This window comes from Pseudomonas sp. PS01297, assembly GCF_029959305.1.
Lineage (GTDB): Bacteria > Pseudomonadota > Gammaproteobacteria > Pseudomonadales > Pseudomonadaceae > Aquipseudomonas > Aquipseudomonas helleri.
In genome coordinates this window covers 1-57,671 of sequence record NZ_JASCPQ010000021.1, presented here as the reverse complement: position 1 = coordinate 57,671, position 57,671 = coordinate 1, and the positions used below count along the sequence as shown (strand labels likewise).

46 protein-coding genes (1 of these 46 running past the window's edge) are annotated in these 57,671 nt (G+C 60.5%); 19 read left to right on the top strand and 27 right to left on the bottom strand.

Annotated features, from left to right (window positions below):
- The 4 genes from QMX84_RS09205 to QMX84_RS09190 all read left to right on the top strand — a co-directional run.
- A protein-coding gene (locus QMX84_RS09205) for a TonB-dependent receptor (protein WP_282363656.1) crosses the window boundary here: on the top strand, window positions 1-758 show its 3' portion. It extends 1,678 nt beyond the left edge of the window; 758 of the gene's 2,436 nt are visible here — the last part of the coding sequence; the start codon falls outside the window, past its left edge; it ends in the stop codon at window positions 756-758.
- A 62-nt stretch (window positions 759-820) separates the two neighbouring features.
- Window positions 821-1,774: an LLM class flavin-dependent oxidoreductase gene (locus QMX84_RS09200; RefSeq protein WP_262123866.1), complete on the top strand. Its 954-nt coding sequence runs from the start codon at window positions 821-823 to the stop codon at window positions 1,772-1,774.
- Window positions 1,764-2,780 carry an LLM class flavin-dependent oxidoreductase gene (locus QMX84_RS09195; protein ID WP_282363655.1) on the top strand — a complete coding sequence of 339 codons (1,017 nt, stop codon included), beginning with the start codon at window positions 1,764-1,766 and terminating at the stop codon, window positions 2,778-2,780. The genes QMX84_RS09200 and QMX84_RS09195 overlap by 11 nt, the downstream gene beginning before the upstream one ends.
- 1 nt (window position 2,781) lies before the next feature.
- A complete protein-coding gene (locus tag QMX84_RS09190; RefSeq protein ID WP_282363654.1) occupies window positions 2,782-3,897 on the top strand; it encodes an LLM class flavin-dependent oxidoreductase in 1,116 nt (371 codons plus the stop codon).
- On the opposite strand, the gene QMX84_RS09185 is transcribed toward QMX84_RS09190, so the two are convergent.
- The 4 genes from QMX84_RS09185 to QMX84_RS09170 form a co-directional block, all read right to left on the bottom strand.
- Window positions 3,894-4,970, bottom strand: a complete 1,077-nt coding sequence (locus tag QMX84_RS09185) for a sigma-54 dependent transcriptional regulator (RefSeq protein ID WP_123751681.1) — start codon at window positions 4,968-4,970, stop codon at window positions 3,894-3,896. The two genes, QMX84_RS09190 and QMX84_RS09185, sit on opposite strands and share 4 nt — an antisense overlap.
- A gap of 160 nt (window positions 4,971-5,130) precedes the next feature.
- Window positions 5,131-6,192 carry a PDDEXK nuclease domain-containing protein gene (locus tag QMX84_RS09180; protein ID WP_282363658.1) on the bottom strand — a complete coding sequence of 354 codons (1,062 nt, stop codon included), beginning with the start codon at window positions 6,190-6,192 and terminating at the stop codon, window positions 5,131-5,133.
- A 159-nt stretch (window positions 6,193-6,351) separates the two neighbouring features.
- The gene (locus QMX84_RS09175) at window positions 6,352-7,389 is read right to left on the bottom strand and encodes a branched-chain amino acid aminotransferase (protein WP_282363653.1); all 1,038 of its coding nucleotides are present in this window, start codon (window positions 7,387-7,389) and stop codon (window positions 6,352-6,354) included.
- 228 nt (window positions 7,390-7,617) lie between these two features.
- Window positions 7,618-8,721 (bottom strand): helix-turn-helix domain-containing protein, encoded by a 1,104-nt coding sequence (locus tag QMX84_RS09170; RefSeq protein ID WP_282363652.1) that lies wholly within the window; start codon window positions 8,719-8,721, stop codon window positions 7,618-7,620.
- Window positions 8,722-9,050: 329 nt separating this feature from the next.
- Between QMX84_RS09170 and QMX84_RS09165 the strand changes: the two genes are divergently transcribed.
- The 9 genes from QMX84_RS09165 to QMX84_RS09125 all read left to right on the top strand — a co-directional run bounded on the left by QMX84_RS09165 (window position 9,051) and on the right by QMX84_RS09125 (window position 21,098).
- Window positions 9,051-10,862, top strand: coding sequence for a DUF1302 domain-containing protein (locus QMX84_RS09165; protein ID WP_282363651.1), 1,812 nt, complete (start codon window positions 9,051-9,053; stop codon window positions 10,860-10,862).
- Between the two features lie 26 nt (window positions 10,863-10,888).
- Entirely contained in the window at window positions 10,889-12,181 is a 1,293-nt protein-coding gene (locus QMX84_RS09160) for an MFS transporter (protein ID WP_123751678.1), read from the top strand.
- Window positions 12,182-12,225: 44 nt separating this feature from the next.
- Window positions 12,226-13,308, top strand: coding sequence for a M14 family metallopeptidase (locus tag QMX84_RS09155; RefSeq protein ID WP_282363650.1), 1,083 nt, complete (start codon window positions 12,226-12,228; stop codon window positions 13,306-13,308).
- Between the two features lie 51 nt (window positions 13,309-13,359).
- Window positions 13,360-15,006, top strand: coding sequence for a CapA family protein (locus QMX84_RS09150; protein ID WP_282363649.1), 1,647 nt, complete (start codon window positions 13,360-13,362; stop codon window positions 15,004-15,006).
- 314 nt (window positions 15,007-15,320) lie between these two features.
- A complete protein-coding gene (locus QMX84_RS09145) occupies window positions 15,321-16,817 on the top strand; it encodes an aldehyde dehydrogenase family protein (RefSeq protein WP_282363648.1) in 1,497 nt (498 codons plus the stop codon).
- 10 nt (window positions 16,818-16,827) lie between these two features.
- Window positions 16,828-18,012, top strand: coding sequence for an iron-containing alcohol dehydrogenase (locus QMX84_RS09140; protein WP_262123857.1), 1,185 nt, complete (start codon window positions 16,828-16,830; stop codon window positions 18,010-18,012).
- Between the two features lie 65 nt (window positions 18,013-18,077).
- Window positions 18,078-19,523 carry a cytosine permease gene (locus QMX84_RS09135; protein ID WP_262123856.1) on the top strand — a complete coding sequence of 482 codons (1,446 nt, stop codon included), beginning with the start codon at window positions 18,078-18,080 and terminating at the stop codon, window positions 19,521-19,523.
- Between the two features lie 139 nt (window positions 19,524-19,662).
- Window positions 19,663-20,325, top strand: coding sequence for a transcriptional regulator BetI (gene betI, locus QMX84_RS09130; RefSeq protein WP_262123855.1), 663 nt, complete (start codon window positions 19,663-19,665; stop codon window positions 20,323-20,325).
- A gap of 422 nt (window positions 20,326-20,747) precedes the next feature.
- Window positions 20,748-21,098 carry a DUF3077 domain-containing protein gene (locus QMX84_RS09125; RefSeq protein ID WP_282363647.1) on the top strand — a complete coding sequence of 117 codons (351 nt, stop codon included), beginning with the start codon at window positions 20,748-20,750 and terminating at the stop codon, window positions 21,096-21,098.
- A 48-nt stretch (window positions 21,099-21,146) separates the two neighbouring features.
- Here QMX84_RS09125 and QMX84_RS09120 read toward each other — a convergent pair whose 3' ends face one another.
- Together QMX84_RS09120 and QMX84_RS09115 are read right to left on the bottom strand one after the other, a co-directional pair.
- Window positions 21,147-22,484, bottom strand: a complete 1,338-nt coding sequence (locus QMX84_RS09120) for a type II toxin-antitoxin system HipA family toxin (RefSeq protein WP_282363646.1) — start codon at window positions 22,482-22,484, stop codon at window positions 21,147-21,149.
- Window positions 22,481-22,747 carry a helix-turn-helix transcriptional regulator gene (locus QMX84_RS09115; RefSeq protein WP_123751672.1) on the bottom strand — a complete coding sequence of 89 codons (267 nt, stop codon included), beginning with the start codon at window positions 22,745-22,747 and terminating at the stop codon, window positions 22,481-22,483. The genes QMX84_RS09120 and QMX84_RS09115 overlap by 4 nt, the downstream gene beginning before the upstream one ends.
- Window positions 22,748-23,371: 624 nt before the next feature.
- On the opposite strand from QMX84_RS09115, the gene QMX84_RS09110 reads away from it, so the two are divergent.
- Both QMX84_RS09110 and QMX84_RS09105 read left to right on the top strand, forming a co-directional pair.
- Window positions 23,372-23,722, top strand: coding sequence for a DUF3077 domain-containing protein (locus tag QMX84_RS09110; RefSeq protein ID WP_262123853.1), 351 nt, complete (start codon window positions 23,372-23,374; stop codon window positions 23,720-23,722).
- A 162-nt stretch (window positions 23,723-23,884) separates the two neighbouring features.
- The gene (locus QMX84_RS09105; RefSeq protein WP_282363645.1) at window positions 23,885-24,850 is read left to right on the top strand and encodes an RHS repeat-associated core domain-containing protein; all 966 of its coding nucleotides are present in this window, start codon (window positions 23,885-23,887) and stop codon (window positions 24,848-24,850) included.
- A 214-nt stretch (window positions 24,851-25,064) separates the two neighbouring features.
- Here QMX84_RS09105 and QMX84_RS09100 read toward each other — a convergent pair whose 3' ends face one another.
- From QMX84_RS09100 to QMX84_RS09080, 5 genes are all read right to left on the bottom strand, one after another.
- The gene (locus tag QMX84_RS09100) at window positions 25,065-25,844 is read right to left on the bottom strand and encodes an acetoin reductase (RefSeq protein ID WP_048367727.1); all 780 of its coding nucleotides are present in this window, start codon (window positions 25,842-25,844) and stop codon (window positions 25,065-25,067) included.
- Window positions 25,845-25,911: 67 nt separating this feature from the next.
- Window positions 25,912-27,309 carry a dihydrolipoyl dehydrogenase gene (lpdA, locus tag QMX84_RS09095; RefSeq protein WP_282363644.1) on the bottom strand — a complete coding sequence of 466 codons (1,398 nt, stop codon included), beginning with the start codon at window positions 27,307-27,309 and terminating at the stop codon, window positions 25,912-25,914.
- An 8-nt stretch (window positions 27,310-27,317) separates the two neighbouring features.
- Window positions 27,318-28,823, bottom strand: a complete 1,506-nt coding sequence (locus tag QMX84_RS09090; protein WP_282363643.1) for a 2-oxo acid dehydrogenase subunit E2 — start codon at window positions 28,821-28,823, stop codon at window positions 27,318-27,320.
- Window positions 28,824-28,825: 2 nt separating this feature from the next.
- Window positions 28,826-29,845 (bottom strand): alpha-ketoacid dehydrogenase subunit beta, encoded by a 1,020-nt coding sequence (locus QMX84_RS09085; protein WP_123751669.1) that lies wholly within the window; start codon window positions 29,843-29,845, stop codon window positions 28,826-28,828.
- 11 nt (window positions 29,846-29,856) lie between these two features.
- The gene (locus tag QMX84_RS09080) at window positions 29,857-30,819 is read right to left on the bottom strand and encodes a thiamine pyrophosphate-dependent dehydrogenase E1 component subunit alpha (protein WP_048389391.1); all 963 of its coding nucleotides are present in this window, start codon (window positions 30,817-30,819) and stop codon (window positions 29,857-29,859) included.
- A gap of 201 nt (window positions 30,820-31,020) precedes the next feature.
- Here QMX84_RS09080 and QMX84_RS09075 point away from each other — a divergent pair, with 201 nt between their 5' ends.
- The gene (locus tag QMX84_RS09075; protein WP_282363642.1) at window positions 31,021-33,729 is read left to right on the top strand and encodes a LuxR C-terminal-related transcriptional regulator; all 2,709 of its coding nucleotides are present in this window, start codon (window positions 31,021-31,023) and stop codon (window positions 33,727-33,729) included.
- A 151-nt stretch (window positions 33,730-33,880) separates the two neighbouring features.
- On the opposite strand, the gene QMX84_RS09070 is transcribed toward QMX84_RS09075, so the two are convergent.
- From QMX84_RS09070 to tssA, 16 genes are all read right to left on the bottom strand, one after another.
- Complete coding sequence (locus QMX84_RS09070) at window positions 33,881-34,726, bottom strand: serine/threonine-protein kinase (RefSeq protein ID WP_282363641.1); 846 nt, start codon at window positions 34,724-34,726, stop codon at window positions 33,881-33,883.
- Entirely contained in the window at window positions 34,723-35,451 is a 729-nt protein-coding gene (locus QMX84_RS09065) for a PP2C family serine/threonine-protein phosphatase (RefSeq protein ID WP_282363640.1), read from the bottom strand. Before QMX84_RS09065 ends, QMX84_RS09070 begins: the two co-directional genes overlap by 4 nt.
- Entirely contained in the window at window positions 35,451-38,933 is a 3,483-nt protein-coding gene (gene tssM / locus QMX84_RS09060; protein ID WP_282363639.1) for a type VI secretion system membrane subunit TssM, read from the bottom strand. The genes QMX84_RS09065 and tssM overlap by 1 nt, the downstream gene beginning before the upstream one ends.
- A gap of 13 nt (window positions 38,934-38,946) precedes the next feature.
- Complete coding sequence (gene icmH / locus QMX84_RS09055; protein WP_262123845.1) at window positions 38,947-39,816, bottom strand: type IVB secretion system protein IcmH/DotU; 870 nt, start codon at window positions 39,814-39,816, stop codon at window positions 38,947-38,949.
- 5 nt (window positions 39,817-39,821) lie between these two features.
- Window positions 39,822-41,153, bottom strand: coding sequence for a type VI secretion system baseplate subunit TssK (gene tssK / locus QMX84_RS09050; protein WP_282363638.1), 1,332 nt, complete (start codon window positions 41,151-41,153; stop codon window positions 39,822-39,824).
- Window positions 41,154-41,155: 2 nt separating this feature from the next.
- Complete coding sequence (gene tssJ, locus QMX84_RS09045; RefSeq protein ID WP_048367838.1) at window positions 41,156-41,653, bottom strand: type VI secretion system lipoprotein TssJ; 498 nt, start codon at window positions 41,651-41,653, stop codon at window positions 41,156-41,158.
- 5 nt (window positions 41,654-41,658) lie between these two features.
- On the bottom strand, window positions 41,659-42,858 hold the full coding sequence (tagH, locus tag QMX84_RS09040; protein ID WP_282363637.1) for a type VI secretion system-associated FHA domain protein TagH: 1,200 nt from the start codon (window positions 42,856-42,858) through the stop codon (window positions 41,659-41,661).
- A gap of 17 nt (window positions 42,859-42,875) precedes the next feature.
- On the bottom strand, window positions 42,876-43,016 hold the full coding sequence (locus QMX84_RS09035) for a hypothetical protein (protein WP_048367741.1): 141 nt from the start codon (window positions 43,014-43,016) through the stop codon (window positions 42,876-42,878).
- A gap of 37 nt (window positions 43,017-43,053) precedes the next feature.
- Window positions 43,054-44,562, bottom strand: a complete 1,509-nt coding sequence (locus QMX84_RS09030; RefSeq protein ID WP_282363636.1) for a sigma 54-interacting transcriptional regulator — start codon at window positions 44,560-44,562, stop codon at window positions 43,054-43,056.
- 10 nt (window positions 44,563-44,572) lie between these two features.
- Window positions 44,573-47,179 carry a type VI secretion system ATPase TssH gene (tssH, locus tag QMX84_RS09025; RefSeq protein ID WP_282363635.1) on the bottom strand — a complete coding sequence of 869 codons (2,607 nt, stop codon included), beginning with the start codon at window positions 47,177-47,179 and terminating at the stop codon, window positions 44,573-44,575.
- Window positions 47,180-47,185: 6 nt separating this feature from the next.
- Window positions 47,186-48,190 (bottom strand): type VI secretion system baseplate subunit TssG, encoded by a 1,005-nt coding sequence (tssG, locus tag QMX84_RS09020; RefSeq protein ID WP_153330181.1) that lies wholly within the window; start codon window positions 48,188-48,190, stop codon window positions 47,186-47,188.
- Entirely contained in the window at window positions 48,154-49,935 is a 1,782-nt protein-coding gene (tssF, locus tag QMX84_RS09015; protein ID WP_282363634.1) for a type VI secretion system baseplate subunit TssF, read from the bottom strand. Before tssF ends, tssG begins: the two co-directional genes overlap by 37 nt.
- Window positions 49,936-50,009: 74 nt before the next feature.
- The gene (gene tssE / locus QMX84_RS09010) at window positions 50,010-50,420 is read right to left on the bottom strand and encodes a type VI secretion system baseplate subunit TssE (protein ID WP_048389380.1); all 411 of its coding nucleotides are present in this window, start codon (window positions 50,418-50,420) and stop codon (window positions 50,010-50,012) included.
- A 12-nt stretch (window positions 50,421-50,432) separates the two neighbouring features.
- A complete protein-coding gene (gene tssC / locus QMX84_RS09005) occupies window positions 50,433-51,908 on the bottom strand; it encodes a type VI secretion system contractile sheath large subunit (RefSeq protein ID WP_048367750.1) in 1,476 nt (491 codons plus the stop codon).
- Window positions 51,909-51,936: 28 nt separating this feature from the next.
- Window positions 51,937-52,443, bottom strand: coding sequence for a type VI secretion system contractile sheath small subunit (gene tssB / locus QMX84_RS09000; protein ID WP_153330184.1), 507 nt, complete (start codon window positions 52,441-52,443; stop codon window positions 51,937-51,939).
- 34 nt (window positions 52,444-52,477) lie between these two features.
- Window positions 52,478-54,028: a type VI secretion system protein TssA gene (tssA, locus tag QMX84_RS08995; RefSeq protein ID WP_282363633.1), complete on the bottom strand. Its 1,551-nt coding sequence runs from the start codon at window positions 54,026-54,028 to the stop codon at window positions 52,478-52,480.
- Between the two features lie 409 nt (window positions 54,029-54,437).
- Here tssA and QMX84_RS08990 point away from each other — a divergent pair, with 409 nt between their 5' ends.
- The 3 genes from QMX84_RS08990 to dxs all read left to right on the top strand — a co-directional run bounded on the left by QMX84_RS08990 (window position 54,438) and on the right by dxs (window position 57,595).
- Window positions 54,438-54,680, top strand: coding sequence for an exodeoxyribonuclease VII small subunit (locus QMX84_RS08990; RefSeq protein WP_048367754.1), 243 nt, complete (start codon window positions 54,438-54,440; stop codon window positions 54,678-54,680).
- Complete coding sequence (gene ispA, locus QMX84_RS08985; RefSeq protein WP_273220780.1) at window positions 54,677-55,564, top strand: (2E,6E)-farnesyl diphosphate synthase; 888 nt, start codon at window positions 54,677-54,679, stop codon at window positions 55,562-55,564. The genes QMX84_RS08990 and ispA overlap by 4 nt, the downstream gene beginning before the upstream one ends.
- Window positions 55,565-55,696: 132 nt before the next feature.
- A complete protein-coding gene (gene dxs, locus QMX84_RS08980; protein ID WP_048367758.1) occupies window positions 55,697-57,595 on the top strand; it encodes a 1-deoxy-D-xylulose-5-phosphate synthase in 1,899 nt (632 codons plus the stop codon).
- The last annotated feature ends 76 nt before the right edge of the window (window positions 57,596-57,671 follow it).

The following is a 57,671-nucleotide window of genomic DNA, read 5'->3' as shown; positions in this document are numbered from 1 at the left end:
AAGCCCTGGGGGCCACCACCCTCAAACCGGAGAAATCCACCAACTTCGCCCTCGGCCTGACCCTGCAACCGACCGATGCCACCAGCATCACCCTTGATGCCTACCAGATCAAAATCAAGGACCGCATCGACCAGACCGGCTACCTCGGCGGCACGCCGCAAATCGACGCCATCCTCGGCGCCGCCGGGCTGCCGACCAACCAGGCGGTGACTTACTTCACCAACGCACTGGACACCACCACCCGCGGCATCGACCTGATCGGTGACTACCGCCAGAACCTGGGCGCCTACGGCAACCTGCGCTACACCCTGGGCTTTAACTGGAACACCACTGAAATTGATGACATCCACGCCTCGCCCCTGGCCCAGGCCACCCTCGGCCCGGACGGCGGCTACAACCGTCAGCGCCAGGGCAACCTCAAGCACGGTAACCCGGAGTCCAAGCTGATTCTGGGCACCACCTGGACCATCAACAAGTTTGATATCGGCCTCAACCTGACCCGCTACGGCGAGTACACCCAGTACGGCACCGCCGAGATTTACGACCGCACGTTCTCGCCAGCCTGGATCACCGACCTCAACGTGGACTACCACCTGACCTCCAGCCTGACCCTGACGGCGGGCGCCAACAACCTGTTCAACATCTACCCGGAACGCACAAACCTGCCGAGCAGCTCGGGCGCCTTCCCGTACGGCAACTTCTCGCCGTACGGCACCACCGGCGGCTACTGGTACACCGGCGTGACGTACAACTTCTGATCCATCGCCCTGCCGCCCCCAGTGGCGGCAGGGCTTTGCCGAACACTTGCACGGAGGCTGTCATGACCCGCCGTACCGACCCACTGATACTGGGTGCCTGTTTCACCGCCAACACCCGTCGCCCGGACTTCGAGCGCCTCAAGGCCCTCGCCCGCAGCGCCGAGCGCGGCACATTCGCTGCCCTGAGCTTCACCGAGCCGCCCGAACAGTTTGAGTCGCTAACCTTGATGTCGGCGCTGGCCGCCGTCACCGAGCACATCGGCCTCATCGCCAGCCCGCACGACACCGAGCCGTACCACATCGCCCGTAAACTCGCCTCCCTCGACCACCTGTCCAACGGCCGCGCCGCCTGGGGCGTGGCCAGCGAGCCGTCAAGCCAACGCGCAAACGAACGCCACGATCTGGTGAATGGCCTGTGGGACAGCTGGGACGACGACGCTTTTATCCGTGACAAAGCCAGCGGTCGCTATTTTGACCCCGGCAAACTGCACACCCTCAATCACAAGGGCGAGCATTTCTCGGTGCGCGGCCCGCTGAACGTCGCCCGCCCGCCGCAAGGCCACCCGCTGCGGGTGCACACCATTGCATCAGAGGCCGACACAGCCTTGGCCATCCGTGTGGCCGACGTGATCATCGCCGGGCACTGCGACCTGCCCGCTGCCCAAGCCTTCTATCACGACATCAAACAGCGTGCCGCTGCCTTGGGCCGCAACCCTGAACACCTCAAGATTCTGGCCACGATCAACCCGCTGGACGGCACGCCCAATGACATCGCCGAGCACTTAGAAAACGGGTTCCAGACCCGCGCCTGCGATGGTTTTAATCTGCTGTTCACCGACGCGCCCGACGCCATCGACACCTTCGTTGAGCATATGATTCCATTGCTGCAACACCGCGGGCTGTTGCGCCACAGCTACAGCGGCAGCACCCTGCGCGAGCACTTGGGCCTGCCGCGACCGAGCAACCGTTTCAGCGCCAGCGTCCACCCCGTTACGGAACCTGCCCATGCCTCTTGAATTCAGTTGGCAACTGCCGCTCTGCACAGCGGGCGCGGCGCCCGACTGGACGGCGCAGCCAGGGCACTGGATTCAGTTGGCTCAGGCCGTCGAATACGCAGGCGTTGATGGCCTGTGGATACCCGGCGGCTCCCAGTGTGCCGACAGCCTGGGCGTGGCCGCCGCGCTGTGCGCACACACTCGCCACCTGCAACTGACGGTCAGCGTGCCGCCGCAAGTGATGCTCCCCGCCGCGCTGGCCAGCACCGTGCAAAGCCTGCAATCGATCAGCGCCAACCGCGTGCGCCTGCACCTGCCGGACAGCCAGCAGAGCACCGCACGCCACACCTTCGACGACTGGCTCAACCGTGACCAGCGCAGCGAAAGCATCGGTGAATACCTCGACATCCTCGGGCGCCTGTTACGCGGCGGCGACGGTGGTTTCACTTACAGCGGCCGCTACTTCCAACTGGAAAACGCCGGTTATGCCCGCCGCGATTTGCCCGCCCCGGCCATCGTCCTCAACGACAGCCAGAACCCGGCGCTGATTGCCAGCCAGGCACAGGTTTGCCTGTTGCGGGCGGCGGCGCCTGCACAGTTGCGCCAGGCCATCGAGCGCCAACGCGCCGCCAGCCCCGAGCCGTCAACACCGCTCGCGTTTGCCTGCACCTTCGGGCTGATCCTCGGCGACACCGAAGCGCAGGCCTGGGAGGCCGCCGCCCGGCAACTGCCAGCGTTACCGGCCGCCCCAACCAGCGAAGCTGACAGCGTGCTGCGCCTGCAACGCGGTGGCCACCCGCTGCGCCATTTCGAGGTCCATCCCAATCTGCTGCAAACGGCGCCGGGGCAACCGGCGTACCTGATTGGCACCCCGCAACAACTCGCCACCCGCCTGCAAGAACTGCATGGCCTGGGTATCGAACATATCGTGATTCAGTGCCAGCCGTCGGTCAGCGACGTGCTGCGCTTTGGTGAACAGGTCCTGCCCCTGCTGGCAGCTCAGGGCCTGCGCAAGGAGAACGCCTGACATGCCCACACCCGCTAACGGAGCCATCGAGATTGACTGGTTCCTGCCCACCAACGGCGACGGCCGCCACCTGACCAGCAGCGGCCTGCCCAGTGTCGGGCTGTTCCAGCAGGGCGAGCGCGCGCCCACCCTCGACTACCTGCGCCAAGTGGTGCGGGCGGCCGAACTCGGTGACTTCGACGGCATCATGGTGCCGACCGCCAGCGGCTTCGAAGACCCTTGGTTGATCACCGCCGTGCTGGCTCAGGAAGTACGCCGCCTGCGCTTTTTGCTGACCGTGCGCCCCGGCCTCGAACTGCCCGCCTACAGCGCCCACCGTGCTGCCACCTTGCAGTTGCTCAGCGACGGGCGTCTGGATTTGCATGTGGTCAGCGGTTCGAGCCGGTTTGAGCAGCGCTCGCTGGGGGATTTTCTGGAGCATGACGAGCGCTATGCACGCACCGCCGAGTTTCTTGAAGTGTTCCAGTCCGTGTGGAGCGGTCGCAACCAGCCCTATCACGGGCGCTATTACCGCAGCGCAGGCGGCGCCCCCATCGCGCCCCAGGCACCGGCGCCCGCCATCTATTTTGGTGGCGCTTCGCAGGCCGCCGAACAGGTCGGCGCGGCCCATGCGCAAACCTATCTGATGTGGTGCGAGCCCCCGGCGATGATCGCTGAACGCATCCTGCACATGCGCGAACGCGCCGCTGCCCGCGGGCGCACTCTGCGCTTTGGCCTGCGTGTGCACGTGTTCGCCGCCCCCACCGACGATGAGGCCTGGGCGCACGTCGAACGGTTGCTGGAAGAGATCCCCAAAGAGGCCATCGAACGGGCGCAGTTACAGATGGCGGCGTATGAGTCGGTAGGCCAGTCCCGCCAGACCGGGCTGGTCAAAGGGCGCGGGCGGCGCGCGCGGGAACTGGAAGTGTCGGCCAACCTCTGGGCCGGTGTCGGACTGGTGCGTGGCGGTGCGGGTACTGCGCTGGTGGGCAGCTATGAGCACGTCGCCCAGCGCATCGAGGAGTACTACCAACTGGGCGTGGAGTGTTTTGTGCTGTCGGGCTTTCCGCACCTGGAAGAGGCCATCCACCAGGGCGCGGAGTTGCTGCCACTGTTACGACGCATCGGCCGCACTTAGCTCGGTGCGCGCCCCTTGAGCATCCCGTGATTGACCAGCAGCGTGCGCATGGCATTACGGGTGATGCCCAGCAGCGCGGCGGTGCGCAACTGGTTGAAACCGCAAAAGGCAAAGGCCTCGCGCACGATCAAGTCTTCAATGTCATGCAGCAGCGTGTCCCCCGGCACCTCGAACAAACGCAGCAACTGCTCACGCATCACCTCTTGCGGCAGCTTGCTCACCGTACTCGCTCCGGCCTTGGCCACGCTGAGCCCGCCTGAAAACTTCAGGTGCTCCGGGCGGATCGGCTTGTCACCGGCCACCAGCAAGGCCAGGTGCACGACGTTTTCCAGCTCACGAATATTGCCCGGCCACGGGTAATCCAGCAGCGCTTGCGTCGCGGATTCGGAGAGCATCGGTTCATTGATTTTCAAGCGCGCGCTGTAAAGACGGCGGAAGTGCTCCACCAGCGGCAGGATGTCCAGCGGGCGCTCCCGCAGCGGCAACACCGAGACTTGGGCAACGTTGACCCGGTAAAACAAATCGAGACGGAAATTACCCGCCTCCACCGCTTGTTCCAGATCGACGTTGGTGGCGGTCACCAGCCGTACATCAATCTTCACCGGCTTGCGCGAGCCGACGCGCACCACCTCCTGCTCCTGCAACACGCGCAGCAGCTTGACCTGCAACGGCAGCGGCAGATCACCAATTTCATCGAGAAACAGCGTGCCGCCATCGGCCTCTTCGAACCAGCCCGCGCGCCGCCCGGTGGCACCAGAAAAGGCCCCCGCTTCGTGGCCGAAAAACTCGCTCTCGGCGAGGGTCTCACTGATCGCCCCGCAGTTAACCGCAACAAAGGCGCCACGCCGGCCACTGGCCGCGTGCAAATAACGGGCAACCAGCTCCTTGCCGGTACCGGTTTCGCCATTGATCAACACCGGCACCTCACTCGGCCCCACCTGCTGCAAAAAATCCAGCAACTGGCGCGAACGCGGGTCGGCAAACACCAGGGCCTTGGCCCGGATAGACAGGGGGTCCTTTTCACCCTGAGGGAACGTCAAAATCGGGGTCGAATGTCCCAGGGGGCCGCTCATGGCAAGGAATTCCAGCGTAGGTAACGATCGAAGGTAGCGATACTTTACCGAGCGCGGGTTATAGCCAGAAATACTTAAAAAGAATTACGACCAAACTTTTCTGGATATTGCCGATAAGGGATAACTCTGACGCCGCCATCTAAAAACAGCGACGCGTACATCACCGAAGCTCGTCCTGTGCGAGTGAACCATCGCCAGCCAGTTCACGTTCAATCTGCTCGATGCTCGGCAGGCTGGTTTGCAATTCGGCCGGTAGCGACTCGAGCAACTTGTATTCCGCAATGCCCATGGGCTGGGCTTTATCGCCTAACGCATATTCAGCCACGATCTTGTTTTTGCTCTTGCAAAGCAAAAGACCGATGGTGGGCGTGTCATGCTCGCCTTTGATCTGGCGATCCACTGCCGTCATATAAAAACCGAGCTGCCCCAGATGCTCAGGCTTAAACTTGCCGGCCTTGAGCTCAATCACCACATAACAGCGCAGCTTGAGGTGATAGAACAGCAAATCGATGAAGAACTCATCGCCCCCGACATCCAGCAACACCTGCCGCCCAACAAAGGCAAAGCCTGCCCCAAGCTCCAGCAAGAACTCGGTGACGTGTTTGACCAAGGCGTGTTCGATTTCGCGCTCTTGTGCTTCTTCTCGAAGCCCCAGGAAATCAAAACAATAGGGATCTTTCAGCGACTCACGCGCTAGGTCTGAATGAGCTTTAGGCAATCTGGCATCGAAGTTAGTGACTGCCGCACCACTGCGCTCCAGAAGGCGGGTTTCAATATGAATGTTCAGCACATTGCGCGACCAGCCGTTGGCAATCGCACTGTTCGCATAGGCCAGACGCTGTTCTGGGGCTTTCAGCTTGGTCAGCAACACGAGGTTATGACCCCAAGGCAATTGTCCAACAGCCTGTTGGACAATTGCAGAATCTGGCCAAGCGTCAGCAAAAGCACGCATATACATCAAATTGGCCCGGGAAAACCCTTTCATCTCAGGAAACGCGGCGCGCAAGTCATGTGCCAAGCGCTCAATCACTTTGGCCCCCCAGCCTTGATCAGCTTGCCGGGCCAGAATGTCGCGACCGATCTGCCAATAAAGCAGCACCAATTCCCGGTTTACCGCCAAAGTGGCGCGTTGCTGGGCGATATGGATGCGGCCTTTCAGATCGACCAACCACTCGCCATAGCCTTCAGGCGGTGTGGTCAGGCTAGCGGGAGCGTCGCTCATGGTTTGACTTCCTCTTGGCGTATTCGGGCAGCTGTACTCAGCTCTGCACCGTTGCAGCCAAATGATCTTGCGCGACAAGAAGGGATACATAGCCCCTGTAGGAGCGAGCTTGCCTCGCGATCTTTTAAACGATCGCGAGGCAATGCGGGGCAGGCGTGTTTAAGCCTGTTGCGAGCCTGGGACCTTGACGATCCAGCCAGCCGGGGCTTCGACGTCGCCGGACTGGATGCCGGTGAGTTCGTTGTACAGACGTTGTGTCACCGGACCTACTTCTGTCTCGCTGTGGAAGACGTGCAGTTTGTCGCGGTACTGGATGCCACCAATCGGGGTGATGACGGCAGCGGTGCCGCACGCGCCCGCTTCGGTGAAGCGGTCCAGCTCGTCTACGCGTACATCGCCTTCAACCACGGTCAGGCCCAGACGCTCTTTGGCCAGTGCAATCAACGACAAGCGCGTGATGCCCGGCAGTACCGAGGCCGAACGCGGGGTGACGAATTGATTGTCTTCGGTGATGGCAAAGAAGTTGGCCGAGCCGACTTCTTCAATGTGGGTGTGGGTCAGCGGGTCCAGGTAGATGCAATCTGCAAAACCGGCCTTTTTGGCTTCGGAACCCGGCAGCAGGCTGGCCGCGTAGTTGCCACCCACTTTGGCAGCACCGGTGCCATTTGGCGCGGCGCGGTCGTAGTCGGAGATCATGAAGTTGCAAGGCTTCATGCCGCCTTTGAAGTACGGACCCACCGGGATGCAGAACACGCTGAAAATGAATTCAGGGGCCGTGCGCACGCCGATGTTGTCGCCCACGCCAATCACGAATGGACGCAAGTACAGCGCGCCACCCGAACCGTACGGCGGGATGAACTGCTCGTTGGCTTTGACCACCTGGGTACACGCGTCGATGAACTGCTCAACCGACACATGCGGCATCATCAAACGGTCGCAGCTGCGTTGCATGCGCAGGGCGTTTTGATCCGGGCGGAACAAGTTGATCGACCCGTCTTTGCAGCGATAGGCCTTCAGGCCTTCGAAGCACTGTTGCCCATAGTGCAGGGCGGTGGACCCTTCGCTGATGTGCAGCACGTTGTCTTCAGTCAGAACGCCGTTGTCCCATTTGTCGTCGCTCCAGCGAGACAGGTAGCGATAGTCGGTTTTGATGTAATTGAAGCCCAATGTGCTCCAGTCGATACTCGGGACAGACATGATTACCTCGAAAGCTGTTCTTGGCAGGTTATGCGGCATCGGCAAGGTCGATGCCTTTATCACGGGCCAGTGTGCCAGCCACTTACGGCCAGCGCACCGGGGTCATTCAGTATTTGCGAAAAATAACGTGCGGTTCGTCGCGTTAAGCCCTGAAGGCGAACCAAAGTGGCCATTTTTATTGCACGGAAAAACCGGTTAGGCAAGTGTCTCGATGGGAGCTGAAGGCCATCAATGGCCCGCGTTGTCGCCCGGTTCAATTCCCAATGACTTGATCAGGTCATCTGCCCGCTCATCGGCACCCGGTTCATCGGCGCGCCACCAACGGCTGGAAACACGCATGGTGTAGCGGCGCCGATATTCAGAGGGCGTGACCCCGGTGGCGCGCCGAAACAGGCGGCGGAAGGCACTGGCATCCTGGTAGCCGCAATACTCCATAACCTCAGTCAGGTCGATCAGCGTCACTTCCAGCAGCTGTTTGGCCCGCTCTACCCGCAGGCGGTGCAGGTAGTCCAGCGGGGTCATGCCTTCGACTTCCTTGAAATGGCGCAACAAGGTACGCGGGCTGGCGGTCGCGGCCTGGGCCACGCGCTCAAGGCTGTAGGGCGTCTGAATATGCTGCTGTAGCCAGTGCTTGGCGCGAAACACCACACTGTCGCGGGTTTTCACCGAGATGCCGGGAAAGTTCAGGCCCGACTGTTCAAAACGCATGGGGTGATAGAGCAGCCCGTTGGTCGCAATCTGCGCCATTTCTTCGCCCGCGAAATGGCGAATCAGTTCAACCACCAGGTCGCAGACCGCCGCCGGTGCCCCGGCAGTAAAAACCGGACCATCCACCACAACCGGGCCTTCCATCGCCATCTGCACGGCGGGGAAGCTGGACGCAAACCAGTTGGCAATCATCCACGTGACCGTGGCGCGCCGACCATTGAGCACCCCGGCGCGCGCCAACATCACCGGGCCGTTGAAGCTGGCCGCAATCACCCGGCCCTGGGAGTGGTAGCGGGCGATGCAGTTCAGCTCTTCGCTAGATTGGTCGAGCACATGGTTGAGGTCGGGGACGCTTTTCATCTGCACGCCCGGGACAAACAGCGCCGTTTGCGAGGGCCGCAAGGTTTTGCGCCCCCCGGCAGGCGACTGCATGGCCGTCATCCAGTCGGGCAGCTGCAGTTCATTACCCGCCGCATCAATAAGCCGCCAATGAAAGAACGCCCCGCGCTTGTCGGGGTTACGCATCTGCCAGAGCGTGTTGAAGGTGCGCAGAATATCGATAACGCTGAACAGCGTCCCGGCCATGCTGTGCGGGCCATGGAGCAAATCAATACGGACGTTCATGGGCTAACCCGGCGATATTGGACTTATTGTTGGCGATATTAGCTTTACCTCTGTGCCTTGTCTGCCAGCGGCACTTGCCGCCCCTGCCCCGCACCTTATTCCTGCCAGTTCAAACCAGCCGGACAAAGCACACACCAAGCGCTGCGCGGGTGGTTTACCTCGTGTTTTGGCTGGCGATATTGGCCCTATCGCTGTCGGTATTCGCCGTATTACCGCCCGACCTTGGGCGATAGACTGAAAACGCCTGGCATCCCACAAAAACAAAACGAAGGTAGTGCTCAGTGAACACAATAATAAGAAAAGCGTGGGCCAAGGCTGGCAAACCCGTCATGACGGGACTCTCCACGGCGCTGCTCAGCGCAGGCATGACAGCCCCGGTATCAGGGGGCGAACTGGTGTTCGGTGACCTGCGGTCCGGACTCGGCCCAGGGATTGAATGGCAGCAGGACGACACCCGCCTGACCGTTAAAGGTGCCGTGAAACTGGGCACGGTGCGGCGCATGGACAACCCGAGCCACCGCCTGACCAGCACCGAATACGGCATGAACCTGTTCAACGACGGCGACCTCAACTACAAGCGCGGCGATGCCGTGTCGACGTCGCTGGAAACCTACCTGCAAGCCGACCTCAGCCACCGCAACCTCGGTGTGTTTGTCAGCGCCAAAGGCTGGTACGACTACGCGCAAAAAAACCAGGGCGTGGACTACGGCAGCGTCCCGAACGGCTATCGCCCCGGCAAACCCTTGAGCGATGACGGTTTCGACTCGCTGGCGCGGTTTTCCAACGCGGTCATCGACGATGCCTATGTGTATGGCAACTTCCAGCCGGGCGGGCATGACCTGTTGGTCCGGCTTGGCGATCAGGCGATCCCTTGGGTGACACCCACCACCATCGGCGGCGGCCTGCAGGCCGTGAACGCATTCGACTGGGCCGCCGCCCGGCGCAGCACCTCGATTGCCGAAGCCCGCACCGTGGCGATGCCCGCGCTTTACGCCAAGCTGGCCCTGACCGACAACCTGAGCGTCGATGCTTTTAATCAGTTTGAGTTGCGCCCCAATGCCTACCCCGGTTGCGGCACGTTCCTGTCGACCAGCGATTACGCGCAACCCGGATGCAACCAGTTTTTACTCAACGGCAGCATCCTCAGCTCGCTGGCCGGCCGGCCGATCTTTACCCCGGACGGCCAGGCCCTGAATAACCCCCTGGACAGCGTGGCCCGTGGCCCGGACCATCGGCCCAGCGACAACCAATACGGCGCAGGCCTGCACTACTTGTGGGACAACGTCGGCATGTTCGGCGTGTATTTCGCCGACTACACCAGCCGCGATGCCATCACCCAAGTGGTGCGCACAGGTCCCGGCGTGCTGACACCTCCGGCCGCCAATCTGGGCCAGGCCACCCCCACCGGCGTGGCCGCGTATTACCAGCGCGCCTTTGCGACCCACATCCGCCTGTACGCCCTTAACTTCAAGACCCGGCTCCCGGACGGCACCGGAATTTATGCCGAATACAGCTACCGGCCCAACCAGCCCATTGCCTGGAACGGCTCGGACTTCATCACCGGTTTGCTGGGCGGCAGCGGCCCCTTTGCGTACCTGACTAAAACCCCGACCGGCTATTTGGCGCCCGGCTATGACCGCTTTCGCGTCAGCCAATTCAACCTTGGCGCCAGCCGTCCGTTCGGCCACGTGTTGGGCGGTGACATGAAGCTGTCGGCCGAAGCCGGGTTCAAGTATGTGCATGACCTGCCGGACACCGACGAGCGCCGCTACGGCCGCCCCGGGTTTGGCAGCGCGCCCTACGGTGAGAACGCGAAATGCACGGGCCCGGCGGCTAAATGCTCAATGGACGGGTTTGTCACACCGTTTTCCTGGGGCACCCGCGCCAAAGCCGAAATCCACTATAAAAATGTGTTGCCGGGGCTAGATCTGACGCCTTCGCTGGCGGTGCTCTATGACGTTAAAGGGCATGCCTATGACGGCGTGTTTTCCGAAGGCCGCTACGCGCAGGTGCTGGGCGTACAGGGCGAATATCAAAAAACCTACACCTTCAACGTCAGCTACCTGAACACCGGTGGCGGCGATTACAACCTGGTCGCCGATCGCAGCATGTTTGAGGCCAGTGTCGGCATCCGCTTCTGAGCGCCCCAATTGAAAAGGCCATCCCCATGCACTCATTGACCGATAAACGCCGCCCGCTGGTGGTCGCACTGCTGATGACCGTGGTCATTATCAGCGTGCTGGATAAAACCATTTTTGCCTTTGCCGGCCCGCAGATCATTGACGAACTCAAGCTCACCGCCGAGCAGTTCGGCTTTATCAGCAGTGCGTTTTTCTTTTTGTATTCGATCTCCGGCGTGCTGGTGGGCTTTGTGGCCAACCGCATGCCCAGCCGCTGGATCCTCTCAGGCATGGCCCTGGTGTGGATGACCGCGCAATTGCTCGCGGCCCTGTCCACGACGTTTATCAGCCTGTTGGCCAGCCGCGTGCTGCTCGGTGCCGGTTGCGGGCCGGGCACCGCCGTCACCCAGCACGCCTGCTTCAAATGGTATGCCACCCGCGAGCGGGTCTTGCCGGCCGCGCTGATTCAGGTGGCAATCATGCTCGGCGCCATCGCCGGGGCGCTGGCCTTGCCCAAATTGATAGAGCATTACGGCTGGCGCACAGGGTATGTGCTGCTGGCCGGTATCGGCTTGATCTGGCTGCTGCTGTGGCAACTCTATGGCCGCGAAGGGCAGCACGATGACACCAAAACCGCTAACGGCGAGGCCTTGCCGACGCTGCCTTATGGCCGCTTGTTGCTCAACCGCACTTTTGTCTGCATCACCCTGGTCGCTTTTTGCAGTTATTTGCCCAACGCCCTGCTCTACAGCTGGCTGCCGACGTACCTGCAAAAAGGGTTGGGCATGACGCCGATGCAATCCGGTTACCTGGTGCTTGCCACCACGCTGGGGGTGATTGCCATCAACCTGCTGGTCTCAAGCCTTGCCCAACGCGCCATGAAACGTGGCGCCAGCATCCGCAAGGCAATGGTGGTGCCACCGCTGCTGGCCTGCCTGATTGCGGGCGTGGCGTACATCGTCATGGGCTTTACCACCACGGCCCTGACCGTGACGCTGGGCTTGTTTTTGCTGGGCAGCATTCTGCTCAACCTGTTGTCTGCGTTTGGTTTCAGCATCGTTGCCCACATCGCACCGGCCCGCCAACGCGGCAGCATGCTGGCCATTCATATCGCCTTGATGACCACGGCCGGCATGCTCGCGCCCCTGGTGGTCGGGCAAGCCATTGGCTGGCAGCACGGCGACCTGGTGAACGGCTTCGAACTGGCCATCGGCCTGTTTGGCATCACCCTGTTGGTCTTCAGCGTACTTGGGCTGCTGTTGATCGACCCGGAGCGCACCCGCCGCGAGCTCAATGCCAACACTCCCCTTGCAGGTTTACCGGCCGCCAGCCCGGCCTAGCCTGCGCGTCATGACACCTCCCGACTTTGCATAGGAACTGCTTGATGGACTTATCCTGCTTTTCACAGAGCTACGCCCAAGCGCGGCAAAAATTCCTTGAGGCCTGCTCCAATGCGGATCTCAAGGTGGAGTCTCACCTTCACCCGCTGGCCGGTAAGGAGGGAGAAGAACTGGCCATTGATGTGGCGCTTTCAGGCTCGCCCTGTGCGGCCAATTTGCTGGTCGTGAGCAGCGGCGTCCACGGTGTCGAAGGCTTTTGCGGCTCGGCGGTGCAAGTCGATCACCTGCGTGACCGCAACTGGCTGCATGACAGCCACCGAGAGAATGTGGCCGTGCTGTATCTGCACGCGCTCAACCCTTATGGCTTCTCTTGGCTGCGCCGAGTCAACGAAGACAACGTCGACCTCAATCGCAACTTCAATGACTTCAGCCAACCGCTGCCCGTTCATTCCCCTTACCGCGCCCTCGCCTCGTGGCTCGTGCCAAAGCGCCAGCCGCCGACGCTGTTCAGCACCCTGGGGCTGGCGGGTTACGCCTTGCGTCACGGGCCTAAAGCGCTGCAAACAGCCATCACCAGCGGCCAGCACATCGACCCGCGCGGTCTGTTTTTTGCGGGCACTCAACCCACCTGGAGCAACCTGCAACTGCGCCAGATCATCCGCCGCCTGGGCAGCCATTGCCAACGCATCGGCTGGATCGACGTGCACACGGGGCTCGGCCCTTATGGCGTGGGCGAGCGTATTTACAAAGGGCACACCACCTCAAACGACATTGCCCGGGCGCGCGAATGGTGGGGGCCGCAGGTCACCTCCAGCGAAGACGGCTCGTCTTCATCTGCCGTGCTCAACGGCACGCTGGACCTGGCCGTGATGCAAGAGTGCCCGCTGGCCCAGTACAACGGCTTGACCCTGGAATACGGCACCAAACCCGGCCCGGCCGTGCTCAACGCACTGCGCGCCGATCAATGGTTGCAGAACAATCCACAGGCTTCTGACACCCAACGCACTCAAATCAAGCGACAACTTCGCGATGCCTTCTACATTGATAGCGATGACTGGAAACGACGCGTGCTGGAACAAGCGCGAGACGTCACGGCACAGACCCTCAAAGGGCTTTCCATGACGTAGCAATCTGCGCCGTCGATTGAGTCACCCCTCAAGACAAAAAGGATATTCAGGATGAATGCATATTTGATGGAAGCGTTAAGACAGATCATGCAACAGATCAAGACCACACTTGATGAGCATGGCGATGAGATCACCACCACCCTTCAGCGTGTAGCGCTGGGGGAGTTAAAACCGGTCGAAACGCTCACCCCCGAAGAGCTTGAATGCGCGCGTGAGCTGTTTGGCTGGGTGGCGCAACATGACCCGCTGAAGGTCTGGGCCAAGGTTGAGCCGCTGTTACCGGAACTGATCGGCTCGGCCGCAGACATCGCCCTGGATGAGATTTTTGTCGATCCGGGGTTTGGCGAGTTGCCGCCTTCGCTTAAACAACTGAAGAACAAGCGCACCCTGGCCCGGCTTGGCGTGCTGTTGGCGAGCTACATCTGCTATGACCAGTTCCACTACCCGCAGCCTGAAATCGGGGTATACAACATTTCGGGCAGTGCATTCGAAAAGCTCAAGTGGGTGTATCGGTACTGGTTCAATCAGCTGGAAGTCGCTGAAGTGGGCTCGGGGCTGGAAGCGTTTTTCGCGTCCCAGCGCTTAGAGTTTTTCAACCTGACCGACCCGTCGCCGGACGCTGACAGCGCGATTGCTTCGGTGTCGGTGTCGTGCGCCGGGGATTTGCTTGCAGTGGATGTGCTGACACCCGAGAACACCGAGCACTTGTTCGATGCGATCACCGACTTTTACAGCAGCGCCGACATTGTCAGCGCCAACCTCGAATCCACAGTGGATAAAAACCAGCAGCCCGGCCGTAACCAGCAGCCCGGCGAACCGGCGCGGATGAACACGTCCGAGGCGATGTTCGACAAGTTCCGCCACGAGGCCAAAATCAACTTCTTCAGCACCGCGACCAACCACGCCATGGACTATGGCGAATCGGGCGTGCTGGCCACCCTCGACGTGCTCAAAAGGTCGGGCGCGCTGTATGCCGGTACGGCCGCCAGCCAAGCCGAGCAGAACGAGGTGGTGATCTTTGAAAAAGACGGCATCAAGGTGGCGCTGCTGGCCTACACCTTTGACCTCAACGGCCACTTGGTGCCCGAGGGCAAGTCTTACCTGGCCAACGAAGTGCGCTTTAACGATGTAAACCCGCCGCCTGATTACACCTTGATCAAAAAGCAGGTCGCGGCGGCGCAGGCCAAGGGCGCGGACTGGATCATCGCTTACTGCCACTGGGGCTGGGAGTTCGAAATGTACCCCCACGTCAACATCGTCGATGCCGCGCACAAGGTGATTGAGTGCGGCGTCGACACGATTCTGGGCAACCACCCGCATGTCAGCCAGCCCGCGCAGTTGATCCCGCGCACCGGCAAACAGGACGCGCTGGTGATCTACGCGTTCGGCGACTTTGTGAGCTACCACCCCGACAGCCGCAACTCCAAACTGGCCTACAGCGTGAAGTTCAACATCGGCAAGGTGAAGGGCTCCACCGGGCTGTTCAATTTGCAGGCGTTGCCGCTGTATATCGTCAACCAAGACCTGGGGAACAAGCGTTTCGACTGCCGCATCGTCAAGTTCTTCGACGTGCTGGAAAGGCCGACTGAGTTTGGCCTGACCGAGCTGGAAATAAGCCAGCTGCCGCACCTGCGCGACAAAGTGTGGAACGACATCCTGTCGCCGCTTTCAAGCATTGCCCAGCGCTTTGACGCGTAACGCCCTCCTCTTATAACCACCTATCTGTAGGAGCGAGCTTGCTCGCGATCTTTTGATCTTAAAAGCTCGCGAGCAAGCTCGCTCCTACAGGGTCCGTGTCGTCAGAAAAAAACCTCTCGCCGCACCAACTGTCATATCCCCTTGAAAACTCAAAAGATCGCGAGACAAGCTCGCTCCTACAGGTAGGTTTTGGCCTGTATTTACGGACAAAACAACTGAAAATAATTTCAGTAAAGCGCAAAACCACTATTGAAGATATTTTCAGTATTGCCTAGCATTGCCTCAGCCTGACAAGAATAAATCGAGGTGTTGCTGTGCCAGAGTCAAAAGATCGAACCTATTGGCTCGACAAAGCCCAAACGCTGCCCATTGAAGGCCGGGCGTTTATTGATGGCGCTTATGTCGATGCCCAAAACCGTGCCACGTTTACCTCGTTCAGCCCCATCGACGGCGCGCCGCTGGCGTCGGTGGCGCAGTGCGCCAGTGCCGATGTCGACCTGGCCGTGGCCGCTGCCCGTCGCAGTTTTGAAGCCGGGGTGTGGTCGGACCTTTCTGCCCGTGAACGCAAAGCGCTGCTGCTCAACTGGGCGCAGTTGCTCGAAGCACACACCGAAGAACTGGCCTTGCTGGAGTCCCTGGACAGCGGCAAACCCATCGCTGACACCCTGGGCGGTGACCTGCCCGGCACCCTTTATTGCCTGCGCTGGTTTGCCGAACTGATCGACAAGGTGCACGGCGAAGTACCGGCCACCGACCCACAGTTTTTCGGCACCGTGACCCAGCAACCCATGGGCGTTGTGGCCGCCGTTGTGCCATGGAACTACCCGCTGTTGATGGCCGCCTGGAAGTTCGCCCCAGCCTTGGCCGCAGGCAACAGCGTGGTGCTCAAGCCTTCAGAAAAGACCCCGCTCAGCGCGTTGCGCATTGCCGCGCTCGCCCTGCAAGCGGGCATCCCGGCGGGCGTGTTTAACGTGCTCAGTGGCGACGGGCACACCGGCAGGGCCTTGAGCCTGCACGCGGATGTCGACTGCATCGCCTTCACCGGTTCGGGCAAGGTGGGCCGTGAAATCGCCAAAAATGCCGCCGCGTCGAACCTCAAGCGCGTGTGGCTGGAGCTGGGCGGCAAGTCGGCCAATATCGTCATGGCCGACTGCGCGGATATCCCCCAGGCCGCCCGCTCGGCCGCCGCCGCCATTTTCGCCAACATGGGCCAGGTGTGCAGCGCAGGTTCTCGCCTGCTGGTGCAGCGCTCCGTTGCCGACACCCTGCTCAGCGAATTGATGCACGCCACGCAGGCGTACCAACCCGGCCACCCGCTGGACCCTGCCACCGTCACCGGCGCCATCATTGACGGCGGGCAGCTCCAGCAGATCAATCAGTACCTGGACATCGGCCGGCAAGAAGCCACCTTGCTGCGAGGCGGCCGCACCCTGCAACTGGCCGGGACGGGCGCGTACCTGGAACCGACGATTTTCCTGGCCAAGGACGCCTCGGCACGCATCGCCAACGAAGAAATCTTCGGCCCGGTATTGGTGGTGATTGTATTCGACACGCTGGACGAAGCCATCGCCATCGCCAACCAGACCGAATACGGCCTCGCGGCAGCGATCTGGTCGTCTGACATCAGCACGGTCCACACGGCCACGCGCCGTTTGAAAGCGGGCACCGTGTGGGTCAATTGCTATGACGAACTGGTGGACATGAACTTCCCGTTCGGCGGCTTTAAAGAGTCGGGAAATGGCCGGGACAACTCGGTTCACGCGCTCAGCAAATACACCGAGTTGAAATCCACCATCCTGCGTTGCCGTTAAGGTGAGTCCTGTGCAAAACACTCTTTCAGCGTTACTCCCACAAAAGTGGACCGTGCCATTGCCGATGGAATACGGCCCCGGCGCCCGTCATGAACTGGCCGCCCTGTGCAATCAATTCGGTATCTCGCGGCCTTTTATCATCACCGACCAAGGCTCGTTGAACCTGCCGTTCGTGGCCGAGTTGCAGCACGCCTTGAACGCTGCAGGCCTGGCCTGCGGCCTGTACGGCGGCATTGAGCCCAACCCGACCGACAGCACCATTGTTGCCGGTGCGCAGGCTTATCAGGCCTGGGACGCCGACGGCATCATCGCCCTGGGCGGCGGCAGCGGCCTGGACGGCGCCAAAGCCATCGCGTTGATTGCCCGCCAAAAGCGTTGCGAGCTGTGGGCCTTTGACTTCGATCAGCCGGTGCCCGCAGGGTTTCGTGCGCAAGACTTCCCGCCGGTCATCACCCTGCCGACCACCGCAGGCACCGGCGCAGAAACCGAAAGCACGGCCATGGTCACCGACACCCGACGTGGCATCAAAGGCTGTGTCTGGCACCCGCTGGCGCGTCCTTCAGCGGTCATTCTGGACCCGGAACTGACCCGCAGCCTGCCCGCCAACCTCACCGCCTGGACCGGTTTCGACGCCATCATCCATGCGCTGGAAGCCTACTTTGTGCCCACCTTTAACCCGCTGAGCGACGGCGCGGCGTTGCAGGCGCTGGACTTGCTCTGGCACTCCATCGACACCGCCGTGCAGCAAGGCCAGGACCTCGAAGCCCGGGGCAAAATGCTCATCGGTTCGTGCCTGGCGGGCGTGGCCTTTCTCAAGGGCCTGGGCCTGGTGCACGCGCTGAGCCACATGGTGGGCGCGACCTACAACACCCATCACGGGCTGACCAACGCGATTATTTTGCCGGTGGTGCTGCGCTTCAACCAGGCCGAGATCAGCCCGCGGCTCAAGCCCGTGGCGCAGGTGCTGGACCTGCCCGATGCCGATTTTGAAACCTTCTACACCGCCATCTGCGCCAAGCTCGACAGCCTTAACATCCCCAAATCCCTGGCGGAACTGGGTGTGAAACACGCTGACATCGACGCGCTGGCCACCAAGTCGCTCGGCGACCCCGCACGTTTGACCAACCCCCGCGACAGCTCCCTTGAGCAACTCAAGACCCTGCTGGCACACGCCATCGACCACGCTCGCGACTGATGACCTGACACACCGAAATCCTGCTTTGTCGTGTAACCACAATAAATAAAAAAGGTGCCACCGCGATGTCTGACTCCACCCAAGCTGCGTCCAAAGGACGGCTCAATCTTGAAACACGCTCCATCGACTATGTGCCGCTGGCCGAGCGGCACGGCAAAGCCTGGCACTTGTGGCCGATCTGGTTTTGCGGCGAAGCCCACCTGACCACCCTCGCGGTGGGCATCATCGGTGTGGGCATGGGCGCCAACCTGTTCTGGTCGGCCATCGCCATCTTTTTCGGGTGCGCATTCGGCACATTGTTCATGGCCGGGCATTCCACCCAGGGCCCGCAAATGGGCCTGCCACAACTGATCCAGTCCCGACCGCAGTTCGGCTATCTGGGCGCGCTGCTGGTGTATGTCGTGGCCATCGCCACGTACGTGGGTTACAACGCCTTCAACCAGTTGCTGGTCGGGCAAACCCTGCACGAGCTGTTCAACGCACCGGAACACGGCTCGGCCATTACCTTCTCGCTGCTGGCGATTGTCATGGCGATTGCCGGGTACAACACCTTCCACAAGGTGCAGCGGTTTCTCGCGTTTGTGCTGATCGCGGTGATGGTGGTGTTCACCATCGGGCTGTTTTTCTTCGTCAAACTGCCTGCCGAGCAATTGAGCATGTCGGGCTTCAAGGCCACGCCGTTCCTTGCGCAGTTCTTTGTCGCCGCCGCATACCAGTTGAGCTGGGCGATTTACGTGTCGGACTACTCGCGGTACTTACCGGCCAATATCAGCGTCAAATCGTCGTTCTGGTGGACCTACATGGGCGCCATGATTGGCGGTGTGTGGATGATGCTGATCGGCGCCCTGGCTGCGGCCTTGAGCCCTGGGCAGAACCTGGCCAAAGGCTTGGTCATGCTGGGGAACACGCTGTTCAGCGGCTTTGGCGAGATCCTGTTGATTCTGGCCGTGCTCAGTTTGGTCACCAGTGCGGCGCAGAACTTTTACGGTGCCTCGATCACCCTGCTGAGCATCGCCGACACGGTTAAAAGCCAGACCTCGACGTTGCTCAAACGCATCGTGTCGATGCTGATCGTGGGCGGCACCGCCATCGCGATCGCCATGACCGCGTCGGATAACTTCGTGAAGGACTTCGGTGACTTCCTGGCGATCCTGCTGTACCTGTTCACCCCGTGGACGGCCATCAATTTGGTGGACTTCTACAAGGTGCGCCACGGCAAGTTCTCGATCACCGAGATCTTCAAGCCCAACGGCATTTACGGTCGCTGGAACTGGCGAGGCATCGGCGCTTACGTCGCAGGCTTTGTTGCCATGTTGCCGTTCTCCAGCACCGGCCTGTACACCGGCTACGTCACCACCCTGCTCGACGGTGCGGACGTGAGCATGATCGTCGGGTTGGTCGTTTCGGGCGTGGTGTACTGGTGGCTGTGCCGCTCGCAGAACATCCAGCAGGAACTGTCGCAAATCGACCATCTGGACAAGGACCTCGAAGCCGGTTTACCCGCCCACTGATCACCGCGTGCACGCGGTTCACTGCCTGCCACGGGCCGTGAACCGCAACCGCGACTAATTCCTGCCACTCGCCCGACAAAAAGTTGCTAAATTGGCGCCCTGTTTTTAAGCGTCGATTTTAGTGTCGGAGAATGGATGAATGAGTGGTGACGCCGCAGTGCCTGAGCTCAAAAAGCGCCGAACCCGCATAGACCCGGAGTTGCGGCGCAAGGCGATCATCGAAGCCACCATGCAATGCATCACGCAGTACGGCCACAGCGGCTGCACGCTGGAGCGAATCTGCGCACAGGCGGGTATTTCCATTGGTTTGATCGGCCATCACTTTTCCAGCAAAGAAGAGCTGATGCTGTCGACCTACCAGGCGCTGACCGACCAGCTACGCGAAGAAACCCGCAAATATTTGGCCAACCAGAACGGCTCATCCGAAGACCGCCTGCTGGCGATTATTCGCTCCTCGTTTCGGGGGCAGATCTTCAACGAATTCATCCTCACCACCTGGCTGGGTTTCTGGGGGGCGGCGGTGTCGTCGGATCAGTTGCGGGCGCTGAACAAAAAACTCTACGCCGACTACCGCAAAGAACTCGAAGCGGTGTTCAACGACATCGCCCGCGAGAACGGCACCCACATCGACGCCAAAAGCGCGGCCCTTACCATCACCGCCTTGATAGACGGTTTTTGGCTGGAATGGGCCCTGGACCACAAAGCCTTCAGCTCCAAAAAAGCCGAAAAATGCTGCATCACTACCGCGCAGATGTTTGTGAAAGCGGCCCAACCGCTGGCCGCTATGCCTCCAACATCGTAGGAGCTGCCGCAGGCTGCGATCTTTTGATCTTTACAATCAAAAGATCGCAGCCTTCGTGCCTCGTCAGCTCCTACAGGGTGAACGGCCCCTCACAATCAGCCATTTCGTACGACGCTTCCCTTTCAATCCGGGGAAACATCCTAGAAACTTCCATTCGCTTGTGCCTGTGCCATTCGGGGAATAGTCTCGGCCCATCGCTGCAAATCAGCGGTTGGGTTTAGTCGCCCGGCATGTTACTCGGCGCAAGGCGCCACCTCCGCGAGGCGCTTTTTTTCGGCCTGCGTTTTATGGTGGCCGTGCGCAGGGCGCCCTTCGTGGCGCGCCGGGTTTCCGAGTGACCGGTCGACTAACCTGCGCATGGCTGCCACCCATTCGTTTAGTCGCGATAAAGGCAGCTCCCTTGATCTCTCGGAGTTGTACCCATGAAAAAAATTGTTCCTGATCCACCTGTATCAACCCCGCAAACTGCTGCTCAGTGCGAGGCATTGTCGTTAGACCGTGCAGCCACCGAACGCGCCCTCGATTACTACCTGCACGACCATAAGCCTCCACGGCACGTGGATCAGGCCACGTATGCCATCCCGGACAGCGTCAATTTAGAAGCGGCTTTGGCCCAAGCGTCAGACTTGTTGCGCTGCGCGGACGCTTCGGCGAGTGAGGCGGGGAATGGCTTGAGCGGGCATTCGCGCAGTTTGGTGTTGTCCTGCATGCACCTGGTGGAGCTGGCCAAGGCGTATGTAGATAAGTCGCTGGATGGTTTAACGACGCACTAAAGCAGCACGCGCCTGAGTGCAAGCAGGCGCGTTAATTTGAATTCATCGTCAGCGCTTACGCGGCGCTAATAACTCCGAACGCCCAATTTGCACTCGCCCACTTTCTGGCGCTCGGGGCCCTGAAAAACCTGCCTCTGTGATAGCAACCTCAAGTTCACGAAATTGCGGCGCTGAGCGCGCACTTCGCAATGACTCCATGCCGTCATTCCAGGCATGCACCATCTGTTTTGCCACATCACGCCAGGCCGGTTCGTTTTTGGCGGCCTCGATGACTTCTTTGCCGACGGCAACTGCGGACTCACACAGTTGTTCAACCATGGCCGTGTACTGACGTGGCGAAATACTCAAGCGAGCATTAAAAAAGGTTTCGAGCGTACGACCCGGCGCCCAGACTTGCCTCCCCCCGACTGACAAGCCAGGCGGACTACCGGCAAAGCGCGGGTAGGCTTGAGTAGTAACTACGTCATAGATCGGCGTAAAGGCTACGTCATCTCGGGAGGTGTAATACAACGCTATGTTCTTGGCATGGCAATCCGCGTTGCGGACAACATAGTTAGTCAGAAGATGCCAGCCAAGATGCTCACGCTGCTCGCGCAGGCGCTCAGCGGGAATATAAGCCCGAGTGGCATTCCACACCCGCTCGATGGTGGTCGCATATTTCTCGTGAGGCGCAAGACCCAAAAGTCCGCAGGCATCTTCAAGTCCGTAACGCGGCACGCCCTGCTCATCGACATCAAAACGGTCCACCACCAGTACCCGACCGTCTTCAGACATGCGACACGTTGCAACCGGCACAACGTTTAAACGCTCCAGCACGCGCATTGTGAAGTACTCGTTGAAACCCAAATACGGCGTCGTTTCATCCGAACCTTTAATAATGTGAAAGCTGGTGCGTAACGTAGGCTTACCCAGTGGCAAGGTCTCTGGCGCCGCGTCTTGGGCAATGAACTTGGGCACTACCCCTGAAATCGCTGCACGTGCATAACGGCGCGCCAATGCTGAAAAATGCTCGGTTGTATTTTCAGCAGTCAGGAGTTGCTCTATTGCTAAAGGCTCCATTTCATTGCCAGGCAACACCCCCTCGGGGGTAACCGTCACCCGCCCGATCCCTGCACCACCAATGACCGCTAACAATGACAAGTCTGTGCCATCAAGCAACGGCCCGAACTCTTCACGGATAACACCCAGCAAATAACCTTCAGGCAGGTTCTGGCGAAAGAACGGGAAAAGATCTCGAGGCCAACGCCAAGGCTCTTCTCGCACGGGCAGTGCCAAGCTGACAAAGTCCTGCGTGCTAATACCGGGGAGGTATTTCAAAACATACTCATCGCGCTCTCGATAGAGTTTGGCGACGGTTGTCCCGCTGACGTGTACGTCGAGCATCATGGTCCTGACACTCCTGAGCGCTGCTCGGCCAGAATGTCCTCAACGGTTCGCATATGCCCGGCCTTAACCAGCTTCAAGTCATACCCTGCCGCCTCCAGTAGCCGAACAAGTGCTGACACACTCATGTCGCCCTTGGCCAGGGTTTCCATACGCGCGACTGTCGAGCGCGATACACCCGCGCGGTGAGCCAAAGCCTCTTGGCTCAATCGAGCTTCGCTGCGGGCTTGTTTCAGCATTTCGGCGATATCGTACAGAGTAGACATTTGTAGCCCTCAGGCATCAAAAATAGCAATGACAGGCTTAAATGTAGCCCCAGAGATACAAACCAACAAGTTCTTATCTGCTCATCGCTGTAGCCCTTGAGCATCAAAACAAGCTAAATGCGCTGATTTTGTAGCCCTGGAGCACCATGGTTAATGGTCTTTAGTGAAGTCCGCTGTAGCCGCTGCCGAGGCACGAAGGCTGCGATGGGTTGCGCAGCAGCCCAGCTTTTGAAGGTCCTGCGGCCCTTATCGCAGCCTGCGGCAGCGGCTACAGGGGGTTACTAAAGCCCTCACAATCAGCCTTTTCGTACGACGCTTCTCTTTCAATCCGGTGAAACATCCTAGAAACTTCCGTTCGCTTGTGCCTGTGCCATTCGGGGAATAGTCTCGGCCCATCGCTGCAAATCAGCGATTGGGTTTAGTCGCCCGGTTTAAATTGACGGCGCAAGGCGCCACCTCCGCGAGGCGCTTTTTTTCGGCCTGCGTTTTATGGTGGCCGTGCGCAGGGCGCCTTCGGGCGCGCCGGTTTCCGTCATTACCGGTCGACTAACCTGCGCATGGCTGCCACCCATTCGTTTAGTCGCGACAGGTGACAGCTCCTTAAATAATGATGGAGTTGTACCCATGAAAAAAATTGTTCCTGATCCACCTGTTTCAACCCCGCAAACTGCTGCTCAGTGCGAGGCATTGTCGTTAGACCGTGCGGCCACCGAACGCGCCCTCGATTACTACCTGCACGACCATAAGCCTCCACGGCACGTGGATCAGGCCACGTATGCCATCCCGGACAGTGTCAATTTAGAAGCGGCTTTGGCCCAAGCGTCAGACTTGTTGCGCTGCGCGGGCGCTTCGGCGAGTGAGGCGGGGAATGGCTTGAGCGGGCATTCGCGCAGTTTGGTGTTGTCCTGCATGCACCTGGTGGAGCTGGCCAAGGCGTATGTGGACAAGTCGCTGGATGGTTTAACGACGCACTAAAGCAGCACGCGCCTGAGTGCAAGCAGGCGCGTTAATCTCCCCTGAACTTTTAAAACGCCCAACCCGCTTGGGGCCACACTACCTATCAGATCTGCTAGCTATACAAACCAGACGAACGGGAAGAAGGTGAAAGGTAACTAAGTCCTTCTCATTGAGCGGCCCATGAACACATCCCAAAAAAACGATGTCGCCCTTTATCACTACGACCCGCTGGATCGTTTGACGAGCACTCACTCATCCCAACGGTTTTACAGAGGCACCCGCATAGCGACCGAGATTAATGGCGAAAGAAGAACAAGCTTTTTCGAACACGAATCCACGCCGCTGGCCGAGCGACACGCTGGTGATGCTGCCATCTTATTGGCTACAGACCGGCAAACATCAGTACTGCACAGCATTAACCCAGCCCAACGTCAGCCACAGGTCTACAGCCCTTACGGCTTTCGCTCAGCAGACAATGGATTACTGAGTGTGATGGGGTTTAACGGTGAACGTCCTGACCCCGTCACGGGGCATTATTTATTAGGCCAAGGCCATCGAGCATACAATCCGGTGTTAATGCGTTTTAATAGCCCGGACACGCTAAGCCCGTTTGGCAAGGGCGGGATCAATGCCTATGCGTATTGCGCTAATAATCCGGTTACGCGTATAGATCCGACAGGGAAAAGCTGGATAACTGAAATATTTGTACCTTTCTCTAAACACATGTCAGACAACGCCCCTATATTCCCAAAAAAATACCTCGCAAAGGTCCCAGCTCCCAGCATAAGCGACCATTATAAGTACCTTTTAAAGATGAGAACCATTAGTCCCGAAAACCCCTCATTAGCCATCAACAAAACCAGGCAATATATGGATGAGATAGCCGACCAGATCGAAATGCTAAATGTTTCTAAAAATAGAGCACAAAAAAACCTTGACTCCTACACTAAGTTCAAAGCCGAAGATCCGAACGATCAATATTATGACCGCATAATAGACAACGAAAAGCACTTACTTGAACATCAAGAATATGAGATAGGACAAATGCGTGATTATCAAAAATGGACCTTGGACTACTTTCATAAAATTACAAAAAAACAGTCAACTACAGCTATATCGGAAGTCGTAAATAGTATTCGCCAATAATATTCGTAAAAATAGTTTCTATGGGCGCTTACTCAAAAGCGTAATTACTTAGCCACGCTTTAAAACAATCAACGACTACCCACCTCAATGAATCGGTGAACGCTATCAAAGAAAGAGGCCGCCATGGGCGATAGTTGGGTCAGTCAACGGTAGGAACGAGCTTGCCTCGCGATCTTTTAAAAGATCAAAAGATCGCGAGTGACAGCCTGTGGGTTTAACGGAAGACTAAGCCGCCGTCGATCAGCGGGGCTTGGCCGGTCATGTAGTCGGCGTCCGGGCTGGCCAGGTAGGCGACGAACGCTGCGACGTCTTCCGGGGTTTCGGCACGGCCCAGGGCGATGCCGTTGACGAATTTATCGTAGGTGGCGCCAATCGGCGCGCCGGTGATTTCGGACATGCGTTTGTCGATGTCGACCCACATGTCGGTCCCGACCACGCCCGGGCAGTAGGCGTTGACGGTGATGCCGTGTACCGCCAGCTCTTTGGCCGCCGCCTGGGTCAAGGCACGGACAGCGAATTTGGTGGAGGAGTAAACGCCCAGCAAGGCATAGCCTTCATGGCCCGCGATGGAGCACGCGTTGATGATTTTGCCGGTGCGCTTAAGCGCCTGGAATTTCTCGGCCGCCGCCTGAATGCCCCACAGGGTGCCCTGCACGTTGATGCGGTAGATGCGTTCGATTTCTTCGGCGGTCACGTCCAGCAGCGGCTTGACCTGCGAAATGCCCGCGTTGTTGACCATGATGTCCAGCCCGCCCAGCGTGCTGTGGGCATGTTCAACGGCCTGGAAGACTTGCTCGCGGTCGCCCACGTCCGCCACAAAGGTACTGGCTTTGCGGCCCAGCACCTGGACCTCTTCGGCCACGTGGCGCAGTTTTTCCGGGTTGAGGTCGACCAGCGCGATGTCGGCGCCTTCTTTGGCCAGACGCAAGGCGATGCCACGGCCAATGCCTTGTGCCGCGCCGGTGATCAATGCAACTTTTCCACTGAGTTTCATTCGTTGGACTCCTTTCAACCGTTAGCAAGATCAGCGGTCTGAACCATAGCCCAGACCGCTGGCGTGTCTATTGATGCAGCGCACGGTCTCTGGCCGCCAGCACGGCTTCGTGCATGGCTTCGCTGAGCGTCGGGTGGGCAAAGATGACCTCGCTGAGTTCCGCGTCGGTGGCCTCCAGCGCCTGGGCGATACCAAAGCCCTGGATCTGTTCGGTCACGTGCGGGCCCACCATGTGGGCGCCCAGCAATTCACCGGTTTCACTGTCAAAAATCGTTTTCACAAAGCCGGTGCTTTCGCCCATGGCCAGCGCTTTGCCGTTGGCCTGATAGTCGAAACGGCCGACGCTGATGCTGTGGCCTTTGCTGCGCGCTGCCGCTTCGGTAAGCCCCAGGCTGGCGACTTCGGGCCGGGCATAGGTGCAACCCGGAATGCGGCTTTTGTTGAGCGGGTGCACGCCGTCTACGCCCGCCAGTTTCTCGACGCAGATCACCCCTTCATGGCTGGCCTTGTGCGCCAGGCACGGCGCCCCCGCCACGTCGCCGATGGCATACAGCCCGGCCACGCTGGTGCGTGACCACGCATCGGTTTTGATAAATCCTTTGTCGAACTCCACGCCCAGCGCTTCCAGGCCCATGTCTTCGGTATTGGGTTGAATGCCCGCCGCCAACAACACTTGCGCCACGTGCACGGTCTGCTCGCTGCCATCGCTGAGGGTGAGCCGGCAGTGCAACGCGCCGACTTCACCTTGCACCGCGCTGACTTTGGTTTGCGTCAACACGCGAATGCCGCGTTGTTCGAACTCGCGCTGCACCAGGCTGGCGACGTCGTGGTCTTCGACCGGCATGATCTGCTTGGCCACTTCGACCAGCGTCACCTGGCTGCCGAGGTCGCTGTACAGGCTGGCGAACTCGACGCCGATGGCGCCCGAGCCAATCACCAGCAGCGACTCGGGCACGGTCTTGGGCACGAGCGCGTCGAAGTAGCTCCAGACTTTTTGCCCGTCGGCCACCAGCCCCGGCAACGGCCTTGGCCGTGCGCCAGTGGCGAGGATGATATGCCGCGCCTGATACTGCGCCTCGCCGGTGTCGCTGGTGACGGTGACCACGCCTTTGGCGCTGACGCGGCCACGCCCGTCGATGACCTTGACGGCGTTTTTCTTCAGCAGGTAGGCAATGCCCCCGGTCAATTTGCGCGACACCCCACGGCTGTGGGCGACCAGTTGGGCAATGTCGAACTGAATGTTGTCAGCGCTAAAACCGAAGGTGTCGAGGTGCTTCAAGGTGTGCCCGACTTCGGCGCCTTTGAGCATAGCTTTGGTGGGGATGCAGCCCCAGTTCAGGCAGATGCCGCCCAAGTGCTGCTGCTCGACCAAGGCCGTGCTCAGGCCCAGTTGGGCGGCGCGAATGGCCGCTACGTAACCGCCGGGGCCACCGCCGATGACGAGTACATCGTATTTATCGGTCATGGTGGCTCCTAGAGCATCATCAGGCTGGGGGTCTGCACCAGACGCTTGAGTTCCTTGAGGAACAGGGCCCCCAGCGCACCGTCAATCACCCGGTGATCACACGACAAGGTCACGGTCATTTGCGTGCGCACGGCGGGTTGGCCGTTGTGCGCGACTACCCGCTGCTCGCCTGCGCCAATGGCCAGAATCGCGCCTTGGGGCGGGTTGATGATGGCGTCGAACTGGCTGACTCCGAGCATGCCCAAATTGGAGATGCTGAACGTGCCGCCCTGGAACTCTTCGGGCTTGAGCGTGCCTGCCTTGGCTTTGGTCACCAGGTCGAGCATTTCTTGCGAGATGCTCGACAGGCTTTTGCGATTGGCCTGACGCACGATCGGCGTGATCAAACCACCGGGCAGCGCCACTGCCACCGACACATCGGCGTCTTTGAAGCGCAGCACGGCCTGGCGCGCTTCGTCGAACTGCACGTTGACGTCCGGCACTTTGACCAGCGCCAAACTAACCGCTTTGATCAACAGGTCGTTGACCGACAGCTTGACCGCCGGGGCCGAGGCATTGATTTCACTGCGCAGCGCCAGCAGCGCTTCAAGGTCCAGATCGGCCTGCAAGCGAAAGTGCGGCGCCGTGCGTTTGGATTCTTGCAGGCGCGCAGCAATGGCTTTGCGCATGCCGTTCATGGGCAGCACTTCGGCCTCCGGGGCCTGCGCAGCCGCTTGTGCGGGTACCGCCACCACAGGGTTTTGCGCGGCGTGGGCTTCCAGTACGTCGACCTTGCTGACCCGGCCACGGCTGCCCGTCACACGGCAATCGTTGAGGTTAACCCCCAGCTTGGCGGCCAGACGCCGCGCCAACGGGGTGGCCACGATCTGGCTGTCATCGGCCCGCGAACGCGCCGGGCTGTCTGCCCGCTGCGCCGGTTGCAGCGTGGCGACCTTGCCGCCGTGGTCCTTCACGGTCTGCTCGATGTCGGCCACGCTGATGCGCCCGGTGGGGCCGGTGCCGGTGACACGGCTCAAGTCGATGCCCAGCTCTTTGGCCAAACGGGTGGCGTGCGGGGTGGCGAACACCGGCTCGGCGTTGGCACCGAGCAAGGCGTGCGGTACTTGCCAGCCGTTGCTGGTTTTGGCCGCTGGTGCAGGCGCTTTGGCCGCAACGGCGGGGGCAGCAGGCGCGGCAGGCGCTGTGGCGGCTAAGGCTGGCTGCTCTGGCGCAGCGGCTGGAGCCACGCCCCGCTGGGCGATAAAGGCGTCAATCTCGGCATCGCTCACCGACGCATCGGCCACCACGCCCAGCAACCCGCCCACCGGTAAGGTTTGCCCCGGCTGCGCCACTTTGCGCCGCAGCACACCGTCGAACGGCGCTTCCAGCACGTTGGAGATTTTGCTGGTCTCGATGTCGCACAGTTCCTGATGCTGTTTGAAGCTGTCACCTTCTTCAATCAGCCAGTTGTTCAGGGTGCCCTCTTCCATCGACAGGCCCCATTTAGGCACCTCGATGATTTTGATCTCGCTCATGGTCAGGCCTCCATCACTTTACGTACGGCGGCCTCGATGCGGTCGACACTCGGGATCCACGCCTGCTCCAGCACCGGCGAGAACGGCACGGGCGTGTGGGGCGGCGTGACCATGATGATCGGCGCTTTGAGCTGGTAGAACGCTTTGGTGGCGATCAGGGCGGCCAGGTCGTGGGCAAAGCCCAGGCGCGCCGCCGACTCATCGACAATGACCACGCGGCCAGTGGAGGTCACCGATTCCAGAATGCCGTCTTCGTCCAGCGGCGAAACGGTGCGCGGATCGACCACCTCAACCGAGATGCCTTCGGCGGCCAGTTTGTCGGCCACCTGGTTGGCTTTGTGGACCATGGCCGCCAGCGCAATGATGGTCACGTCGGTGCCTTCACGGGTGTAGTTGGCCACGCCGAACGGGATGGTGTAGGGCTCTTCGGGCACTTCGCCTTTGATGTCATAGAGCGCTTTGTGTTCGCAGAACACCACCGGGTCGTCGTCGCGGATCGCCTGGATCAACAAGCCCTTCACGTCGTAAGGCGTCGACGGCACCACCACCTTGAGGCCCGGCGTGGTGGCAAAAATATGGTACGGCGACTGCGAGTGTTGCGCCGCTGCCGAGAAGCCCGCGCCGATCATGCCGCGCACCACCATCGGCGCTTTAGCCTTGCCGCCGAACATGTAGCGAAACTTGGCCGCCTGGTTGTAGAGCATGTCGTGGCACACACCGAAAAAGTCCATGAACATCAGCTCGGCCACTGGCCGCAGGCCGGTCATTGCCGCGCCCGCCGCCATGCCGATAATCGCCGACTCGGTGATCGGGGTGTCGATCACCCGTGCCGAGCCGAACTCGGTCCACAGGCCTTTGGTCACGCCCAGCACGCCGCCGAACGCTTCGCCCTTGCTGCCCACTTCGGCAGTACCGGCCTGACCGCCGCACACGTCTTCGCCGATCAGCACCACACGATCATCGAGCGCCATTTCTTGAGCCAGGGCTTCTTTGACCGCTTCACGATAAGTACGAATTGCCATGGTTCAACTCCTCAGTAAGACACGTAAACGTCGGTCAGCAGGTTTTCTACCGCAGGGAACTCAGCTGCGCGGGCCTTGGCCACGGCGTCATCAACCAAGGCCGTAACCTCGTCGTCGATGGCTTGCAGTTCTTCTGGGGAGATTTGACCGGCAACGTGTTGACTGAAGATTTTTAAAGGGTCGCTTTCCTGGCGCAGACGCTCGACTTCACCGTCTGCGCGATACAGCATCGGGTCACCTTCAAAGTGCCCGTACCAGCGATGGGCAATGGCTTCGATGGCGGTCGGGCCGCCACCGTTGCGCGCCCGCTCGACGGCCTCGCTCACCGCCTCGTACACCGCAAAGAAGTCCGTGCCATCTACCTTGACCGCCGGCATGCCGAAACCTGCCGCGCGCTGGGTAATGTTGCGCCCACCCACCGCATAGTCGTGGCCGGTGGCTTCGCCGAAGCCGTTGTTTTCAAACATGAAGATGACCGGCAGTTGCAGCACCACGGCCATGTTCATGGCTTCGAACACCAGGCCCTGGTTAGAACCGCCATCCCCGGTGAACGACACGGCCACGCCGCCGTTGCCCAAGGTTTTTGCCGTCAGAGCCGCGCCGATGGCCAGAGGTGGCGCGCCACCGACAATGGCGTTGGCGCCGAGCATGCCTTTGCTCAAATCGGCGATGTGCATCGAGCCGCCCTTGCCTCGGCACAGGCCAGAATCCTTGCCAAAAATTTCAGCCATCATCCCGTGAATGTCACAACCTTTTGCAATGCAATGGCCGTGACCGCGGTGAGTGGAGCCGATGTAATCGGTGTCTTTGAGGTTCTCGCACACCCCCACCGCAATGGCCTCTTCACCGCAATAAAGGTGAATAAAACCGGGGATATCACCCGTTGTGTTCTCTTGATGGAGGCGCTCTTCGAACACGCGAATTTCGCGCATTTTGCGGTAGGCCTTGAGCAGTTCTGACTTGCTAAGCGACATGGGTTCGCCCTCTTGTCTTGGCTTTTTTATTGGGTTTATCGAACACCTTGTAGTGATCGACGATGGCGTTCCCTTACGGTAAGAGTCTAAAGTCGCAGCCATAACTACCCGTATGGGGGGGCGCCACTCACTCCCCCGGGGGGTACTCTTGAGCCCCCCAGGGACGGCGTCATCCAAACGCTAGAGGGATGTATAAAAACAATGACCCAGGCCAATTTTTCCAACCCGATCGAGCGCCATACGGCCTTTGGTCTTGACCACGGCTTACCGCTGATCGGCACCAAACTGGTACCGCCGCGCTCGGCGCGTACGGTGCTGACACGGACACGCCTGTTGGAAAAAGTCAGCCTGATGCAAGAACGCTGCATGGCGCTGGTGTGCGGGCCCGCCGGGTTTGGCAAAACCACGTTGCTGGGGCAGTGGCGCCAGCATTTGCTGGAGCAGGGCCACAGCGTGGCGTGGCTCAGCCTGGATCAGCAGGACAACACCCCGCAGACCTTTCGCCGCTATGTGCTGGCGGCCTTGAGCCAGGCCAGTGGCGAACCGCTGGAGCCGGTGGCGGCCCTGACCGAGAGCCTCGCGCTGGCCGACAGCCGGTTTATCCGCGAGCTGATCAACCTGATGCAGCCCCGGCAAAACGCCTTGTACCTGGTGCTCGATGACCTGCACCTGCTCAACCACCCCGGCATCGTCAGCGACCTTGAGCAGTTGCTGCAGCATGCCCCCGACTGTTTCCACTTGCTGGTGGGCAGCCGCAGTGTTCCGGCGCTGCCGCTGAGCCGTTTGCAGGCGCACAACCAGTTGCTTGAAATCGACACCAACGCCCTGCGTTTCAACGTCGAAGAAACCCAAAGCTATCTGGCCAGCGCCAACCCTCAGCGTTTCCCTGCGACCGAGTTGCAGCGCGTTCTGAGCCTCACAGAAGGCTGGATCACCGGAATTCAAATGGCCGCATTGGCACCCAGCGATCCGTTGCGCAACCTCAACCGCATGCACCTGGGCAGCCGGCAGATCGGCCGGTATCTGTACGACGTGGTGCTGGCGCCGCTGCCGGTGCGCTTACAAGAATTTTTGTTAAAGACCTCGATCCTCGGGCGCCTCACGCCGTCGCTGTGCAATGCCGTGACAGAGCACGACGACGCGGATGACATGCTGGCCGAGATTGAACGGCACAATCTGTTTTTGTTTTCGCTGGACAGCCAGGGCCACTGGTTTCGTTACCACGCCCTGTTTGTCGAGACCCTGAGCGAGCGCTTGCAGCACAGCGATATTGACGTGGTGCACCTGCATGAACGCGCTAGTAACTGGTTGGCCAAACACCAGTACTGGGCCGAGGCGATTCGCCATGCGCTGGCCGCGGGCCAACTGGGCAGCCGCAGCGATTGTGCCCATCAAGGCGCGCAATCGCTGGCCGAAGAAGGCGATGTAGAGACGCTGGTGCGCTGGTTGCAGCAGATGCCCGAGATCGCCAGCCTGCCCTTGGACCAGCAGCGCATCGACCTGCAACTGAACCTCGCGTGGGCGTTGGGCCATCACTTTCATTTCGCGGCTTCCAGGGGCTTGCTCGACAGCTTGCGGCCGCTGTTCAACACGCCGCAGCCCTGCTCGCGGCTGACCATCAAATACCAGGTGATCGGCGCTATTACCGAGGCCTTCGCTGAAAATATCAGCCAAAGCATCAAGCGCGTTGAGCCGTTGCTGGCGCAGGTGCCGTGTGGCGATACCTGGGTTGACGGGCTGATTTGCAACATCCTCAGTTATGGCTACATGACCCAAGGCCATTACCCTCAGGCGCAAGCGGTACAGCGCCATATGCCGTGCCCGACCACACCCTCGCACAACCTCTTTGTGACGGTTTACCGTGCCTTTGTGCTGGGGCTGAGCCACTTTCGCCAAGCCGATTTACACAGTGCCGAGCAGTATTACCGCTTGGCGCTGACCCCGACTGAAGACCTCACCGGCCCGCAATCGAGTGGCAGCGCGACGCTGGCGGCACTCTTGGGCGAGGTGCTGTACGAGCGCGGTGAGTGGCAAGCGCTGCAAACGCTGGTGACACCGCGCTTGAGCCAGATCGACGCCAACGCCCCGCTGGACGCGCTGTTTGGCGCCTACGCCAGCCTCGCCCGCCGGGCGCTGCTGATGGGCGAGCCGACCCAGGCGCGCTACCTGCTGGAGCATGCGCAGCAACTGGCAACCCTGCGCCGCTGGTCCCGGTTACAAGCCTGGCTGCTGGTGGAGGAAATACGCATTCACCTTGCGTGTGAGCAACTGCCGCAGGCGTTGGAGTTGCAGGCGCAGTTCGAGGCGCTGGACCCGCATCGGGCGCATGCCGAGATCACCCGTGCCCGCACTGAAGCGCACTGCCATATCGCCGCGGCGCAAAAAAACTGGCGCCTGGCCGCCACCCTGTGGCAAGCCCTGCTGCAAGACGACGAGCGTCAGGGCCAACTGTTGCGCGCCGTCCGCAGCCGCGCTGCGCTGGCGTGTGCGTTATGGCCAAGCGACCCGGCGGGTGCCGTCAACACCTTGCAACCGCTGCTTAACCTGGCGTGTCGGCAACATTTGCGGCGCAGTGTGCTGGATGCCGGTGACGCCATGCCGGTGTTGCTTGAAGCCACGGTGAAAACGGCGCGGGGTGAAGTTGCGCACTACCTGCGCGGCCTGCAGGAAAACCTCGATCCGCGTATTGGCAACGAAGACCTCGACAGCCGTGAGCCAAGTTTGAGTGAGCGCGAGTTGCAGATTTTACGTTTGATTGCCCAAGGCCAGGCCAACAAACAAATCGCCCGCAGCCTCGACATCTCGGCAGAGACCGTGAAATGGCACCTGAAAAATCTGTTCAGCAAATTGCACGTCACCAGCCGCATCCAAGCGATCACGCGCGCGCAGAAGTTGAGTTTATTGGGGTAGGTACCTATCGCAGCCTTCGTTCCTCGGCAGCGACTACATGAGCCGGTTAACCCTGTAGCCGCTGCCGAAGCATGAGGCTGCGATGGGTTGCGCAGCGACCCCAAGCGGCGGTCCGGCGGCCCGCATCGCAGCCTTCGTTCCTCGGCAGCGACTACAAGAGTTTTGCGAAAAAACCGGGTTGGGTTGCCAGGGCTGTTCGCAGTTGGGCGGCACTGATGGTGCGTTTGGTTGGGTCCAATGCCAACGCTTTGCGTACGGCGCGCCAGGCGTGGCGGGGCAGGTTTTTTGGGCGTTTGAGGCGCTTTTTGATGGCAGGCTGTCGGTTGAACGGGTGTTTGCCACTGGCCAGTTCATAGAGTAAACACCCCAGCGCATACACATCGGCAACGCAGGTCAACGCCGCACCTTCAAGGATTTCAGGCGCGGCGTACCCCGGTGTCCAGGCGTTAACGCGGCTTCGGCTGACCGGCGCCAAGCCGTCCAGCGTTCCGGCCTGCGCCTGGCCAAGGCCAAAGTCGAACAAACGCACGCCGTCTTCGCTCAGCAACACATTGCTCGGTTTGAGGTCGCCGTGCAGCACGCCGCGCTCATGGGCGTGGGCCACGGCATCGAGCAGCGGCAAGGCGATTTCCTGCAACGCAGACCACCCCAGCCCCAGCGGGCGCTCGCACAGCAAGCGATCCAGGGTCGGGCCGCGCAATAACTCCATCACCATAAACACCCGCTGGTGCGTCGTATCGACGTCAAAGCTGTAGATGCGCAGCACGTTGGGATGGTGCAAATGGCGCATCAGCGCGTACTCGTTGAAGAGCAAGGCGCTGGCATCCGGTGACTGCTCATAGGCTTCGCTGAGCACCTTCAGGGCGACGTAAGGCTGCGGGTCACCGAACTGTTCCTGAAGCAGATCACGCGCCCGATACACCGTGCCCATGCCACCCGCGCCCAGCAAGCGCTCGATGCAATACCGCCCGCCGAGCACGGTTGGCAATGCGCTCATTGGCGGATCACCACGGCGCTGATGTTGTCACGCGCATCACCGCGCAGCACGCCGTCAAACAATCGCGCCAGCGCCACCTGCGGCGAGATCAGGCTCAGCGCGTTACCCAACTCGCTATGGCTGAGGTTCTGGTACAAGCCATCGCTGCACAGCAAAAACACATCGTCGGGCAGCACTTCAAGCTCGACCACGCTCAAGTTCAAATGCTCGCTGGCGCCAATGGCGCGGGTCAGCGCACGGGCACCAGGTTGCGCCTGCGCCTGCTCGCTGCTCATGGCGTGTTCATCCATCAGTTGTTGCTGCAACGAATGGTCCCGCGACAGTTGGTACAACTGCCGCCCACGCCACAGGTAGCAACGGCTGTCGCCCGCCCAGACACAGGCGCCCCGCTGGCCCTCCAGCAGCAACGCGACCACGGTGCTGCCCATCAGGTTGTCAGCGTGTTGGTCGCTGACGGTGAGTTCCTGGCCCATGCGCCGGTTGAGCCAGTGCAGGCACTGGCGCACGGCGTCCAGGCGCTGGTCAAAGGTTTGCACCTGGGTCAGTTCCCCCAGGCTGGTGACGATCATCTGGCTGGCGATGTCGCCCGCCCGATGGCCGCCCATGCCATCGGCCACGGCCCACAGCCCTTGCTGCGGGCACTCGAGAATGGCGTCTTCGTTACGCTCACGGACCTTGCCCTGATCGGTGCACGCCGCGCTGCGCCATGGCAGTGCTGGCGCCATCACAGCTGCTCGGTCAGACGGAAGCTGCGCAGCACGTCCATATCAAACGGGTTGGGTGTGCGCTGGCTCATCAACAGGTAGTTGGCGCGCAACCCGCCCACGTCAGCCTTGAGCACCATGACATCGCGCCCGCTCAGGTAGTCGATTTGCATCAGGTCCAGCAAGCGGAATAACGACCAGGGCCCGGTGCTTTTTTCGATGCCGACCGGGCGCCCGACGGTTTTTTCCATGACCAGGCTGGTGCGGCCGTTTTCGGCTTCGGTGGGCCACTGCAAGGTCACCGGAACAATCGGACCATGCCGGTATTCAATGGACTGGTTGCCAAAGCGGAACTCGGAGCGGCTCACGCTGGAGTCCAGGTTGTAGGGTTCGAGGGTGAACTGCACCTGCGGTTCTGCCGGGTTTTGCGCAAAGAAGCTTTGGCGAATGACATGCACCGCAGCCATTTGATCCAGGTAGGTTCTGGCCATCGGCAAGCCTTGCCCGTCCATGCTGCGCAGACGGTAATTACCCGCTTCACCGCTGACAAAAGGCCGCATGTAGGTATCGAAAAAGCGATCACTGATGCCTTGCCCACGGAAGAACTCGCGGAAGTCATTCAGGGCCACGTCGCTGTGGCTATGGGCGTTGAACGGATATCGCTGTTTGATCGCCCGCACGTAGAAGCCGTACAGCTCGCGCTGATAACGCTGGTTGATAAATTGATACGTGTCGCTGAGCACCAGACGCCAGGTGTGCTCAGTCACCCCGTTGAACCACCCGTTGAGCGGGCTCGGCAAGCGTTGCGACGCCTGACGCAGTTGGCTCAGGGCATCGCGCTGGCCGGTCATGCGCGACGCGGCCATGTCGAAGGCGGCCTGGTCCGGTGTGCTGGCACGCGCAAGGCCGGCCAGTTGCAGTTGCACGTCGTTGAGCCCCTGCAAGGCAGGAATGAGGTCGGCGGCCGGGCCGTCGTTTTCATCCAGCAAACGGTGCAAAGGCTCGAAGCGGCGCTGCAAAGCTTTTTTGGCGGTATCCGGTACGTTTGCCGCCACGCTGTCCAAGGCTTGAGTGGCCTTTTCGGCTGCCTCGGGCAGGGTTTCAAGGGCCTCGGCCACGCTTGGGAAGCGCGTATTTTCCCGTACTTCGAGCAGCAAATGCAGCACCGCAGAGTTGGCCGAGGTCAGCCCGGCAAACTGCTCGGCGCCTTCACGGGCAGTGTTGAAAGGCTGTAGCGCCAACTGCCCGACCGCTTCGCTCCAGTGCGTGGCGTAATCGCGAAAGTACAGTTGCTCAAGTTCGACCATCAACTTGCGCAGGTCCATGGCGCTGAGGGTGTTGCCCTCGCCCAGTACCCAGTTGTCACGCAGGATGTCACTGACCAGCGTCGCGCCCTGCACCGAGAAATACTGCTTGTAGCCTTGTTGGGTGTAGAACCCCGGAATCACATAACCCGCGCCGCTGAACACACTGCCTTGCGGCCCCAGATGCTGATCAAAGCTGTAGGGGGCCAAGGTGTGTGCCTGCTCGCGCAACATGCGGTACACCACTGAGGCCAGCGACTCACTGCGCAACGCTTGTCGCGCTTGAGCAACCAGAGTGTCGTTAAGCGGGTAGTTCAGCGTAAGGCCGAGCAACCGACCAAAGTGCTGGTTAAGTCCATTCTGCACGGCGCTATTGCCGGGGTAGCGCGCTGACCAGTCGGTGGCCACCCACGCCTTGAGCCAGGCATTGTCGCGGCGTTCGGGCATGCCGAGCATGAGGTACGCGCGCACGCTGTTGAGCAGGCGGTCGCGGTTGTTGAGATTGGCGCGGATCTGGCTTTCAAGTTGCTGGGCCACACGGGGCAATAACTGTGCCTGAAGCTCGCGCTCGTAGGCCTGGGTCACCACCGGGTGGCTGGCGCCGCCCTGATACAAACCGGTGCGCTCATGCAGCGACACGTCAATCAGCGACGGGAACACCCGCGTCGCGGCGTACTGCGTGTCGAGCGTGCCAAGAATGGCCCGGGCATCATCACGCGGGCTCAACAGTGAGCGCTGCCGGTTTGATTGCTGGGCCAGTTCACGCAGTGTGTCCAGCCGCTCATGGTTGGCCGAAAAGCTTGCTGTCCACAGCAGACCTACGCCACCGAGTACCGCCAGCGCGCCCACGTACATGCCGCGCTGCCCCCAGTGCAGGCGCCGACGCTCGCGTTTATCCAGCCCCGCCAGTTCTGCCTCGGGGAAAATAACCCGGCTTAACAGGTGATGAACAAAGTGCGAGCGGCCACTGTGCAAGGTCGGCAGCACCTGGGCTTTCATGTCCAGCCGTGCACCGACATCGGCAGTGGTCGGGTTCAATTTTTGTTTAACGTGAGGCGAGCTGGTCAGGTAAAAGCCGCGCAGCGGGCTGGCACGCTGGTAACGATTGCCGGTGAACGCCATGTCGACAAACAGGCACAACCGCTCGCCAATGCTGCCCAATTGATGAGGGAAATCGAGAATGCGCCCGCGTCGCAGACTGTCGCGCTCTTGGTGCATGCGCGTGATGACCTGGCTGTTGAGACGCCCCAACAACGCTTCGAACTCGGTGCGCAGCAAGGCCACATCGGCACCGCTCTGCCCTTCGCCAAAGCTGGCACCAAACACCTGGTCGCTCTCTTCGCGGCTCAGTTGTTCAAAGAACTCGGTGAAGCCCATGAGTTTGTCGGCCTGGCTCAGCACCAGATACACCGGAACCTCGATGTGCAAGGTTTGATGCACTTCTTGCAGACGCAGGCGAACCTGTTCGGCCAGGTCAGACAATTTGGTTTCATCGCTTGAGAACAGCACATCGACCGGCAAGGTCACCAGCACGCCGTTGAGCGGCCGCTCACGTCGGCGTTTGCGCAACAGGTCGAGCAAGGTGCGCCAACCGTTCGCATCGGCATGGGTGGCGTCTTGGGTCAGAAAGCGCCCGGCAGTGTCGATCAACACGCCGTTTTCAGCGAAATACCAATCGCAGTCACGAGTGCCGCTGGTGTCGCGGGTGAGCTTTCGATCAATTTTGTTGAGCGGAAAATCCAGCCCCGAAAAATCCAGCAAGCTGGTTTTGCCGCTGCCTTTGGGGCCGATCAGCACGTACCAGGGCAGTTCATCGCGCCAGCGCTCGCTGCGGCCTCGGTACACGCTGGAGGTTTTGAGTGTGCGCAACGCGTCTTTGAAGCGTGTGCGCAGCTCTTTGTGGCTGGCATTGATCAGCGCTTCGCGATGCTCGCGCTCTTGGCCGACGTCGCTGTCTTCGGCCTCTTTTTTACGCACCCCGGCCCGCCAGCTGACAAAGACCATGGTCAGGCCCCAGATCAGGCACAGCGCACTGATGGTCAACAGCCGCGCCGTGGCGTCCGCCCAGAATTTATGCTCATTGACCGCCAACAGCGGCCCCACCCACCACACCAACAGGGCAATCGACAGCAGCAGTAACAGCGTCCACACCCAGGTCTGGCACACAAAGGCACCGACCTTTTTCAACACGTTTTTCATGACCTATCCCTAATTACAACTGCGCTCGTACAACCGGAGTGTCGAGCTGTTGATACGGCTGCAAGACGACGTCGCGCTGCTCGCCCAAAACCCAGGCAAAGCCCGAAAACATGACCACTAGGCATCCCGCCGTGAAGGTCGCCAGCAACCACCCCGGCACGATGCGGGTGAGACGGTGGCGGCGTGACTTGAGCCCTTGCCAGTGCGGTGAAAGCTCACGCGCAACGTCCCCGCGCAAATGCCGGATCTGCCGGTACAGCGCATCACGAATGCCGTCGAGTTCATGAATGCCGCGCTCGATGACGCGAAACTTGCCTTCAAAGCCCAAGGCCAGGCACAGGTAAATCAGCTCCAGCAGCGAGAGGTTGTACACCGGGTCTTTGCACAGCTGGTCGAGCACCTGAAAGACCTTTTCGCCGCCAAAGGTTTCGTTGTGGAAACTGCTCAGCAGGCTCTGCTGCGACCACTCGCTTTCCTTGCCCCAGCGGGTGGTCACCACGGCCTCGTCGACCACCGTGCACAGCACGTAACGGGCTTTCATCATGTGCTGGCTGTCAACGCCCCGGCACAGGGCATTGGCCTCAAACGCCTTGATGGCGGCGGTGAGTTGCCCGTGCAGGCCCACCAGCGTGTCTGGCGAAGTGCTGTGCTTGATGTGCACCACGAACGACAGAACTTCACTGGCCGCTGCCACCAGCGGGTTAACACTGACGCTGAACGCGTCGGCAGGCTTTACCCGCGCCGAATAGATCATGCGTTCGGCAAGTTGCTCGATTTTTGGCGGGGCCTGCACGTCGGTCAGGGCTGCCGTCGCAGGCGTGTGGCCATCGCGAAAAATCATCACCGTGCTGTCATCTGTTGGGTGTTGTGAATCCGTACGCATGGCGGTCAGTTCCTGATGGCCCAAAATTGCAGTTCAAGCGCTGAAAACTCGCCCGAGACATGGAAGGCAAAGCCACCGGAGCGCTCCAGTTGCGCCAGCTCTTCGCTGCCCAGTTCGAGGATGAAATAGGTTTTGTTGGAGTGAAACGGAATCTGCCGAGGCGCCACAGGTAAGGGTTTGACCTTGAAGCCAGGCAGGTGCAGGTTGACCAGTTGGCGAATGTTTTCGACGGCCCCGACCTTGAGGTGCGCGGGTAAGCGATGGCGCAGTTCCTCGCTGTCGCAATGGGCCTGAGCGGCGAGAACAAACGAGGTGGTGGCGAGCAGAGCGTGGTCGGTCAATGGCGACACCAGCACGCCGTACTGACGGCTTTCCAGCACCAGCTCCATGGCGTGTTGCTCCAGCACCATCGACAGCACCTGGCGAATCGAGTCCATCAGGCTGCGAAAACTTTCGCCCTGATTGCTGTGCTGGTAGGCGCTGCGCACCTGCGGGCGTTTGCTCTCGCTGCCAAAGGTCGCGAGGTCGCCGAGCATCGCCAGCAACGCGCAATACAGCTCTTCAGGGTGCAGGTGCTCAAGGCTCAAATAGTGGCGCAACACCAGTTCGGTGCGGTTGATCAGCTGGAGCATCATAAAGTCACCGACCTCTGCCCCGCCGACCTTGCCATTGGAACTGATGCGCTGCGCCAGCGCCTCGCCGCGATTGGCGATCATGCTGATGACTTCTTTGAGGCACGACAGCACATAGCCCGACGCGTGGGCGTGGATAAAGGTCGGCACAAATTGCTCATCCAGCCGGATCACGCCGTCTGAGGTGGTGTCGAGGATCTGGCACACCTGCAACTTGATGCAGGCTTGATCGTTCTGTTGCTCGCCCAGCACCAGACGGAAATTCGGACGGGCGCAACTGACCTGGCTGCTGGCGTCATCACCGGCGTTTGAGTCTGACACGTCAATGTCGAACGCGGTGTAACGCGCCAGCACATCGGCTTGATCCACACGGCGGGTTTCGATGTAGTTGCCGGTGACCAGGGGCAAGGCCAGGTAAACCGCCGTGTTGGCGGTGTGACGCGGCACATCGAGGACTAATGCCTGGGTGCTGCCGCCCAGCTCAAACAGGCTACCGTCCGGCAACACGCCCGCCGCCTGGCTGATCACCAATTTGCCCATGTTGAGAAACTGCATGTCGATGTCCAGCCCCAGAAAGCCCCAGGTGTAACGGCCCAGTAACTGAGTACGGGCTTTCATTTGGTGGTGGTAATAACGGTCGCTTTGCTGGAAGTGTTGCGGGCGCAGCAGCATGCCTTCGCGCCAGATAACTTTGTGTGCATTCATGCTCAATCATCCGCCTGTGCAGAGGCCCGGGCGGCGTTATGAATGCCCGCCTGATCGAGTACCAAGTGGGCCGTGGTCAGGTCACCCGCGGCCAGCGGCACCACATAGCGCCATTGCGTTTGCGGCAGGTCGCGGTACGCGGCCAGCACCGCGACATAGCGGCTGCCGGGCTCGACGCTGAGCTTGAGGTCGACGGTCTCGCCGGGGCGCACCTCCAGCTCTTCACTGGTGACCAGATCCGGTGAAAGCGAGGCTTTGGGCCGTTCGTACAGGCTGAAGAAATCGGCGTTCTCAAAGGCAACCGGGTGTTTGAGTTCCAGCAACCGAACCACCAGCGGCGACGGGCGGCCGTTGAGGTCGAGATTGACCTGATCACTGGCACTTAACGTCAGGTCGAGCTTGGTGAGGCTGGAGTACGGCGACAACGCCGAACATCCGCCCAGCAGCCACACCGTCAGTGCCAGCAGAACGTTGCGATAAAGGGGTGTACTACGCGACATGCGCATCATCCTTGAGGGTCATTGTGGAGGGTGGAAATCATGCGCACTTGCACGTCGTAGGCCTGAGCGAAATCACGCGCCAGCACGCGTTCACACCAGTCATCGTCCTGTTGCAGGGCCTGGTGATAGCGACTGAAGGCCCGCCAGCGGCTGGCCGATGTCTTGAGCCACGGCTGATAGCCATCGCGCTCAAAGCGCAACACCAGTTGCTGCGGGGAGAAGTGTTCAAGATTGCTGCGAATCGCAGCACGGCTGGCGCTCAACAGCGCGACCTGATGCGCCTGTACATCACGGAAGGCACGCCCGACCACCTGCTCGGCCGAGGGCTGATGGGGCTTTTTCGGGGCCAGTAACAGGCCTAATGCTTCGGTGGCATCCTGGCTGGAGGTGAGCGGGTTTTGCCGGGTGTCCGGGGCGGCGGTGCGGGCCAGTCGCAGCTGGTTTTTAAGCTCGCTGCGGGTCCACAGACTTTGCTGCAAACCGCCGATGCTGTGCTTGAGCAAGTGGGCGGCCTTGAGCGCCAGCGCTTCGCGGTCTTCACGTGATTGCTGCGCAAGGTCAACGCCCAACACCGCGCCCAACGCCAACCAAAAAGCCTCGTCACTGGGCGGCCCAATGGCCGCAATCGGCTCGGGCAATGGCGCCTGCGGGGCTTCGACCAGATGCGGGACCCGCAGGTTTTCATAGTCGATTTGGGCGAAATCGACACGCTGCTCCCAGTCTGTTGGCTGGCCGTACCGTGGCTCAGGTTCCTCGAGCACGGCAAAGACAGCGGCGGGTATTTTGATCGGGTCGAGCGGGTCCATGGCCAAAAAAGCATCATCGGGGATGATGCTGCCCGCCGGTTGAGGGCGTCCGACCTGCTCCAGCATGGCTTGCAGCTCGTGCTCCAGTTGCGCACGCAACTGGAAGTCGCCAATGTAAAACACATCGCCATGTTCGATGCGCTGCGCCTGGCCATTGTTCAGCCATGCCTCGGAGCGGTTGCAGCGACTGCCGTTGGTGCTGGTGTCGGTGAAAAAAAACGTGCCGTCCCGGTAGCTGATGTGCGCGTGGTAATTGGAGACGCTGCGTGTGCTGTCCACGAGCGCCCACTCGCAGGCCGCATTGCGCCCGATGGTGCCGCCTTGCTCGGTGAAGGTTTTGCGCATCACCTGCGCAGCGTCCCGCGACCCTGTGTCGAGCAGGTCGAATACCAGTTCCATAGTGTGGCTCCTTACGGTCACTTACCGCGATTGACCGCTTGCGGATCACCCAATGGGCGATAGCTGTTGTCGTTGAATTTGTAATTGGCGCTGCACCCACTGGCGCCGCAGAGCACGGCGACAGTCAGCAACACGGCGCACCAGAGACGAGCAGTCATCAGGAGAGTCTCCACAGGCACAAAGAATGAAAGGGGCTCACGAGGCCTTCCTTTTTAGATCGTCCAAACGGATATTCAGGCGCTCCAGGCGGTACAGCAGCGTGCGCCGGGCGACGCCCAGTTCATGGGCGGCGCGGGTCTGGTTACCGGCGTTTTTGCGCAGGCAGTCGAGCAGCAACCCCCGCTCAACCTGCTCCAGTCGCTCGCGCAGATTGAGGGTGGCGTCATCGGTGGAGGCATCGCGCAACAGCGAGAAATGTTCAGGTCGCAACTCAGTGCCTTCGCACAGCAACACTGCGCGCTCGACCAGCCCTTTAAGCTCGCGCACATTGCCGGGGAAGGCGTAGCTCGCCAGTTGCTCCAGTACCGATTCGGACCAGAGCAGCGGTTGGCGCTGTAAAAACGCGCAGGTCTGCGCGGCAAAATGTCGGGCCAGATCGAGGATGTCACCCTCGCGCTGACGCAAGGCCGGCAAGGTGATGGGGAATTGTGCGAGGCGGTAATACAGGTCTTCGCGAAACAGCCCTTGGCTGACCAACTGCGCCAGATCGCGATGGGTGGCGGCGATGATTCGCACATCGATTTTATGCGTGTGATTTGAGCCCAAGGGGCGGATCTCGCCCTCCTGCAACACGCGCAATAACTTGGCTTGCAACGACAGCGGCATGTCACCGATTTCGTCCAGCAGCAAAGTGCCGCCGTTGGCACTGTCAAACAGCCCGGCGCGGTCACGGTTGGCACCGGTAAAGGCGCCTTTGCGATAACCGAACAGCTCGCTTTCCAGCAAGGCCTCCGGGAAGGCCGCGCAGTTCTGCACGATAAAGGGCCGGTCACGGCGCGAGCTGCCGTCATGAATCGCCCGGGCGACGACTTCTTTGCCGGTGCCGGTTTCGCCCATCAGCAGCACGGTGTAGGGGCTGTTCAGCACTTTGTTGATCAGGTGGTACGTCTGGCGCATGGCCCAGCTTTTGCCGATCAGCCCGCTCGTGCTGCCGGTCAGGTCTGAGGGCATTACCGATGTTGCGTCCTGCTGATGCAAACGCAACTGCGCCCCGACAAAAGTGCCGAAGACTCCAACAGAAGGCGCATAAGCCAACAGCTCAAGCGCTTGACGACTGGCGACCAGCAACACGCCGGCAACCGACTGCTGCGCATTGAGCAGTGGCACGCACAGCAACGCCCGCCACGGCAGGCCCTGGCTGGGCAAAAAGCCGATGTCATACAGCCCGTCGCTGAGGTCATCGACACTCACAACCCGGTTCTGGCACACGGCAAACTGCAACAGATGCTGGCCTGCGTAATCTGTTGGCAACCCTTGTTCGCGGGGCGGTTGCACAAGCCCGTCGAGCCATTCTGCAGTCAGTTCCAGGCGCTTGTGCGTGGCATCGAGCACATACAGCTGGCTCAATTCACAGCCACTGAGTTGGGCCACGGCACGCACGCACTGGCCGACCACGCTGGCGCTGTCAGTGCAGCGCGCCACGCTGGCAAAGTGCTGGAGCAACGACTCGGCATACGCCAGGGGGTCCGCTACGCGAACAAACATCGGCTCCACCTTAAGCAAACTCACACAGCACATGGGCCTGCGGGTCGAGGGTGACGTGCACGCTCTTGAGGGTTTGCGCGTTGGCCATGGCGTCCAGCAAGCGGTCGGCTATCAGCGGCAGGACGTGGGTGTCGAGCAAGTAGTCGATGAGTCGCGCACCGCTGTCGCTTTGGGTGCAGCGCTCAGCCAGATGGTCGACCAGACGCTGGCAGTGGCTGAACGCCAGTTGCCGCCGTTGCAGACGCTCACCCAGGCGTTGAAGTTTGATTTCAATCAGTTCGCGCAGCACCGGCCCGCTGACCGGGTAGTACGGCACCACGCGCATGCGCGCCAGCAAGGCGGGTTTAAAGTGGTTGCTGAGCACCGGACGAATGCTCTGTTCAAGGTCTTCGGCACTCGGCCGCGCACCGTTGGCGCACAAGGCGTTGATGCGTTCGCTGGCGAGGTTGGAAGTCATCAGGATCAGGGTGTTGCGAAAGTCGATCTCGCGCCCTTCGCCATCGTTGGCCACGCCTTTGTCGAAGATTTGATAGAACAGATTGAGCACATCCGGATCGGCTTTTTCGACCTCGTCCAGCAGCACCACGGAATACGGTTTTTGCCGCACTGCCTCGGTCAACATGCCGCCTTCGCCATAACCGACGTAACCCGGCGGTGCGCCGATCAACCGCGAGACGGTGTGTTTTTCCTGAAACTCGGACATGTTGATGGTGGTGATAAAGCGCTCGCCGCCGTACAGCAGGTCGGCCAGAACCAGGGCGGTTTCGGTCTTGCCGACGCCGCTCGGGCCCACCAGCAGGAACACCCCCACCGGCGCATCGGGCTTGTTAAGGCCCGCCGCCGTGGCACGCATGGAGCGGTCCAGCGCGTGGATGGCCTGATCCTGGCCACGAATGCGCGCGCTTAAATCGGCACCGAAACTGCTGACCTTGGCGCTGTGCTCGCGGGCCAATTGCGACACGGGCACGCCGGTCCAGGCGCTGATGACTTCTGCCACAAGACGCGGGCACACTTCAAAACTGACCAGTCGCTCAAGGCTGTGGGCTTCGCTCAGGGCTGCATGGGTGAGGTTGAGCTGCGCCTCCAGTGAGGGCACGCTGTGCTCGTTTTCTGGGTCAAGGTTCGGTTCGCTGGCCTCACGGGCCTGCGCCAGTTGTTGGCGCAGCGCCAGCAAGCGTTCGGCCAAGGTGCGTTGCTCAACCCAGCGTGCTTCAAGGGCAAGCTGCTCGCTTTCGGCTTCGATCAAGCGCGCTTCCAGCGCTAGCAGCTGCGCGTGATCAATCAACAAACCGGCTTCGGCGTCACGGCGCATGGCCTGACGTTGGCGCCCGCCTTCGGCCAGTTCACCGCGCAGTTGCTCAAGCTTTTGCGGCGCGGCGGCCAAGCTGATGCGCACGCGGGCGCAGGCGGTATCGAGCACATCGACGGCTTTGTCCGGGAGCTGGCGACCGGCCAGATAACGGGCTGACAATTGCGCGGCGGCCACCACCGCGTCGTCACGCAAATAAATACCATGGCTCTTTTCATACACGTGGGCCAGACCACGCAGGATGGTCACCGCCTCAGTGACGGTAGGCTCATGCAGTTGCACCGGCTGAAAACGCCGAGCCAGCGCCGGGTCTTTTTCGAAGTATTTTTTGTACTCGCCCCACGTGGTGGCGGCAATGGTGCGCAACTCGCCACGGGCCAATGCGGGCTTGAGCAGGTTGGCCGCATCGGACCCTCCGGCGTTGCCACCGGCGCCGATCAAGGTGTGGGCTTCGTCGATAAACAGAATGATCGGCTTGGGCGAGGCTTTGACTTCGTCGATGACGCCTTTGAGGCGGCGTTCGAATTCACCTTTAACGCTGGCCCCGGCTTGCAGCAGGCCCATGTCCAGCGACAGCAGTTCAACCCCGAGCAGCACCGGCGGCACTTCACCGACGGCGATGCGCGAGGCCAGGCCTTCGACGATAGCGGTTTTACCCACACCGGCTTCGCCCACCACAATCGGGTTGTTTTTGCGCCTGCGGGCGAGGATGTCGATCATCTGGCGGATCGCGTCATCGCGGCACAACACCGGGTCAAGTTTCCCGGCCCGCGCCTGCTCCGTCAGGTTGTGGGTAAAGCGCGGCAATAACGCCTCGCCCGACGCAGGAGCGCGGTCGCTGGCGGGTTGTGCTTGTTGCGACAGGGCAAAGCCTTTGAGGCGTTCGATATCGAGCTGGGCCAGCAGGGTTTGATAGCCGCTCCCGGCATAACGCAGCGGGTTGCGCAACAAGGCGAGAATCAAGGCGGCCTGATCAATCTGGGTCTGCCCCAGTTCAAGGCTGGCGACCAGCAGCGCATCTTGCAGCCATTGCACCAGTTCAGGCGCAAACACCGGGTTACGTGAGGCGCTGTTTTCACTGCGCGGCTGCAAGGCAGCGCTCAAGTGGCCCGCATCGATGGCGGCGTCTTGCAGCGCACGTGCGAGCAAGCCTTGCGGTCGCTCCAGCAGTTGCAGCAGCAGGTCTTCTACCAATACCTGGCTCGCGCCACGTGCTACACAGCGTTCGGCACTGCCCTCAAGGTCGCGCCGGGTGTCGGCGTCGAGTGCCTGTATCAGTTGTTGCAGGTCTACGTTGATCATGGCCATTGCTCCTTAATGTGCTTTACCCAGGGTGACGACGCCGTCCGCGTATTCGCGGCCCAGCCAACTGGTCCATCCGAGTCGGCAGGGGTTGTGCTCGGCAATGCGCAGCTCACGGATTTCTTCGTGGCGCAGCACCAGCCGGATGTCGTACTCCAGCGGATCACGCAGGGTGAAGCGCACCAGCGCGCACAGCGGCTGATACCCCGTGCCGATCGGCAGAAGTTCATGAAAACGCTCCCAACTCAGTTGGCGGATGTGGATGCGAAACTTGCCGCTGCAATCGCGAACGCGCTCGCCCAGCACCAGGCTTTCACTCAGTTGATGATTGCCGCGCCCAAGGGCGTTGCGCTGTTCCTGGAGAATCTCGACGCGGCGCTCGATGCACTGCTCAATCGTCAGCTCGGCGTGCTTGAAGTAGTAACGCAGCACCGACTCGATCAGGGCGGCCGAATGCGCGCGCAAACTCAACAAACCGAGGTAGGGCAACAGGCGCTTCCAGTTCAGCTCTTGAGCGTCGCGGATGGTCTGGCCACCCAGCCCGATGAGGGCAAACAAGTGGCTGGAAAACGGATCGTTGGCGCCACTTTCGAATCGGGCGCGATAGCGGTATTTGCGCCAGATCGGCAGCAGCAGCCGTTGCAAGCGGTGGTTGAACAGGTCCAGAAACTGCCGCGTCGTGTTCTGCGCGTCGCCGTCGCCCAGCGCTTGCTCGCCATAAAACGCCGGCAACGGCGACGCGGAACCCACCAGGCCCATCAGGTTGAAACGCAGCCGCGCACGGCGTTGCCCGTGCTCGACAAAGAACTCCACCGCATCAACGTCGCAGCCCGGAAAACCCAGGCTCGGGTTGGCCACAAACTCCACCCGGTCGTAGAGCTCGTCTTCGCTGATGTCGGTGTTGCCGTCACGCAGGCGGTCGATGACCAGCAGCACGGCCTGAAACAGCGAGTACTCCCGGACAGTGCGGGCCAACACGCTCAGAGCAGGGGCTGCAGGCCCATGCGGGGTGTCCATTGGTAGGTCTCTCCCTGTGTGCTGTGGACCCGAAGTTCGTGGTACGAATTGAGGCTGGCGTAAAGCGCGAAAAACTCGTTGAGCACCGAGGCAAATACAAACAGGTCGCCATCGCCGACATAGCCTTGGGTATCAACGGTCAGTTCGGTGCGCAGGCCACGCAGCGGCAAGCCGCGGTGCAGGCGGTCAACGTGCTCATGACGGATCGACTTGAGGCCGTTGAGCAGGTTTTTACTGACCCGCTCGGCGTGCTCGTCGTAGTAGCGCGGCAAGTCGTAGGTTTCGAGGATCACCTTCAGGGCATCCACGTTGGCCAGCGACAGGTAGTTGAGTGACATGTTGCTGATCAGCTTCCAGAGGAAGTCGCGGTTGAGCGGCGGTGCGTAGCTGGGCGTCACCGGCCCGATGTTGCGAAACACCAGGAACTCGGGCGTCCCTTCGCAGGGCAGGCAGATGTCGCCCTGGCCAAGTCGCCGGGGCAGGTTCTGATTGGTGCACGTCAGCTCAATGGACAGGGTTTCGCCCGCCTCGGGCTGACGGGTGCCAAAACTGAGATAGGTGTCGAGCCCTTCATGCAGCAACGCCGTGCGCTGGCGAACGCTGTAATGCGTTTGCTCGACGGCCACATCAAAACTGGGGTCGTGCTCGAATGATTCGAACGGCACATACCGCTGGGAGCCCGTGCCGTCGACGCGCCAGCCGGTCACGCTGTCGACCGAGAACACCGCGCAGTGTTCGAGCGCCAGCCGTGAGGGCATCAGCAGGTATTCGTCCTGTTTACCGTCCAGGCGCACGGGCATGGCGTCGTGCTGGAACAGGTTGACGATGGGCGTGCAATAGAGCTTCACGTTGTCCAGCGTCGGGCGCAGGCGCTGGGCGTTGCTCTGGCGAATATCAAAGCGCAACTCCAGACCGCGCACCTGCTTGAGGGTGTCTTCAGGCAGCGTGCTCAGGCGCTCCAGACCGCTGAGGTCAACGAACAGAAACTTGTCCTGAAAGGCGAAGTATTCCTGCAAGTAGCGGTAGCCGCGAAAGGTGTTCAGCGGGTAAGGGATCAAGGACTCTTCTTCGGCAAACCCCACTGGTTGTACGCAAGTGGGCGCCAAGGTGAACGCCGGATTTTCGTCGGCCTCCAGGGCTTTGCCGTTGCCATCGAGCGGCACCACGGTGACGCCGTGCAGATGGCGCAACAAGCCGAGGTAAAGCATTTGGCTGACGTAGCGCTCGCCCGCCAGGTGTAAGCGCAACTGGCTCAGCGCCAGCTCGCCCAAATGACCGTCACAGGTCATGTTCAAGCGCAGGCTGAGCAGCGAGCCTTGGGCGTTGACCGAGTGTTTTAGCTCAACCAGGGCCAATGGCAGCACGTCTGTCGGGTAGCAGGTTCTGAACTGGCAACTCACGCCGTCAATCGGCTTGCTCGCCACCCGGGTTTCGCGCTCGACCCGCAGCGCCGGGCCCGGACGGTCCAGCGGGTCGAACTGCAACAGGCTGAAGGCCGGCAGTGGCCGCATGTAATTGGGCCACAGCAGGTGCATCAGCGAATGGCTCAGTTCGGGGAGTTCATCGTCCAGCTTCTGGCGCAGGCGCCCGGTTAAAAAAGCAAAACCTTCAAGCAACCGCTCGACGTCAGGATCACGCCCGGCCTGGCCCAAAAACGGCGCCAACGCAGGACTACGCTCAGCGAAGCGGCTGCCCAACTGGCGCAATGCAGTGAGTTCGCTTTGGTAGTAATGGTTAAAGGACACGGCGCTACCTGTTAGTTGTCGACGGCACGGAATACGGGAAACACATAGGGGTTGAACGTCACGCGTGCCGGGCTTTAAACCCCGACCCTGACCTGGCCACTGCCATCCAGGTGCGCGGTGAAACTGACCTGACGCTTGGTGCCCGCCACGTCCAGCCAGCCGTCGAGACTGAAGGCGAGCCGCAGCGGGTCGCCGTCTCGGGGCAAGGCGCTGACGCGGACCTGGCTCAGACGCGGTTCATAACGTTCAATAAAAATTTCGATGGCCTCGCGCGCCTGGGTCAGCGCGTCATGCAGGCTCAAACGCATGTTGTTCAAATCGGGCAGGCCGTAGTCGGGCAGCGTTTGCACGCTGCCCGCCCGGGTGCTGAGCATTTTTGCCAAGTGGGCAGCCACGGACGCCTGGGCGCAGGCAACGGGGCTCAAGCCCCGGCGTTTATCCACATCGCCCGCCAGGCGTTCAAAAAGGCTGCCATATGCGCTCATGCCCGCCTCCCGTTACTCTTTTTCCATCTTGCCGACCAGCGACAAGGTGAAGTCAGCTCCCATGTACTTGAAGTGCGGCCGCACGTTCAGGCTGACGCGGTACCAGCCAGGCTCGCCTTCAACGTCGCTGACAGTGATATGGGCGGCACGCAAAGGGCGACGGCCACGGACTTCGGCGGCAGGGTTTTCCTGGTCGGCAACGTACTGGCGGATCCACTTGTTGAGCTCAAGCTCCAGGTCGGTACGCTCTTTCCACGAACCCAACTGCTCGCGCTGCAATACCTTGAGGTAATGCGCCAGGCGGTTGACGATCATCATGTAGGGCAGTTGCGTGCCGAGTTTGTAGTTCAGCTCGGCGTTCTTGCCTTCGGCGCTGATGCCGAAGAACTTGGGTTTTTGTACCGAGTTGGCCGAGAAGAACGCGGCGTTGTCGCTGCCTTTGCGCATGGTCAGGGAGATGAAACCTTCCTCGGCCAGTTCGTATTCGCGGCGGTCAGAGACCAGAACTTCGGTGGGGATCTTGGTTTCGATTTCGCCCATGCTTTCGAAGTGGTGCAGGGGCAGGTCTTCAACCGCACCGCCGCTTTGCGGGCCGATGATGTTCGGGCACCAGCGGAACTTGGCAAAACTGTCGGTGAGCCTGGACGCGAAGGTGTAGGCGGTGTTGCCCCACAGGTAGTGCTCGTGGCTATTGGCAACGGTTTCTTTGTAGACGAACGACTTGACCGGATTTTCTTCTGGGTCATACGGATTGCGCAGTAAGAAACGCGGCACGGTCAGCGCCATGTAGCGCGAATCTTCAGACTCGCGAAAGCTCTGCCATTTGGCGAATTGCGGGCCGCAAAAGTGGTCTTTCAGGTCTTTAAGGTTAGGCATGCCGGTGAAGCTTTCGAGGCCGAAAAACTTCGGCCCGGCGGCGGCAATGAACGGCGCGTGCGACATGCACGAAACACTGGACACGTACTGCATCAATTTGACGTCTGGCGAGCTTGGGGTCATGAAGTAGTTGGCGATGATGGCGCCCACAGGCTCACCACCGAATTGCCCGTATTCTGCGGTGTACACATGTTTATAGAGGCCCGATTGCATGACCTCGGGCGAGTCTTCGAAGTCGTCCAGCAGGTCTTCTTTCGAGACGTTGAGGATTTCGATCTTGATGTTTTCGCGGAAGTTGGTGCGATCGACCAACAACTGCAAGCCACGCCACGCGGACTCCAGCGACTGGAAGGACGGGTGGTGGAGAATTTCGTCCATCTGGTTGCTGAGCTTGGCGTCGATCTCGGCAATCATGCGATCAACCAAGGCTTTTTTGACCGGCTCGCCCTGGTTTTGCGGTTTCAGCAGTTCTTCGATAAACGCCGCCACGCCGCGCTTGGCAATGCCATAGGCGTCGTCTTCGGGGGTGAGTCGGGTTTGCGCGATGATGTCGTCCAGAACGCTGTAAGAAGTGCTTTTATCGTCTTTTAGTTGTGCGGCGCTGCTGCTCATTGTGTGGCTTCCTTGACTGATGGGGGGCTCAAACGTCCGCTGCCGGAGCGACAAGCAGATCCAGTTCGCTCAGTATCCGAGCGCGTGAGACGTCGTCGGCCAGTACGCCTTCAATCGCCTTGCGAAAGCTCGGCGCGTTGCCCAATGGGCCTTTAAGTGCGACCAGGGCATCACGCAGCTCCATCAGTTTTTTCAGTTCAGGGATTTGCTCCACCAGGCTCGCCGGGTTGAAGTCCTTCATCGCGCTGACGCGCAGCGCAATCGCCAACTCATCGGTGCTGTCTTCGCCGTGCAAGCGATTGGGCACATTCAGGGCCAGCTCCAGCCCTTGCTTGGAAAGCACTTCATCGAAGGTCATTTTGTCGATGGCAATAGGCTTGCGGTCTTCAAGCTTTCGCCCGTCAAAGCGCTGGATATAGTCCCCCACCACCAACAGCTTCAAAGGCAGTTCGATCTCTTCTTGAGCCCCGCCAGTCGCTGGTTTGAACGTGATGTTGATCCGTTCCTTGGGGGCTACCGAGCTTTCTTTGGCCATGATGTTTTTCCTTGCGTGTGTGTGGCCCTGAGGCCTATTCGAGTACCACTTCAAGATCGAGGTGGCACAACCTGCGATACATCTCGTCCTTGCGTTCTCGCACTTCGTGGTTCTGCGGCAAGAGCTCGCAGCAGCGATGTAAAAGACGCAAAACTTCAAGCACCAGATCCGGCTCCCAGGCCTGTAAACCTGAGCGGTGAAGGACCTCATCGAGCATTTCGAGCTGGGTTTTGGCGAGTTCGTATTTCTTGGCGTGGAAGCACAGCCGGGCGAGGGTCAACTGCCAGAAGAACCGCACACGCTCGCCAGGGGCGCTGCTCGATCCGCGCTTGAGCCACTGCACAGCGGGTTTGAAACCGCTGACTCGCAAAAGCTCTTGCGCTTCATCGAGGGCCAAGTCCCAGGCCGGGCGTACAGTTGCGACCGGCGCTTCGGGCTCGCTTCGGCTCAGATGGGGCAGCACCTGTGCGTCGATCCAGGCGCGGGTCTGCGGGTCGGCAAACGCGGTGCCGTCACTGAAACGCAATTCGACCAGGCCCGGCAGCCGTTGCAGCAGCAAGGCGAAATGGACCTCCACCTCACGCATGGCCGACTCGGCTTTAAGGGCGCTCAGGCATTCCCAGACCAGGCGCTGGCCGTCGAACCAGAACGGTGATTTGGCAACGCTGGCTTCAAGCTCCACCAGCAAATCGGCAAACTGCCCTTGGGTGAAACGGTCCGCGTAGCTGTTGAGCTTGTCGGCCGGGATGCCGCGCAGCGGGGTGATCAGCTCGCCATTGCGCTCGGGCAGGAGTTCTACGGCCAGCCACGTCAGCACGCGGTTCAGGCGTAGCGCTCGCAGGTCGGTGGCTTTCTGTTTTAGCCACCAGCCGCACAAGGCCCGGGCGCTGTCCTGTTGCTGACGCAAGGCCTTGTGAGCGTCTTTTTCGTTGTCGATGAGCGTATTGGGCTCGATCAACTGGGTGGCCACGTGCCTGACCTGCGCCACCGCCGTGGCAATAACGCCCTTCTCAGGCTGGCTGTCGACGGCCCGCTGGACCATTCGGGCCAGTCGACGGCAAATCGGTAGCAACAGCGGCACGTCATCGCCCAAATGCTTGGCCAGCGCGCTTTCCAGCGCCAGCAACAGCTCAACCATGTGCTGGAACAGCGGCAGTTGTTCTTTAATCGGGACGTTTTCGTTGAGGGCCCGATCAAGGCGCCCTACCAGCCAGCTGATGGCGGCGGCACGGGTGCGCAATTTGAGCGGGTATACAAGCGCCCAGCGCTCCGTACACAGGTGGTGCAATAACCCCAGGCCCGCCAGCAACCCCGGGAACGATTCGCGCTGATAAAGCGCCCAGGTCAGCCAGACGGCGGCACGCAGGTCCTTGGACTGATCACGCAGCATCGCCTCGCTTTGCTCATGCACCACGTACCAGTCGATCTGGTTGTTTTCTGACATCGACTGGGACTTGCCGATTTCTCGCTCAAGGGCTTCGAACTGGTTCGAAAAGCGCGCGTCATTGCCCGCAAAGCTATCCTTGAACACCGGTGCTTTGCCCAGCTCGATGAGGCGGGCAAATAATTGGCTGGAATACGTCATGACAGCACGCCGCCCACTGCAGTGGGCACCATGTACGTCATAGAGGTATCAAGGGGGAGGATCACAGCGCATTACCGATTCCATTCAAGTGGCGAGACCTTATGTGAATGGAAAAGGGAAAAATGTCAGACGTTTCCTCAATGGGCCGAGAAATGTCTTCGCTTAAAAAAAGGTAAAGAAATCGCCTCACGCACGCGTTACGAAACCTGACATACCAAGGATTTGGACTACACCCAAACAGTCATCTCTGACACGAATGGCTGAAAAAACCGCCTTATAGATGTCGACTAAAGTCATGCAGTTAACAGATTCACCTTTCATGGCAGTGGCTTAAACTGCCGCCTTATTTGCCCCAAAACCTGCTGTCTGCTAGTGTCAGCCGGTTTTAACGCCTACCGAGAATGCCGCCATGGCCCGCAAAAAAGCTTCCCTGGATTTCGAGCAGTCCCTCGCCGACCTGCAAACATTGGTCGAGCGCCTGGAAAACGGCGAACTGTCACTGGAAGACTCATTGACCGCCTTTGAACAAGGCATTCGTCTGACCCGTGATTGCCAGGGCGCGCTGGCGCAAGCGGAGCAGAAAGTCCAAATTTTGCTTGAGCGCGATGGTGAGCTCGCTCAAGAGCCTTTTGATGCGGAACAACCAGAATGATTGATGCCTACCAAACCAGCAGCCAGGCACGCGTCAACGCGGCACTTGAGCGCTTGTTTGTCGCTCCTGCCCCGGAGTTGGCCCGTCTGTACGAGGCCATGCGTTACAGCGTGATGAATGGTGGCAAACGGGTTCGACCGCTATTGGCCTATGCCGCTTGCGAAGCGCTGGGCGCGGCCCCCGAACAAGCCAATGGCGCGGCGTGCGCGGTGGAGCTGATCCACGCCTATTCGCTGGTGCATGATGATTTGCCGGCCATGGACGATGATGATTTGCGCCGCGGCCAGCCGACCACCCACAAGGCGTTTGATGAAGCCTGCGCCATTCTGGCCGGTGACGGCCTGCAAAGCCTGGCGTTCAGCGCCCTGCTCGACCCGACGCTGACCACTCTGGATGCCGAAACACGTTTGCGCATGGTCAATGGCCTGGCATTCGCGGCGGGCCCTGCCGGCATGGTTGGCGGGCAAGCCATCGATCTGGGCTCGGTGGGGCTGAAGCTGGATCAGGCTGCGCTGGAATACATGCACCGCCACAAGACCGGCGCCCTGATTGAAGCCAGCGTACAGCTGGGGGCACTGGCCAGCGGCCAGGCAACGGATGACAATCTGCAGGCGTTGAGTGTTTATGCCCGGGCCATTGGCTTGGCGTTTCAGGTCCAGGACGACATTCTGGACGTTGAAAGTGACACCGCAACCCTGGGCAAACGCCAAGGCGCCGACATTGCACGGGACAAACCGACCTACCCGGCACTGATGGGCCTGGAGCAGGCCAAAAGCTATGCCCTGGAACTGCGTGATCAGGCGCTCAATGCCCTGCGACCTTTTGATGCAGCTGCAGAACCTTTGCGAGAACTGGCGCGTTATATCGTGGATCGCCGCCACTAATACGGTGACAAATAGATATTTCGCACAACGTGTAATGCCAAGGTCTGACTAACGAATGTCACACTGCGTGGGCAGCTTACGTTCCATAAGGTAAACTGCCGCCTCTTTTATATACCTATAACGATTCGCCTGATGCCAACGACGTTTCAAGATTTTCCCCGCAAGCGCCCGACTACGCCCCTGCTCGACCGAGCGGGCACGCCTGTTGGCCTGCGCAGATTAGCCGAAGCCGAGCTGGAAACCCTGGCCGATGAGTTGCGCCTGGAATTGCTCTATACCGTTGGCCAGACAGGCGGGCACTTTGGTGCCGGGCTTGGGGTCATTGAGCTGACCATCGCGCTGCACTACGTCTTCGACACCCCGGATGACCGGCTGGTGTGGGACGTGGGTCATCAGGCGTATCCGCACAAAATACTCACCGGCCGTCGCGATGAAATGGCGACGTTGCGCCAAAAGGACGGCATTGCGGCCTTCCCGCGCCGCTCCGAAAGTGAGTACGACACCTTTGGCGTCGGCCATTCCAGCACCTCGATCAGCGCTGCGCTGGGCATGGCCATTGCCGCCCGCCTGCAAAACAGCGAGCGCAAGGCCATTGCAGTGATTGGCGACGGCGCACTGACCGCGGGCATGGCCTTTGAGGCGCTGAACCACGCGCCCGAAGTGAATGCCAACATGTTGGTGATCCTCAACGACAACGACATGTCGATTTCGCGCAATGTCGGCGGGTTGTCCAACTACCTGGCTAAAATCCTGTCGAGCCGTACGTACGCCAGCATGCGCGAAGGCAGCAAAAAAGTGCTGTCACGCCTGCCGGGCGCCTGGGAAATTGCCCGCCGCACCGAAGAATACGCCAAGGGCATGCTGGTCCCCGGGACCCTGTTCGAAGAGTTGGGCTGGAACTACATCGGGCCGATTGATGGCCACGACCTGCCGACCTTGATCGCCACGCTGCGTAATATGCGCGACCTCAAAGGCCCGCAGTTCCTGCACATCGTCACCAAGAAAGGCAAAGGTTTCGCCCCGGCTGAAGCCGACCCGATTGGTTATCACGCGATCACCAAGCTTGAACCGCTGGACGCACCGAAAGTGGCGCCCAAGGTTGCCAGCGGGCCGAAGTACTCGGCCGTGTTTGGCGAGTGGCTGTGTGACATGGCGGCGGCTGACGAGCGCCTGGTCGGCATTACCCCGGCCATGAAAGAAGGCTCGGACCTGATCAAGTTCAGCGAGCAGTACCCTTCGCGCTACTTCGATGTGGCGATTGCCGAGCAGCACGCGGTCACGTTTGCCGCCGGTATGGCCTGTGAAGGAGCCAAACCCGTGGTGGCGATTTATTCGACGTTCTTGCAGCGTGGTTACGACCAATTGGTGCATGACGTCGCGGTGCAGAACCTGGACGTGCTGTTTGCCATCGACCGTGCCGGTCTGGTGGGCGAAGACGGCCCGACCCACGCCGGCAGCTACGACCTGTCTTACCTGCGTTGCATCCCGGGCATGGTCATCATGACCCCGAGCGATGAGAACGAACTGCGCAAAATGCTCACCACCGGCCACCTGTACAACGGCCCGGCGGCAGTGCGTTACCCGCGCGGCACCGGCCCTGACGCGCCTATCGAGAAGACTCTTGAGCCGCTGGAAATCGGCAAAGGTATCGTGCGCCGCCAAGGCAGCAAGGTGGCAATCCTGGTATTTGGCGTGCAATTGGCCGAAGCCCTGCGAGTGGCTGAAAAAATCGACGCGACCGTGGTCGACATGCGTTTTGTGAAGCCGATGGACGAAGCCTTGGTACGCGAAATGGCTGACAGCCATGAGCTGCTGGTGACCATCGAAGAAAACGCCATCATGGGTGGCGCAGGCGCGGCGGTCAGTGAGTTCCTGGCCCGCGAAAACGTGCTGAAGTCGGTGCTGCACCTGGGCTTGCCGGACATTTATGTCGAGCATGCCAAGCCGAGCCAGATGCTGGCTGAATGCGGCCTGGATGAAGCCGGCATCGAAGCCTCGGTTCGCCAGCGGATGCAGTTGCTGGGCCTCTAAGCCCACCAGGATCGACTGTAGGAGCGAGCTTGCCTCGCGATCTTTTAAAGATCAAAAGATCGCGAGGCAAGCTCGC

What these genes read in the sequence shown, in the direction of transcription:
- QMX84_RS08990 (WP_048367754.1), top strand. Translation starts at nt 54,438, where the DNA reads ATGGCCCGCAAAAAAGCTTCCCTGGATTTCGAGCAGTCCCTCGCCGAC.
- tssH (WP_282363635.1), bottom strand. Translation starts at nt 47,179, where the DNA reads ATGGCCATGATCAACGTAGACCTGCAACAACTGATACAGGCACTCGAC.
- QMX84_RS09080 (WP_048389391.1), bottom strand. Translation starts at nt 30,819, where the DNA reads ATGTCGCTTAGCAAGTCAGAACTGCTCAAGGCCTACCGCAAAATGCGC.
- QMX84_RS09125 (WP_282363647.1), top strand. Translation starts at nt 20,748, where the DNA reads ATGAAAAAAATTGTTCCTGATCCACCTGTATCAACCCCGCAAACTGCT.
- QMX84_RS09030 (WP_282363636.1), bottom strand. Translation starts at nt 44,562, where the DNA reads ATGTTTGTTCGCGTAGCGGACCCCCTGGCGTATGCCGAGTCGTTGCTC.
- tssA (WP_282363633.1), bottom strand. Translation starts at nt 54,028, where the DNA reads ATGACGTATTCCAGCCAATTATTTGCCCGCCTCATCGAGCTGGGCAAA.
- QMX84_RS09160 (WP_123751678.1), top strand. Translation starts at nt 10,889, where the DNA reads ATGCACTCATTGACCGATAAACGCCGCCCGCTGGTGGTCGCACTGCTG.
- QMX84_RS09115 (WP_123751672.1), bottom strand. Translation starts at nt 22,747, where the DNA reads ATGTCTACTCTGTACGATATCGCCGAAATGCTGAAACAAGCCCGCAGC.
- QMX84_RS09035 (WP_048367741.1), bottom strand. Translation starts at nt 43,016, where the DNA reads ATGACTGCTCGTCTCTGGTGCGCCGTGTTGCTGACTGTCGCCGTGCTC.
- QMX84_RS09195 (WP_282363655.1), top strand. Translation starts at nt 1,764, where the DNA reads ATGCCTCTTGAATTCAGTTGGCAACTGCCGCTCTGCACAGCGGGCGCG.
- QMX84_RS09065 (WP_282363640.1), bottom strand. Translation starts at nt 35,451, where the DNA reads ATGGCGCCAGCACTGCCATGGCGCAGCGCGGCGTGCACCGATCAGGGC.
- dxs (WP_048367758.1), top strand. Translation starts at nt 55,697, where the DNA reads ATGCCAACGACGTTTCAAGATTTTCCCCGCAAGCGCCCGACTACGCCC.
- QMX84_RS09090 (WP_282363643.1), bottom strand. Translation starts at nt 28,823, where the DNA reads ATGAGCGAGATCAAAATCATCGAGGTGCCTAAATGGGGCCTGTCGATG.
- QMX84_RS09180 (WP_282363658.1), bottom strand. Translation starts at nt 6,192, where the DNA reads ATGAGCGACGCTCCCGCTAGCCTGACCACACCGCCTGAAGGCTATGGC.
- tssB (WP_153330184.1), bottom strand. Translation starts at nt 52,443, where the DNA reads ATGGCCAAAGAAAGCTCGGTAGCCCCCAAGGAACGGATCAACATCACG.
- QMX84_RS09150 (WP_282363649.1), top strand. Translation starts at nt 13,360, where the DNA reads ATGAATGCATATTTGATGGAAGCGTTAAGACAGATCATGCAACAGATC.
- tssG (WP_153330181.1), bottom strand. Translation starts at nt 48,190, where the DNA reads ATGGACACCCCGCATGGGCCTGCAGCCCCTGCTCTGAGCGTGTTGGCC.
- QMX84_RS09070 (WP_282363641.1), bottom strand. Translation starts at nt 34,726, where the DNA reads ATGAGCGCATTGCCAACCGTGCTCGGCGGGCGGTATTGCATCGAGCGC.
- QMX84_RS09085 (WP_123751669.1), bottom strand. Translation starts at nt 29,845, where the DNA reads ATGGCAATTCGTACTTATCGTGAAGCGGTCAAAGAAGCCCTGGCTCAA.
- QMX84_RS09075 (WP_282363642.1), top strand. Translation starts at nt 31,021, where the DNA reads ATGACCCAGGCCAATTTTTCCAACCCGATCGAGCGCCATACGGCCTTT.
- tssC (WP_048367750.1), bottom strand. Translation starts at nt 51,908, where the DNA reads ATGAGCAGCAGCGCCGCACAACTAAAAGACGATAAAAGCACTTCTTAC.
- QMX84_RS09155 (WP_282363650.1), top strand. Translation starts at nt 12,226, where the DNA reads ATGGACTTATCCTGCTTTTCACAGAGCTACGCCCAAGCGCGGCAAAAA.
- tssK (WP_282363638.1), bottom strand. Translation starts at nt 41,153, where the DNA reads ATGAATGCACACAAAGTTATCTGGCGCGAAGGCATGCTGCTGCGCCCG.
- QMX84_RS09120 (WP_282363646.1), bottom strand. Translation starts at nt 22,484, where the DNA reads ATGATGCTCGACGTACACGTCAGCGGGACAACCGTCGCCAAACTCTAT.
- QMX84_RS09190 (WP_282363654.1), top strand. Translation starts at nt 2,782, where the DNA reads ATGCCCACACCCGCTAACGGAGCCATCGAGATTGACTGGTTCCTGCCC.
- QMX84_RS09200 (WP_262123866.1), top strand. Translation starts at nt 821, where the DNA reads ATGACCCGCCGTACCGACCCACTGATACTGGGTGCCTGTTTCACCGCC.
- lpdA (WP_282363644.1), bottom strand. Translation starts at nt 27,309, where the DNA reads ATGACCGATAAATACGATGTACTCGTCATCGGCGGTGGCCCCGGCGGT.
- betI (WP_262123855.1), top strand. Translation starts at nt 19,663, where the DNA reads ATGAGTGGTGACGCCGCAGTGCCTGAGCTCAAAAAGCGCCGAACCCGC.
- ispA (WP_273220780.1), top strand. Translation starts at nt 54,677, where the DNA reads ATGATTGATGCCTACCAAACCAGCAGCCAGGCACGCGTCAACGCGGCA.
- QMX84_RS09170 (WP_282363652.1), bottom strand. Translation starts at nt 8,721, where the DNA reads ATGAACGTCCGTATTGATTTGCTCCATGGCCCGCACAGCATGGCCGGG.
- tssJ (WP_048367838.1), bottom strand. Translation starts at nt 41,653, where the DNA reads ATGTCGCGTAGTACACCCCTTTATCGCAACGTTCTGCTGGCACTGACG.
- icmH (WP_262123845.1), bottom strand. Translation starts at nt 39,816, where the DNA reads ATGCGTACGGATTCACAACACCCAACAGATGACAGCACGGTGATGATT.
- QMX84_RS09135 (WP_262123856.1), top strand. Translation starts at nt 18,078, where the DNA reads ATGTCTGACTCCACCCAAGCTGCGTCCAAAGGACGGCTCAATCTTGAA.
- QMX84_RS09100 (WP_048367727.1), bottom strand. Translation starts at nt 25,844, where the DNA reads ATGAAACTCAGTGGAAAAGTTGCATTGATCACCGGCGCGGCACAAGGC.
- QMX84_RS09175 (WP_282363653.1), bottom strand. Translation starts at nt 7,389, where the DNA reads ATGTCTGTCCCGAGTATCGACTGGAGCACATTGGGCTTCAATTACATC.
- QMX84_RS09105 (WP_282363645.1), top strand. Translation starts at nt 23,885, where the DNA reads ATGAACACATCCCAAAAAAACGATGTCGCCCTTTATCACTACGACCCG.
- tagH (WP_282363637.1), bottom strand. Translation starts at nt 42,858, where the DNA reads ATGGAACTGGTATTCGACCTGCTCGACACAGGGTCGCGGGACGCTGCG.
- tssE (WP_048389380.1), bottom strand. Translation starts at nt 50,420, where the DNA reads ATGAGCGCATATGGCAGCCTTTTTGAACGCCTGGCGGGCGATGTGGAT.
- QMX84_RS09185 (WP_123751681.1), bottom strand. Translation starts at nt 4,970, where the DNA reads ATGAGCGGCCCCCTGGGACATTCGACCCCGATTTTGACGTTCCCTCAG.
- tssM (WP_282363639.1), bottom strand. Translation starts at nt 38,933, where the DNA reads ATGAAAAACGTGTTGAAAAAGGTCGGTGCCTTTGTGTGCCAGACCTGG.
- QMX84_RS09110 (WP_262123853.1), top strand. Translation starts at nt 23,372, where the DNA reads ATGAAAAAAATTGTTCCTGATCCACCTGTTTCAACCCCGCAAACTGCT.
- QMX84_RS09165 (WP_282363651.1), top strand. Translation starts at nt 9,051, where the DNA reads ATGACGGGACTCTCCACGGCGCTGCTCAGCGCAGGCATGACAGCCCCG.